Raw genomic sequence first — 56,550 nt, 5'->3', positions numbered from 1 at the left:
CGGGCCAGCGCGGCGAGCCGGTCGGCCCGGTTGCTTCCGGCGGGCAGCACCACCGATTCCGCGGCGCGGGCGCACAGGACGTGGACCTCGCGGGCCTCGGGGTCGGTGAGTACGGAGAGAAAGTCGAGAACCGCGTCCTCGGCCCTCAGCACCACCACGATGTCGATCACAGCCCGGTCCCATCAGCAGCTCGGCAGGAGCGGACCCGTGACCGGGGTGAGCGGTGCGGGTCCACAGCGCACCCTAACCACAGTTCACCGTCGTGGTCCAGACCAATTTTTGGTGACAGGGGAAGAATCTGACGGACAGTCATATGCCGTGCCGGGAAAGGGCAGTGGAACTCGTGGGGCGTACGTCAGCGGCGGCCGAGAACCAGCCACTTCGAGGGCAGCTCGATCCGCGAACCATCCTTCTGGTACTCGGTCGTCGTCAGCGGAAGGCTTCCGCTCGCGAACACCGTGAGTCCCGCCGTACGGAAGTACTCGACCATGTCCGCGTCCGACACCGCTCCGGGCACGATGCCGTGCCGGAACACCGGCTGGAGCTTGGGCGGCGGCCCGGACGCCGCCTGGGCCAGCCGGGCCAGCTGCTGTCCCGCGGCCTCCGCCAGCTCCACCACGAACGCCCGCCCCCGCTCACCGACCAGGGTCGCGACCGTGTCGGCAAGGATCTGGCGGTCCTGCGGGTCGCACTGGTGGAGCACTCCGCGCATATAGACGTTGCAGTCGCCGAGCTCCTCGCGCAGTGCGGCCACCTGGTCGGTGTCGACGGCGTCGAGCTGCCGGAACCGCATCTCACCCGAGGGCGCGTCGCCGCCCGCGGCCTGGGACTTCTCCTGCTGCGCGGCGAGTTCGACGGCGGCGTCCGAGAGATCGGCGCCCATCACCGTGGGGAAGCGGTCGGCGAGGAAGCGGGTCTGGGTGCCGTTGCCGCAGCCGAGGTCCAGCAGGGTCAGTCCGGGGTGGTCCACATGCGGCTCGTACAGCGCCAGATGCAGTCCCGCGGTGAGCGCCGGCTCGGCGTCCCACAGGACCGATCCCGGTTCACCGGAGGCCTCGCCCCAGAAGCCGTCCCAGGCGTCCTTGTACCGACTCGTCACGCTCATGACCAGCTCCCCAGGATGTGACACGACGTCAAGATCGGTCTACCGCTCCGTTGTTACGGCGACAAGCATCGTGTGCATACCTTCACGTCGCGTTCGACAGCGTGACGGTCGGCCCACGAGGGCTCGCCGGCGCAGAAACGGGTCTGCCTTACACGTGCCCCGCCGGCGCGGACCCAGACGCGCCCTACGCCCGCCCCGCTCGCGCAGCAGCCCCTGCCCGGGGCAGAGCCAGCTCGAACCACACGGTCTTGCCGCCTGCCGTACGGCTGGTCCCCCACTCACGCGACAGCGCGCTCACCACCCGCAGTCCGCGCCCCGCCTCGTCGTCCCCCGAGGTGTCGAGCAGTGTCGGCAGGGTGTGGTCGTCGTCCGCCACTTCGCACACCAGCGACTCGGCTCTGACCAGCCGCAGTTCCGCACGGCGCCCGTCCGCATGGCGGATCGCATTGGTCACGACCTCGCCGACCAGGAGCTCCACGGTCTCGGTCACCGAGGTGAGCCCCCAGGACGCCAACTGCCCACGGACCAGCCGGCGCGCCCGCGCCGCCTCCCGCGGCTCCAGCGACAGTTCCCAGGTCGCGACCGACTCGGGAGTGATGCCGTTGAGCCGGGCCATCAGCAGAGCGACGTCGTCCTTGCGCCCACCACGGGTGTTGAGCGATCGGATGATGGTGTCGCAGGCCTCGTCCATCGAGGCGGCCGGGTGCGCCGCCGACTCGCACAGCGTCGCGAGGCCGACCCCGATGTCCTCTCCCCGCACCTCCACCAGACCGTCGGTGCACATCACGAGGCGGTCGCCGGGGGCCACCGGCACCCGGACACTCCGGAACGGCACCCCGCCGACGCCGATCGGGGCGCCGGTGGGCAGGTCGAGCAGTTCGCTGCGCCCGTCGGCCGCCCGGACGAGGACCGGCGGCACATGCCCGGCGTTCGCCATCAGCAGCTCGTGCCGGATGGGGTCGTAGACCGCGTACAGACAGGTGGCGAGATAGTGCTCGCCGAGGCGCTGGGCGAGGTCGTCGAGGTTGCGCAGCAGCTGCTCGGGAGGCAGGTCGAGCGCGGCCATCGTCTGTACGGCGGTACGCAACTGACCCATCATCGCCGCCGAGTTGAGCCCGTGACCCATGACGTCGCCCACCACCAGGGCGGTCCGTGAACCGGGCAGCTTCACGGAGTCGAACCAGTCGCCGCCGACCCGGCCGAGCAGGGTGCCCGGCAGATAGCGGGTGGCCGTGTCGCACCCGGCCATCCGCGGGGTGACCTGCGGCAGCATCGAGTCCTGGAGCGTCTCGGCGACGCTCTCCTGGTAGGTGTACATCCGGGCGTTGTCGAGGACGAGCCCGGCGCGCGCGGCCAGTTCGGCCCCGGTCACCCGGTCCATGTCGTTGAACAGGGCGCGCTCCGCGTGGCGCAGCAGGACCATGAAGCCCAGGACGACGTTGCGTGCCTTCAGCGGCACGACGAGCATGGAGCGGCCGTTGATCAGCGGCCGGATGTCGCGCTTCTCGAACTGCGAGGCGATGGCGGTGCCCATCTGCTCGCTGATCCTCGGCACCAGCACCGGATCACCGGTGGTCATGCACTGGAAGAACGGTGTGTGCTCGGGGAACGGCATCGACTCGCCGACCGGTACGACATCGTCCCAGCGGCCCGGTTCGTCGACGTGCTCGACGGCGACCCGGTGCCACAGGGTGGTCGCGTCGGGCGGCCCGTCCGGGAAACCTTCGCCCGCGATGACCTGCTCACGCAGATACGTGCCCGCGACATCCGTGAAGCGCGGTACGACGGCCGCGCTGACCTCCTGGATGGTGCGGGAGAGGTCGAGGGAGGATCCGATGCGGCCGCTCACCTCGTTGAGGAATTCGAGGCGCTCACGGACCGCGGCGTACTCGAGGTCCTGCTCCAGATCGGCGGAATCCGCGTCCCGGCCCGCGGCGACGGCCGCTTCGGCCGCCCGCTGCCGTGCCCTGCGCTCGGCGCGCCGCGGCACACCCCAGTCGGGCGTGACCGGCACCCGGTCGTGGTGACTGAACTCCAGTACCGGGTAGCCGAGTTCGAGGATCTGGGAAACGATCCGTGTCGACTCCTGCACGCTCATGCTGGGCAGGATCTCGGGGAGCCTGCGCGCCAGTTCGTCCGAGCCGGAGAACTCGGTGTGCAGGGCGAAGCCGGGCGCGATGCGCTCGACCCTCTCGTCCTCGGCTCCGAACAGCCGTGCGTCGGCGGCCAGGACGAGCAGTCGCTCGGTGCCCGGTCCGACCATGGGGTAGGCCCACCAGAGCACGTCGAGCCGCTCGCTGCCGGGTTCGGAGAGCCGGGCCCTGCCCGCCGCCGGGTAGGAGGTGCGGCCGTTCAGCGGTGCGTCGAGGCCCGTGCCGAGGCCGCCGTACCCCTCGTACTCGTCGTCGGCCGCCAACGCTCCGGTGACGGGGAGCAGTTCGGTGGCGGGCCGGCCGACGGCCTCCTGACGGGCATGGCCGAAGAGCCTGCGCGCTCCGGTCGACCAGTGGGAGACCAGGCCGTCGCCGTCCACGACGACCACGGCGAGCGGAATCCGGCCGGCCACGGCGAACTGCCGTGGCGGTGTCGGAACACCACTGTCCATGGCTGGGAGGCTCCTTCCCCGCCGCCGGAAACCGCGGCCTCGGCACCACGGTACGGCGGCGGCGACACGGTGCGCGGCGCAACCGCGGAATAGGTGGTGCGCCCGCGCGAAACTGACAAAGAGTCAGTCCTCGTGCCCCAACTGGAGATCGCGTTCGGTGCGCCCCCCGCCCGCGACCTGCAGAACTGTGGCGACCGGCGGATAGCCCGCCGCGATCACCGTGTACTCGCCGGAGGAGAGGTCGACGAACCGGAAGGTGCCGTCGGGACCCGTGGTGAGGGTGTCGACCACATTGCCCGCCGCGTCGAGGAGCGTCACGCGGGCCTCCTCCACGGGACGCCCGCCGCCGGCCCGCACCGTGCCGCGCAGCACCGCGCCTCCGGCCAGTTCGACGTCCTGCCGGGTCTCCCGCGAGGCCTGCACGCTCACCGGGAGCGCGGCGGGGCGGAAGGCGGGGGCGCTCGCGGCGAGCGTGTACTCCCCCGCCACGAGTTCCGTCATCACATACCCGCCCTCGCGCCCGCTGCGAGTGGTGGCCACGACATCGCCGCGGACATCGGTGAGGGTGACCGTCGCCTCCCGTACGGGCAGGCCGTCGGCGGTGGTCACCGTCCCCGCGAGACGTCCGGCGCCGCCGAGGACCACGTCCAGTTCCACGGGGCGTTCGCCGACGGTGACGGTGACCGCCTGCGGCTGGTGCCCGCCGGCCGCGGCGATCATCACATAGGAGCCGGTACCGGGCACGCTCAGCGCGTACCGCCCGTCCTCGCCGCTGGCACCCCGGCCGATCTGCTGCCCCTGGACGTCGATGAGGGTGAGGGCGGCGCGCGGCACGGTGGTGCCGTCGTGGTGCTGGACGGTCCCGCAGACGGGGACGCCGAAGGAGTGGGCGGGCGCACTGCGGGCCGGGGGCACCGAAGCGGTCTCGGCGGCGGAGGCGTTGTGGGACACCAGCGGTTTCTCCTTGAGGAAGAAGGCGATGAACAGGCCGAGCACGAGCACCGGCACGAGATAGAGGAAGATCCGCGGCATGGCGTCGGCGTACGCCTGGATGTAGCCGTCGCGCATCACCGGCGGCATGGCGTGCACGAGCTGCGGGGTGATCGACTCCGGGTCCGGCAGGCCCGCGCCCTGCGGGAGGCGGTCGGCGAGCGAGTCGGTGAGCCGGTCGGCGAAGAGGGTGCCGAAGACCGCCGCGCCGACGCTGCCGCCGATCTGGCGGAAGTAGTTGTTGGCGCTGGTGGCGGTGCCGAGGTCGGCGGGCGGTACGGCGTTCTGCACGGCGAGGATCAGCACCGGCATCACCAGACCGATCCCGACACCGAGCACCGCCTGCCAGGCGCTGTACTCCAGCCGCGACGTGTCCGTCTCCAGGCGCGACAGCAGCCACATACCGGCGACCGAGACCGCGCTGCCGAGCACCGGGTAGACCTTGTAGCGCCCGGTACGGCTGATGAGCTGGCCGGAGACGATGGAGGCGACGACGATGCCGCCCATCATCGGAAGCATCAGCAGACCCGACTCGGTGGCGCTGGCTCCGTCGACCATCTGGAGGAAGGTCGGCAGATAGCTCGCGGCGCCGAAGAGTGCCACGCCGACGACCGCGCCGACGAGACTGGTGATATTGAAGACCGAGTCGCGGAACAGCCGCAGCGGGATGATCGGTTCGGGGGCGAAGGACTCGACGACGAGGAAGAGGACGGCTGTTCCGGCGGCGCCGGCCGCCAGGCCGAGGATGACGTGTGAGTCCCAGTCGTACTCCGTGCCGCCCCAACTGGTCAGCAGGACGAGGCAGGTGGAGGCGGCCGCGAGGAAGAACGCGCCCAGTACGTCGAGCCGTCCTCGTGCGGCGGGCTTCGGCAGCTTCAGCACGGCGGTCACCACGACGAGCGTGAGCACACCGAAGGGGACGTTGAAGTAGAAGCACCAGCGCCACGAGACATGGTCGGTGAAGAACCCGCCGAGCAGGGGTCCGGCCACGGAGGCGAGACCGAAGGCGGCCCCGATGAGGCCCATGAACCGCCCGCGGTCCCGGGCCGGGACGATGTCGGCGATGATCGCCTGGACGCCGATCATCAGGCCGCCGGCGCCGATGCCCTGGATGGCGCGGAAGGCGATGAGCTGGTCCATGCTGCGGGACCATCCGGCCAGTGCCGAGCCGATGATGAAGACGACGATGGCGAACTGGAAGACGCCTTTGCGTCCGAAGAGGTCACCGAGCTTGCCGTAGATGGGCAGGCCCACCGTGGCGGTGAGCAGATAGGCGGTGATCGCCCAGGGCATCCGGTCCAGCCCCTGGAGCTCACCGACGATCTTGGGCAGCGCGGTGGCGACGATCATCTGCTCCAGCGCGGCGAGGAGCAGCGCGAGCATCAGGCCGCAGAAGACGAGGCGTACGCGCCGGGGGCTGAGCGGTTCGGGGGCCGCGACCGCGACGGCCGGGGGTGAGGGATCCGAGGGACCGCCGGCGACCGGTGCGGCCTGCTCGTCCTTCACCAGAGTGATGCCGCCCACGTATCTGCTCCCCTCGTCACGCCCTGCGCGGCGTAATTCTTCGCATTACACGCCAAGAGGGAGCAAGCGGGGCGCTGTTCGGGGACGCGGCGCGCCGTGGGCGCCAACTGCCGTTCGGGGGGCGCGCGTCGGGCGCTCATCAGGGGCTTTCCCGCGGCTCGTGGCGCCGGGGGCGCATCACGAGACCGCGGGGAAAACCACTCGAAACGGTGAGTGTTACCGCGACTCGGGCGGGCCTACTTCTCGACCTCGTGCGCGAGCTTGTCGAGCTCGGCGTCGTAGATGCGGGCGAGCCCCTTGGGGGCGAAGGTCCGCTCGAAGAATCCGCCGATACCGCCGGCGCCGTTCCAGACGCTGGTGACGACGACCTTGGACTTGCCCTCCCCCGCGGGGGTGACGGTCCAGGTGGTGACCATGGAGGAGTTGCGGTCCTTCTCGACCAGCTGCCCGTCGGTGGGCTCGGTCACCTCGAGGAGGCAGTCGCGGATGCGCTTGCTCGTCGCCTGGAGCTTCCAGTGCACGAGGGTGCCCTCGCCGTCCCCGCCCTCCCGGACCTCGTACTCGCTGAAGTGCTCGGGCAGCAGCTTCGCGCGGGTGTTCTCGTAGTCGGCCAGGGCATCGAACACCTTCTCCGCGTCCGCCGAGATGATTCGTTCCGTGGTGGCCTCGACCTGCGCCATTGCTGTTCCTCCAGCACTCGGTTGTTCGGGGTGGCGCTAGCCAACCACCTCGGGTGCGGGCACCCAAATCCGCAGCTTCGGTGCCGACGGCGCACAAGGGTGCCCACAGGGGTTGCAGTGATCATGGGAACACGTGTTCTATTCTGGGGTCAGTGCTACCGAGGAGGCGACCATGCGCTGGGACAATCTGGTCGAGAACCCCGCAACGGCCGGGGAGACCGCGCTGTTCGGGACGTCCGCGGTGACCACCAGGACATTCGACACACCGGAGTTCCGGGGGATCACCTTCCACGAGGTCCGCGCGCGTTCGATTCTGAACCGGGTGCCCGGAGCCTCCCGCATGCCGTTCGAGTGGACGGTGAACCCCTACCGCGGCTGCTCGCACGCCTGCGTGTACTGCTTCGCCCGCAAGACGCACAGCTATCTCGATCTCGACACCGGCCTCGGCTTCGACTCCCAGATCGTGGTGAAGATCAACGCGCCCGATCTCCTCCGACGCCAGCTGGCGTCCCGCCAGTGGCACGGCGCGCATGTCGCGATGGGCACGAACGTCGACTGCTACCAGCGGGCCGAGGGTCGCTACCGCCTGATGCCGGGCATCATCTCGGCGCTGCGGGACCGGGCGAACCCCTTCTCCATCCTCACCAAGGGGACCCTGATCCTGCGCGACCTGGACCTGCTGGTGCAGGCGGCTGAGGTGACCGACGTCGGGATATCCGTGTCGGTGGGCTTCATCGACGAGACGCTGTGGCGCACGGTGGAACCGGGCACACCGGCGCCGGAGCGCCGCCTGGATGTCGTGCGCTCCCTCACCGACCACGGGATCGGCTGCGGGGTGCTGATGGCACCCGTCATCCCCTTCCTCGGCGACCGCCCGGACCAACTGCGCGCGACAGTGAAAGCGATCGCCGCCTCGGGGGCCACGTCGGTGACCCCGCTCGTGCTGCATCTGCGGCCCGGTGCGCGCGAGTGGTTCATGGCCTGGGTGGCCGAGCACCATCCCCATCTCGTACGGCGCTACGAGCGGCTGTACGCGGAGGGGGCGTACGCACCCAAGTGGTACCAGCGGCGGATCACCCGCCATGTCCACGAACTGGCGGCCGAGTTCGGGATCGGACCGGCGAACCGTGGGATGCCCCGCCGGATCCGTACGCCGGAGGCCGCGGTCGAGGAGGCGGTGGCGCCGACGCAGCTGACCCTGCTCTGAGACCGCGCGCCTGGCGGGCGGGGGAGCGGGAGGACCGGCGGACGGGCGGGCGAGGGAGCCGTCCGGTCCGGATTGTCAGTGGCGTACGCAAGGATGTACGCATGACTGCACAGCTCACCCATGTGAAAGCCCCCCACGGCGTGGCCCCCGGCACCGGCTACAGCCATGTCGTCTGGGGCACCGGCCGGTTCGTCGCGATATCCGGGCAGTGTGCCTTCGACGAGGACGGCAGGATCGTGGGCGAGGGCGACCCCGCGGCACAGGCGCGGCAGGTGTTCGAGAACATCCGCCGGTGTCTCGCCTCGGCGGGTGCGACGTTCGCGGACGTCGTGAAGCTGACGTACTTCGTGACCGATGTCGCGCAGCTGCCCGCGGTGCGTGCCGCCCGGGACGAGGTGTTCGCCGGGGAGCACCTGCCGGCGAGTTCGGCGGTCCAGGTGGCTGCCCTGTTCCGGCCCGAACTGCTCGTGGAGATCGAGGCGTTCGCGCTGGTCGGGGAGGAGAACTGAACCGTGGGGGTGCGGATCCGGGACATGACGATCGATGACTGCGACGCCGTCGCCACCGTTCGGGTGCGAGGATGGCAGGCCGCGTATGCGGGGCTGATGCCGCAGTCCTACCTCGATGCCATGAGTGTGGCCGAGGACGCGGAGAAGCGCCGCGGCTTCTTCGCCCGGAGCGCGGGCCGGGTGACCAATGTGGTCGCGGAGCGGGACGGCACCGTGGTCGGCTGGGGCTGCTTCGGGCCGAGCAGGGACGCGGGCACGACCGCCGACAGAAGCGAGTTGTACGCGATATACGTGCTGCCCGAGCAGGTCGCGACGGGCGTGGGGCGTGAGCTGATGGAGGAGCTGACGCGCCGGGCGTGGGAGGCCGGGTTCCGCGGGATGGAGCTGTGGGTGCTCAAGGAGAACGACCGCGCGCGCAGGTTCTACGAACGGGCCGGCTTCACTCCCGACGGCGCGGAGGAACTCTTCGACGTGGACGGGGTGCCGGTACCGGAGGTCCGCTACACGCGGTCTCTCACCGGATAGCTCCTGTCGTGACGGGTGCCTTCGACGGATGTGCGCCGGCCCTCGTCCCGGCACCGGCTTGCGTGCCCGCACCCGACTCGGCGCCCGCTTCCGTCCCGCCGTCCCCTCCCGGTTCGGCGTCCGTCTCGGCGTCCGTCTCGCTCCCTGCCGAGATCCAGCGGCGGGAACCGGAGTCGTACTCGTGGACCGGCCTGCCCTGGTAGCCGCTCGTGCGGAACGGGCGCCCGTGGTCGTCGATGCGCACGGTGCCGGACCGGTCGCCGCTGCTCCACGCCAGCTCCAGGAACCAGTCGCAGTCACAGGTGACCGTGCGGCCGGTGACCAGCAGAATCTCCGGGTCCTTCGCCGACACCTTGTAGGGGAAGGAGAGTGCGGGGATCGGATCCCCGGCGTCGTTGCCCGCCACGGAGCGGGCGACCGGGCGGGAGGCGTCGAGGTTCACGTCGAACAGCCGCGGAGTGATCGATCCGCCGCAGCCGGGGCTCATGCTGTACGCGTCGGCCTTCAGCGGTGCCCGCCGAGCAACCACCCGGACCTGGATGCCGTGGAGCACGACGGCCGTGTCGTTTCGGCCCTGCACCGTGATCCGTACACCGGCGTCGCCCGCGTGCACCGCGCCCACGGACCGCGCCCACTGTTCGGCGTCGGCCTCGGCCGGCGGAGGGGGTACGGCGGAGGGGCCGCGCTTCACGAGATAGGTGTGGCCGCAGCCGTTCTGCCACACATGCTGATCCGTGGTCCAGGTGAACGGCGTGCCGCTTCCCTGTGCTTGGGGGCCGCCGGGCGCCCGGGTGGCCTTCGTCCGGGGATCGGGGGTCTTCCCCTCCCCCGCGCCGTGCTCGCCTTCCGCCGACTCCGTGCCGGCCGCCTCGGGGGTGGTGAGCTCCTGAGGAGCGGAGCCGTCCCCCGGCGGCTGAGAGGTGCCCGAGTCCTGGTCGCCGGGCTGCTGGGCCGTCGTGCGCTGCCGGTCCGCCGCGGAGAGCGGTGACCGGTCGAAGGCCATGAGCAGGACGAGCGCGAGGACGGACGCGACGAGGGCGGCGGCGTAGACAGCGGGGCGACGGAACCGACGCGAGCCGGCCCCTGCGGGCACGGCCGCAGGTGCGGCCGCGGGCACGGCCGCCCGCGGGGGACGTTCTGCGGATTCCCGGTCTGCGAGCGGGGGCCGGCCCGGGACGGGGATGCCGACACTCACGTCCTCGCCGGGGACCGCCGGAACAGGGTCGGCCGAAACGGGGGTGGCCGGAGCGGGGGTGGCCGATGTCTGGGAGGTGACCGACGTGTCCGACGCCTCCGAGGTGTCCGAGGTGTCCGAGGTGTCCGTCGGGCCCGAAGTGCCGTGCGGGGCACCGGCGTCCGCCCGGCCGCCACCGCTTTCCATGCGCCGGCGGCGGTCCGCGTCCGCCCGTACCCACAGCCGGTGCAGTGCGATCAGGTCGTCGCCGGCGCAGCCGCACAGCCTGGCCAGTCGTTCGATCGGCGCGAACTCCACCGGCACCGTGCTGCCCGAGCAGTACCGGTGCAGAGTCGACGCGCTGACGCCCACCCGACGTGCCAGCGCGCCGTAGCTGCGGCCCGACGCGTCCCGGATCTCGCGCAGCCGCTGCGCGAACGCCTCGGTTTCGGACTCTCTCGGTGTGCTCACGCCTTTCAGCTCCCCCCGGCCGTCCCAGGACGGCGTTTCACCCCTGCTGAAGAGTCCCACGTCAACGGGGGTGGAATGGTTCCACGGTTCCGGACGTGCCTCAGGTGCTTGCCGCCGTCTCACGAGCCGTCAAAGCTGGTGATCGCTCCACCAACCACGAACAACGGGGAAGTCCTTTCATGAACATGTTCCGCACCGCTGCCCTGACCACGGCGGCCGTCGGTCTGACGGTCGTCACGATCGGCGCGGCCACTGCCGCTCCCGTGACGCCCGCCTTCCTTTCCGCCTCCCAGTTGCCGGCCGCCTCCACCGCCTGGCACGCCGACCCGGTGAAGCCCGGCACGGGCGACGACTTCTGCACCCAGGGAGTCGCGCCCCACGCGGCAAGCAGGCACCGGGAGTTCAGGACCGAGCTGGACACCGGAGCGCAGCAGACCATCACGGTCGCGGCCACCGAGGCCAAGGCGAAGGCGCTCGTCACCAAGCTCCGCGCATCGGTCGAGAGCTGCCTCGACCGGATGAAGGAGCAGTACCCGACCATCGAGGGTGAGGCCTTCCACCACGGCAGGGTCGATGTGGAGGAAGGTGCGAACGTCTACAGCATCGACACTCACGACACGGAGATCGGCTCCTCCGACATCGCGCTCTACTCGGTCGGCCGCGACGGCAAGGCCGTGACGGTGGTCCGCTGGAGCCAGTTGGGCGAGCTGGACGGGGCGCCCCTGGACGGGTTCCGGAAGACCACGCGCTCGGCGGTCGCCAAGCTCTACTGATCCTCGCGCGCCGCCGGCCCCCGACCGGCGCGGACCGCCGCGGGCCGGCGCGCACGAGCACGCCACAGACTGCCCGTCGGGTTCTACCGACCCCGACGGGCACATCGGGGGAGCCCGCGGGCTCCGGGTCCGGAATCCTCCGGCCCGGAGCCCGCATGCGTTTCTGCGGCCACGAGCCCGCTTGCGTTGCGGCACCCTCCGTGCCCGGTCGCCCAGGAAGCGCCTCCGCGGGACCGTAAGGCACCCGCCGGCCTCGTCGGTCTCGTCGGTCGCGTCGGTCGCGTCGGTCGCGTCGGTCGCGTCAGCCGATCCTGGCCAGCGCCGCCTCCGCCGCCGCCGTCAGACGCGGATGCGTCCGTGCGGATCGCAGTATGTCCCCCGCGCGCCGGTCGCCGAGTGCCCCGAGGCCCTCCACACAGGCGAGCGCCACCCGCCAGTGCGGATCGCCCGGTGCCAGACGGCGCCGGAGCACCGTGATCAGGGCCGGTGCGGATTCCGGGGCGCGCAGGCGGGTGAGCAGCCGGACCGGCACCAGGGCGTAGGCGACCCTCAGCTCGTTCGTGGCCAGCGCGGCCGCCGCCCGCGGTGTACGGGGGTCGGCCAGCGCGGCCAGCGCGTGCGCGGCGGAGACACAGCGCGCGGGATCACGGTGGTTGAGCAGCAGTACCAGGGCTTCGAAGGCCCGCCGGTCCCCCGCGCACCCGAGCCGGAAGGCTGCCATCTCCCGCGCCCACAAGGGACGTTCCTGTTCGATGAGGACGCCCGCGAGCTCCTCCTGGTCCTCGGTCGCCAGCAGCCGTTCATAGGCGACCGAGCCGCCCGACTCGCCCCTCAGCCGCTGGGCCAGCGACCGTAACTCCTCGTCCATGCCGGTCAGCGTAGCGACGGGAGGGGCCGCGCACGGCGGCGATCCAGATCACACCGGACCAGGTCTGGCGCGCTCGTTACTGGCGAGTTAATCTCAAGTGAGCGGGTAACCCCCGCACAGCTCCCGGTGGCCTGGTGACGCAGCCGCCGCGAGTGCAGTCGGTTCGGCAAGCACCGTGATGCGTCGGTGGACGTATCGCGTACGGCGTGACTCCGGGACAGAGTCCGCCGGCCCTGCACCACGACACGCAATCGACGTGCGCCGTGCGCCCTATGGCACCTCCCCACGCGCACCGCCCGTGCGCCTCTCCCCGCGCGCACCTCCTCTTCAGTCGTCACTCATCCCTGGAGTCCCCTGATGGACACCCCTCTCCACACCATTGCCGTCGTCGGCCTCGGCACCATGGGCACCGGCATCGCCGAGGTGCTCGCCCGGGCCGGCCGTGAGGTCATCGGCATCGACATCAGCGCCGCGGCCGCCCGCCAGGCCGTCGTCGCCCTCGAAGCCTCCACCGCACGCGCCGTGGAGCGTGAGCGGATCACCGAGGAGGAACGCCGCAACACGCTCGCCCGCTTCCGCACGTTCTCCGATCTCCAGGCGGCCGCCGACGCGGATCTCGTGATCGAGGTGGTGTCCGAGTCGTACGAGGCCAAGCAGCAGGTCTTCCGTGCGCTGGACGGCATCGTCCGCCCCACCACCATCGTCGCCACCGGCACCAACGCCCTGTCCGTGACCCGCCTGGCCGCCGACTCGTCGCACCCCGAGCGCATGCTCGGACTGCACTTCTTCAACCCCGCCCCCGCGATGAAGCTGGTCGAGGTCGTCTCCTCGGTGCTGACCGCGCCCGCCGCCGTCGAAGCGGTCACCTCGCTGGCGCGTGAGCTCGGCAAGGAGCCCGTCGCCGTGGGCGACCGGCCCGGTTTCGTCGCCGACGGACTGCTCTTCGGCTATCTCAACCAGGCCGCCGCGATGTACGAGGCCAAGTACGCCTCCCGCGAGGACATCGACGCCGCGATGAAGCTCGGCTGCGGCCTGCCGATGGGACCGCTGGCACTGCTGGACCTGATCGGCATCGACACCGCCCGGACGGTTCTCGACGCGATGTACTCCGCGTCCCGTGACCGGCTGCACGCGCCCGCCCCCATCCTCAAGCAGCTGAGCGAGGCCGGCCTGACCGGCCGCAAGGCGGGGCGCGGCTTCTACACCTACGCGGCACCCGGTGCCGCGATCCCGGTGCCGGATGCCCTCACCCCGCAGCCGGCCGCCGAGGGAGCGGGTGGCCGTGAGGTCCGTTCCGTGGGCGTGGCCGGTTCCGGGACCATGGCGAGCGGCATCGCCGAGGTCTTCGCCAAGGCGGGCTACGACGTGGTGCTCGCCGCGCGCTCGCTCGAGAAGGCGGAGACGGCCAAGTCCCGTATCACCAAGTCTCTTTCGCGTTCTGTCGACAAGGGCCGGATGACGGCCGAGGCGCGGGACGAGGCGCTCGGCCGGATCACTCCCGCCGGCTCCCTGGACGCCTTCGCGGACGTCGATCTCGCGGTCGAGGCCGTCGCCGAGGATCTGGAGATCAAGCAGCAGCTCTTCGCCACCCTGGACAAGATCTGCAAGGAGGGTGCGGTGCTCGCCACCACCACCTCCTCGCTGCCGGTCGTGGCCTGCGCCCGCGCCACCTCGCGCCCGCAGGACGTCATCGGTATGCACTTCTTCAACCCGGCGCCGGCGATGAAGCTGGTCGAGGTCGTCCGTACCGTTCTGACGGCCGACGACGTCCACGCCACGGTCCGCGCGGTGACCGCGAAGATCAAGAAGCACCCGGTGGACTGCGGCGACCGTGCCGGATTCATCGTGAACGCGCTGCTCTTCCCGTACCTGAACAACGCGATCAAGATGGTCGAGGAGCACTACGCGACCCTCGACGACATCGATGCCGCGATGAAGCTGGGCGGCGGCTACCCGATGGGGCCCTTCGAACTCCTCGACGTGGTGGGGCTCGACGTCTCGCTCGCGATCGAGAAGGTGCTGCACCGCGAGTTCCGCGACCCGGGTCTCGCTCCCGCGCCACTGCTGGAGCACCTGGTGGCGGCGGGCTGCCTCGGCCGGAAGACCGGGCGTGGCTTCCGCGAATATGCCCGCCGCTGATCACCCCGCCGGCTGGGGCGGACTGCTCGATCCCTCGGACGGTCCGCCCCCGGCTCCGGCCCCCGTTTCCGCCCCCGCCACAGGGGCGGGCGCCCCCCACCCACAGGCGCGCTCTCCTGCACGGATGCAGTACGTTCAGGTCATGCCGCAGCCCGCCAAGCCCGCCCGTACCAAGGCCACGTCCGACGCCCCGGAGAGCGCAGCCGGCAGTCGCGCCGCCGCACAGCGCCTCAAGATGCGGCGCGAACTGGCCGCCGCGGCGATGGAACTGTTCGCGACCAAGGGCTACGAAGCGACGACCGTGGACGAGATCGCGGCGGCTGCGGGCGTCGCGCGGCGGACCTTCTTCCGCCACTTCCGCTCCAAGGAAGAGGCGATCTTCCCGGATCACGACGACACGCTCGTACGGGCCGAGGCGGTGCTGAACGCGGCTCCGCCCCACGAGCACCCGCTCGACACGGTGTGCCGGGGAATCAAGGAGGTCATGCGGATGTACGCGGCCTCCCCCGCCGTCTCCGTGGAGCGCTACCGGCTGACCCGCGAGGTCCCGACCCTGCGGGAGCGCGAGATCGCCTCGGTGGCCCGCTACGAGCGGCTGTTCACCCGCTATCTGCTGGGGCACTTCGACGAGCGGGACCACCACGACGGCAACGACGATCCTCTGCTGGCGGAGGTGGCGGCGTCCGCGGTCGTCACCGCGCACAACCACGTGCTGCGCCGCTGGCTGCGCGCCGGCGGCCAGGGCGACGTGGAGACCCAGCTCGACCACGCCTTCGCGATCGTCCGGGACACCTTCGGCACCGGCATAGGGGCGGGCCGCTCGCGGGACCGGGTGCCCACGGCGTCCGCGTCCCGCTCAGGCGATCCGGCACCGGCCGCGGCGGTGACCACCGAGGGCGAGGTACTGGTGGCCGTGGCGCGCACGGACGCGCCACTGGAGGACGTGATGCGCACGATCGAGCGGGCGCTTCAGGACCGCCGCACCTGACCCGCAGTGCCGGGGTTCCGACCTCCCGCAGGGCCCCGAAGTTCATACGGATGGCGGTACCCGCGGCCCCCGGGCCGCCCCGGGAATCACCCTCAGGCTCCCTGCTCCGAGCAGCGGAGCGCACGCGATCACTCACAGTGAGCAACGGCCGTCCCCCCAGGGGCGGCCGTTGTTGCTCATACGTGCCCCCCAGATGACAACTGAGAGAAATTGTTGGCACGCAGTGTCTTGTCACATGGCACGCCGTGCCATACGTTGAAGTTGTCCGGGCGGCCGGCGTGCAGAGACCATTCGTACGCCGGCTGTCCCAGCAAACCCTGAGTTTGCGGCCCGGACGCCTGCGTCACAGGCACCCCTTCGCGCCCACCGGCGCCGCCACACCTGCACCACCCGCCGAACCGACGGCACACCTCCACACAGCAGCACACCGACGTTCCCCTCAGCGTTCCCCGCAACGCGCTTCGCCGGAGGCACCCGTGAAGGACATCCTGGACGCCATTCAGTCGACGGACAGCACGCCCGCCGACTTCGCCGCACTGCCCATCCCCGAGTCCTACCGCGCGGTCACCGTGCACAAGGACGAGGTCGAGATGTTCAACGGCCTCGAGACCAAGGAGAAGGACCCCCGCAAGTCCCTCCATGTCGAGGACGTCGCGGTCCCCGAACTCGGCCCCGGCGAGGCGCTGGTGGCCGTCATGGCCAGCTCGGTGAACTACAACTCGGTCTGGACCTCGATCTTCGAGCCGATGGCCACCTTCGGCTTCCTCGAGCGCTACGGAAGGCTCTCGGAGCTCACCAAGCGCCATGACCTGCCGTACCACGTCATCGGCTCCGACCTGGCGGGCGTCGTCCTGCGCACCGGGCCCGGCGTCAACGCCTGGCGGCCCGGCGACGAGGTCGTCGCCCACTGCCTGTCCGTCGAGCTCGAGTCCTCCGACGGCCACAACGACACGATGCTCGACCCCGAGCAGCGGATCTGGGGCTTCGAGACCAACTTCGGCGGCCTGGCGGAGATCGCACTCGTCAAGTCCAACCAGCTGATGCCCAAGCCCCAGCACCTCAGCTGGGAGGAGGCCGCTGCACCGGGCCTGGTGAACTCCACCGCGTACCGCCAGCTCGTCTCGCGCAACGGCGCGGGCATGAAGCAGGGCGACAACGTCCTGATCTGGGGTGCCAGCGGCGGACTCGGCTCCTACGCCACCCAGTTCGCCCTGGCCGGCGGCGCCAACCCGATCTGTGTCGTCTCCAGCGAGCAGAAGGCGGACATCTGCCGCTCGATGGGCGCGGAGGCGATCATCGACCGCAGCGCCGAGGACTACAAGTTCTGGAAGGACGCGCACACGCAGGACCCGAAGGAGTGGAAGCGCTTCGGCAAGCGCATCCGCGAGTTCACCGGCGGCGAGGACATCGACATCGTCTTCGAACACCCCGGCCGCGAGACCTTCGGTGCGAGCGTCTACGTCACCCGCAAGGGCGGCACCATCACCACCTGCGCCTCCACCTCGGGCTACATGCACGAGTACGACAACCGCTACCTGTGGATGTCGCTCAAGCGCATCATCGGCTCCCACTTCGCCAACTACCGCGAGGCGTGGGAGGCCAACCGCCTGATCGCCAAGGGCAAGATCCACCCCACCCTCTCCAAGGTCTACTCCCTCGAAGAGACCGGCCAGGCCGCGTACGACGTGCACCGCAATCTCCACCAGGGCAAGGTCGGCGTCCTCGCTCTCGCCCCGAGCGAGGGTCTGGGTGTGCGCGACGAAGAGATGCGCGAGAAGCACGTGGACGCCATCAACCGCTTCCGCAACGTCTGACTGAGGTCCCACACATGACAGAGCGTCAGAAGGACCGGCCGTGGCTCATGCGGACGTACGCGGGCCACTCCACCGCCGAGGCGTCCAACGAGCTCTACCGGCGCAATCTCGCCAAGGGCCAGACCGGTCTGTCGGTCGCGTTCGACCTGCCGACACAGACGGGCTACGACCCGGACCACATCCTCGCCCGCGGCGAGGTCGGCCGGGTCGGGGTTCCCGTCTCGCATCTCGGTGACATGCGCAGGCTGTTCCAGGACATCCCCCTGGAGCAGATGAACACCTCGATGACGATCAACGCCACCGCGATGTGGCTGCTGGCGCTCTATCAGGTCGTCGCGGAGGAGCAGGGCGCGGACGCCACCCGGCTTCAGGGCACCACACAGAACGACATCGTCAAGGAGTACCTGTCGCGCGGGACGCATGTCTTCCCGCCCGTGCCCTCCCTGCGGCTGACCACCGACATGATCACGTACACGGTGGCCAACATCCCCAAGTGGAACCCCATCAACATCTGCAGCTACCACTTGCAGGAGGCGGGCGCCACGCCGGTCCAGGAGATCGCGTACGCGATGTCCACCGCGATCGCGGTGCTGGACGCGGTGCGGGACTCCGGCCAGGTACCGGCGGAGAAATTCGGCGACGTGGTCGCCCGTATCTCCTTCTTCGTGAACGCCGGTGTCCGCTTCATCGAGGAGATGTGCAAGATGCGCGCCTTCGGCCGCATCTGGGACCAGGTCACCCGTGAGCGGTACGGCATCGAGAACGAGAAGCAGCGCCGGTTCCGCTACGGCGTCCAGGTGAACTCCCTGGGGCTCACCGAGGCGCAGCCGGAGAACAACGTCCAGCGCATCGTGCTGGAGATGCTCGCCGTCACGCTGTCCAAGGACGCCCGCGCCCGAGCGGTACAGCTCCCGGCCTGGAACGAGGCGCTCGGTCTGCCGCGCCCGTGGGACCAGCAGTGGTCGCTGCGCATCCAGCAGGTCCTCGCCCACGAGTCGGACCTGCTGGAGTACGAGGACATCTTCGCCGGCTCGCACGTCATCGAGGCCAAGGTGGACTCGCTGGTCGACGAGTGCCTGGCGGAGATCACCCGGATCCAGGAGATGGGCGGCGCCATGGCGGCCGTCGAGTCCGGGTACCTCAAGTCGCAGCTGGTCTCCTCGCACGCGGAGCGGCGGGCGCGGATCGAGGGCGGCGACGACAAGATCGTCGGCGTGAACATCTTCGAGACCACCGAGCCGAACCCGCTGACGGCCGACCTCGACACGGCGATCATGACGGTCGACCCGGAGAACGAGGCACGGGTGGTCGCCAAGCTGCACGAGTGGCGCGACAACCGCGACGAGACCCGCGCCACGGAATCGCTCACCGCGCTGAAGAAGGCCGCCGCGGGGACCGAGAACCTGATGGCGGCCACGGTCGAGTGCGCCCGTGCGGGCGTCACCACCGGCGAGTGGGCGTGGGCGCTGCGCGATGTGTTCGGCGAGTTCCGCGCCCCGACGGGCGTCTCCAGCGCGCCTGTCGCGGTCACCGCGGAAGCGGGCACGCCGCTCGCGGTCGTCCGCGACAAGGTCTCCCGCACCGCCGACGAGCTCGGCTCGGGACGGCTGCGGCTGCTGGTCGGCAAGCCGGGCCTGGACGGGCACTCCAACGGCGCCGAGCAGATCGCCGTACGCGCCCGCGACGCCGGCTTCGAGGTGGTCTACCAGGGCATCCGGCTCACGCCCGAGCAGATCGTCAACGCGGCGCTGGCCGAGGACGTGCACTGCGTGGGCCTGTCCATCCTGTCCGGGTCGCACGCCGAGCTCGTGCCCGATGTGCTGGACCGCCTCCGCGAGGCGGGGGCGGCTGACATCCCGGTCGTCGTCGGCGGAATCATCCCGAACGCCGACGCCACCGCTCTGAAGGCGGCGGGGGTGGCCGCCGTGTTCACCCCGAAGGACTTCGGCATCACCGAGATCATCGGCCGTATCGTCGACGAGATCCGGAAAGCGAACAAGCTCGACCCTCTGGAGGTCCCCGCATGACTGTCAACCGTCTGAGGCCGCGCCGTTCCTGCCTCGCCGTGCCGGGCAGCAACCCGCGCTTCCTGGAGAAGGCCCAGGGCCTCCCGGCGGACCAGGTCTTCCTGGACCTGGAGGACGCCTGCGCGCCGCTCGCCAAGCCGGACGCCCGGCACACCATCGTGAAGTTCCTCAACGAGGGTGACTGGACGGGCAAGACCAGGGTCGTGCGGGTCAACGACTGGACCACCGAGTGGACCTACCGCGACGTGGTCACCGTCGTCGAGGGCGCCGGGCAGAACCTCGACTGCATCATGCTGCCGAAGGTGCAGGACGCCCAGCAGATCGTGGCGCTGGACCTGCTGCTGACCCAGATCGAGAAGACGATGGGCTTCGAGGTCGGCAAGATCGGCATCGAGGCGCAGATCGAGAACGCGCAGGGTCTGAACAACGTCAACGAGATCGCCCAGGCCTCCCCGCGCACGGAGACCATCATCTTCGGCCCGGCCGACTTCATGGCGTCGATCAACATGAAGTCGCTGGTCGTCGGCGAGCAGCCGCCCGGCTACCCGGCGGACGCCTACCACTACATCCTGATGAAGATCCTGATGGCCGCCCGTGCCAACAATCTCCAGGCGATCGACGGCCCCTACCTCCAGATCAAGAACATCGAGGGCTACAAGGCCGTCGCCCAGCGGGCCGCGGCGCTCGGCTTCGACGGCAAGTGGGTCCTGCACCCGGGTCAGGTCGAGGCGTCCAACGAGGTGTTCTCCCCCTCGCAGGAGGACTACGACCACGCCGAGCTGATTCTGGACGCGTACGACTACTACACGTCCGAGGCCGGCGGCAAGAAGGGCTCGGCGATGCTCGGCGACGAGATGATCGACGAGGCCAGCCGCAAGATGGCCCTGGTCATCTCCGGCAAGGGCCGTGCCGCGGGCATGACCCGTACCTCGACGTTCGAAGCCCCGGAGGCCTGAGCACCATGCAGTTCGGACGCACCTACGAAGAGTTCGAGGTCGGGGCGGTCTACAAGCACTGGCCCGGGAAGACGGTCACCGAGTACGACGACCACCTCTTCTGTCTGCTGACCATGAACCACCACCCCCTCCACATGGACACCAACTATGCGGAGAAGTCGACGGACTTCGGCAAGAACGTCGTCGTCGGCAACTACATCTACTCGCTGCTCCTCGGTATGTCCGTGCCGGACGTCTCCGGCAAGGCCATCGCCAACCTGGAGATCGAGTCGCTGAAGCACGTCGCGCCGACGTTCCACGGCGACACGATCTACGGCGAGACGACCGTTCTCGACAAGACGCCGTCCCGGTCCAAGAGCGACCGCGGCATCGTCCACGTCGAGACGAAGGGGTACAAGCAGGACGGCACGCTGGTCTGCGTGTTCCGCCGCAAGGTGATGGTCCCCACCGAGACGTACATCAAGGAGCGCGGCGGCGAGCAGCCCGGCCGCCCGGAGTTGATCGAGCCCTCCAAGAAGCCGGAGAAGTAGTCATGAGCCGACTCGCCCAGACGCACGGGCTGACCGACATCCAGCAGGAAATCCTGTCGACGGTCCGGGACTTCGTCGACAAGGAGATCATCCCGGTCGCCACCGAGCTGGAGCACCGCGACGAGTACCCGACGCAGATCGTCGAAGGCCTCAAGGAGCTCGGCCTGTTCGGGCTGATGATTCCCGAGGAGTACGGCGGTCTGGGCGAGTCGCTGCTCACGTACGCGCTGTGCGTCGAGGAGATCGCCCGTGGCTGGATGTCCGTCTCGGGCATCATCAACACGCACTTCATCGTGGCGTACATGCTCAAGCAGCACGGCACCCAGGAGCAGAAGGACACCTTCCTGCCCCGGATGGCGCTGGGCGAGGTGCGCGGCGCGTTCTCCATGTCGGAGCCGGCGCTCGGCTCGGACGTGTCGGCCATCACGTCCAAGGGCGTCAGGGACGGCGACGAGTACGTCCTCAACGGCCAGAAGATGTGGCTCACGAACGGCGGAACGTCGAATCTGGTGGCCGTTCTGTGCCGGAGTGACGAAGGACACCCGGAGGGCACCGCCCCCCACAAGTCGATGACGACCTTCCTCGTCGAGAAGGAGCCCGGCTTCGGAGAGGTCCGTCCGGGCCTCACCATCCCCGGGAAGATCGACAAGATGGGCTACAAGGGCGTCGACACGACCGAACTCATCATGGACGGACTGCGCATTCCGGCCAATCGGGTACTCGGCGGCACCACCGGCCGAGGGTTTTACCAAATGATGGACGGCGTCGAGGTCGGCCGCGTCAATGTCGCGGCACGTGGCTGCGGTGTCGCGCACCGTGCCTTTGAGCTGGGCGTCTCGTACGCACAGCAGCGTCACACCTTCGGCAAGCCCATCGCCCAGCACCAGGGGATCCAGTTCAAACTGGCCGAGATGGCTACCAAGGTCGAGGCCGCGCATGCGATGATGGTGAATGCGGCACGCAAAAAGGACTCCGGGGAACGAAACGACCTGGAGGCAGGGATGGCGAAGTACCTCGCCTCCGAATACTGCAAGGAAGTCGTCGAGGACGCCTTCCGCATCCACGGCGGCTACGGCTTCTCCAAGGAGTACGAGATCGAGCGCCTCTACCGCGAGGCTCCGATGCTGTTGATCGGTGAAGGTACCGCCGAAATCCAGAAAATGATCATTGGACGCAGGCTGCTCGAGGAGTACCGGTTCCAGGGATGATTGTCGCTTTCGGGCCGGTTCGGCCGCGAAGAACATCACACCCTGTCAGCGTTCTCTGAGGGTTTCCGGCCGACCGACTCGGCTTCTGGCTTTCCCAGTTACGGCCCACAACCGATAACATCGCTCGGAAAGCCGCCGTCCCCCGTTGCCAGCGCGGCATCATCCGCTACGAAGGTCATCCATGCCCCACAGCCAAACCTCTGCACCTCGCGACAGCCTCCGTGGCGTACGCCTCGCGCGCGGAGCATCGCCGTGGCTTCTGCCGACCGTCGCCACTGCCGCCCTCAGCCTCGCCCGCTCGCGCCGTTCGCGGCGCGCGGCGGTCGTGGCCGTGCCCGCCACCGCGCTCGCGGCGGGCATGCTGTGGTTCTTCCGCGACCCCGAGCGCGAGATCACTCAGGGTCGCGTCATCTCTCCGGCCGACGGTGTGGTGCAGAGCATCATGCCGTGGAAGGACGGGCGCACCCGGGTCGCGATCTTCATGAGCCCGCTGAACGTCCACGTCAACCGCGCGCCCCTCGCGGGCACGGTGACGTCCGTGGAGCACATCCCCGGCGGCTTCGTGCCGGCGTTCAACAAGGAGAGCGAGAACAACGAGCGCGTTGTCTGGCACTTCGACACCGAGCTCGGTGACATCGAGATGGTGCAGATCGCCGGTGCCGTCGCGCGGCGCATCGTTCCTTACGTGCCGCAGGGCACGAAGGTCGAGCAGGGCGACCGTATCGGCCTGATCCGCTTCGGCTCGCGCGTGGACATCTACCTTCCGGAAGGTGTCGATGTCGCTGTCGAGGTCGGTCAGACCACGACCGCGGGGGTGACTCGCATTGACCGTGGTTGATCCCGACACACAGGCGGGCTGGGTCGCCGAGGCGGACGCCGAGGACGACGCGGAGGAGATGCCTCTCTCTCTGCGGCTGTCAATAGCGGACACCCTCACTCTCGGTAACGCGACGTGTGGATTCATGGCGGTGTACTTCACCACCACCGGCATCCTCATCCCGCACCTCCAGGGCAGCCAGGAGACCGGCATGGCGCGGCACAGTGCCGCCACCGCCGTGATCCTGATGCTGCTCGCCGCGATCTTCGACCTCTGCGACGGGCTCGTGGCGCGCAAGCTGCGCAGCTCGCCGATGGGCGCGGAGCTGGACAACCTCTCCGACCTGATCAGCTTCGGGCTCGCCCCGGCCTACTTCGTACTCGTGTACGGCATGGTCGCGGACGACGCCCACCAGCGGGTCTCGGCGGTGGCCGCGATCGTGGTGCTCCTGGCGGTGGTCCTGCGGCTTGCGAGATTCTCGTGCGTGACCCTGAAGGACGGCATGTTCCAGGGCATGCCGAGCCCCTTCGGCGCGCTCACGGTGGTCTCGATCGTCCTGCTGGAGCTGCCGTTCATCCCGACGCTGCTGGCGATCATCGGTACGGCGTGGCTGATGGTGAGCCGGGTCGAGTACCCGAAACCGCGGGGCGTCCTGGCGGTGGCGATGCTCGGCTGGATCGTGGCCGCGATGGGTCTGCTGGCGGCCTGGGCGTTCGACGCCCCGGCGGGCCAGCTGCTGCTGCAGACCGGCTGCGCACTGCAGATCGTGCTGGCGGCGACGATCCCGCTGTTCGCGACGGCACGACGGGTGAACACGTTCCGTGACAACCGTCGTGAGAGCCGTGAGGCCAGGGCGGCCCAGCTGCCCTGACACGGCGACGGCATACGAGGAGGGCCCGGGTGCGATCCGCACCCGGGCCCTCCTCGTGTGTGCGACAGCTTTCAGTCGCTGTGGGACACGCCCTATCCGCCGCTCTTGAAGGACTCCGCCGCCTTCGCCACGGCCGCGGGCCGCACCACCTTCAGTCCGCCGGGGACCTTGTTGTCCGGCTTCATGATGACGCTCTGCCGGGTCGACGGTGCCGCCGGGTCGGAGAAGTCGTGGGTGATGCCGAAGCCGCTCTCGTACGCGGAGAGGGTCAGCAGGGCCTTGTCGATGCCCTCACGGGTGAGGTTCTTGTCGGCGCAGGCCTTCTTCAGCACCTCGCCGTAGACCCCCATGGCCGTGTACCCGGCGACCACGCCGTTGTCGAGGCCGTCCTTGGGGTAGGCGGCCGCGTACTCCTTGGCCAGCTTGGCCGGCGCCGCGTCCGTGGCGCCGATGGGGAGGGTGGAGGCGGCGACGTAGTAGTCCTTCATCAGCGCGGGCCCCGCCGGGGTCGCGAGGAGCTGCGGCGCGTAGGCGGAGTTGTTGCCGACGACCGGCACATTGAAGCCGCCGGCGGCCGCCACGCCGACGAGGGAGGCCGCCTGACGCGGTCCGGCGCTGATGACGACGGCCTTGACGCCCGCCTTCTTGAGCGCGGCCACCTGGGCCGACATGTCGTTGTCGGTCGGTTTGATCTTCTGCTCGACGATGCTGAGGCCTGCCTGCTCGGCCGCGTACTTGGAACCGGCGAGGGCGTTCTCGCCGTAGTCGCCCTCGAAGTAGACGTGACCGATCTTGTCGCCCTTGGCGATGCGCTTCTGGGCGAGCAGATAGTCGATCGCGTTGATCGTCTCGATGTCGTACGTCGCGCCGACCACCCGGACGTACGGGCTGCCGAGCAGACTGGCCGACCATGCCTGCGGCAGGACGAGGCCCTTGTCCTGGCCGTCGATGCGCTGCTTGACGGCCGCCACGAAGGGCGAGCCGATGAACTGGGCGAAGCCCAGCACCTTCGGTTCGAGCTCGGTGTAGCCGGCGAGGGCCTTCTGCGGGTCGTAGCCGTGGTCGCGCACGGTCAGCTCGATCTGCCGGCCGCAGACACCGCCGGCCGCGTTGGTCTGCTTCGCCCACAGCTGCTGGGCCTGGGTGACGCTCTTGCCGAGTGAGGCGTAGACACCGGTCATGTCGGTGAGCACACCGAGCGTGATGGTCTTGGCGGTGACGCCTTCGCCGGTCTTCACTCCCCCGGCGTCCTTCCCACCGCCGTCACCGCTCGTCGCCTTCTCGCTGCAACCGACGGCGCTGAGCGCCAGTACGGCCAGCACCGCCATGTATCTCTTCGGCTTCATGTCTTCTCCCGTCGGGACACTGTCGGGCGGGTGAGTCCGCCGGGCAGGAACAGCACCACCGCGACGACCGCGGCGCCGTACAGATAGCGCGACGCCTCCCCCGGCGAGACGCCGCCCGTGCCCGGGGCGGCGACCAGCGGGAGGCTGTCGCTGTAGTGGGTGAGCACTTGGGGCAGCAGGGACACGAACGCCGCGCCGACGACCGCGCCCGCGACCGTGCCGAGACCGCCGATCACGATCATGGCGAGATATTCGAGCGAGAGGATCATGCCGAAGTACTCGGGGACCGTGCGCTGGAAGACCAGGGCGAGCAGAACACCCGCGAGGCCCGCGTACATCGACGAGAGGACGAAGACGGCGGCCCGGTAGCGGGCGACCGGAACTCCCATCACGCCCGCCGCTATGCGGTGGTCGCGCAGGGCGTTCATGGCGCGCCCGGGACGGCCGCGCAGCACACCGCGGGCGAACAGCCCGCAGGCCAGGAGCGCGACCAGGGCCGCGTACCAGAGCTTCTCCGCCGACTGGAACGGCACGGCCGCGATCACGACCTCCGTGTCGTCGAAGGTGAAGCCGAACAGGGACAGCGGCGGGACGGCGCGGCCGTTGAACCCCCCTGTCAGATCACTCGCGTTGAACAGCACATGCTGGCCGATGAAGATCAGGGCGAGGGTGGCGATGCCGAGATACGCCCCGCTCAGCCGGCCCGCGATGGGGCTGAACAGGCCGCCCGCCGCGCCCGCGAGCAGGACGGCGAGGATCGCGGCCAGCCAGGTCGGGAGGCCGAGGCCGGTGAGACGGTGGCCGTTCTCGACCTCGTTCCCGCCCGCGAGAACGCAGTAGCCGTACGCGCCGACGGCGAGGAAGAAGGCGTGGCCCATGGAGAGTTGGCCGGTCGCGCCGGTGAGCAGATTGATGCCGATGGCGCCGATCGCCGCGGCCATCGCGAACAGTCCGGCCTGGAGCCAGAAGCGGTCGAGGTAGAAGGGCAGGGCGAGGAGGAGGAGACCGCCGAGGATCCAGGCGTACGCCCGGGGGTTCCTGAACGCCACCGATACCCTGGGCGCCCTGAGGGACGGGGACGTGTCGAGCGTCTCGGGCAGGGTGTCAGACACGCGCGGGCTCCTTCGTGCCGAAGAGTCCGGCCGGCCTGATGAGCAGGACGAGCACCATCACCAGATAGGGCGCGAGATCGCCGATGCCCCGGCCCAGGAAGGACAGTTCGCTCTGGTACCCGGTGGCGAACGACTCGGTGACACCGACGATCAGCCCGCCCGCGAGTGCGCCGGTGGTGGAGTCGAGTCCGCCGAGGATCGCGGCGGGGAAGGCCTTGAGCGCCGCGAGCGAGGTGGCGCGTTCCAGCCCGGGGGTCGGGAAGACGGTGAGGAACAGCGCGGCGACGGCGGCGAGGCCGCCCGCCACGCCCCACGCGGCGAGCGAGACCCTGCCGAGCCGCACCCCCATCAGCGCGGCGGTCTGCGGGTTCTCGGCGGCCGCCCGCATGGCCACGCCCCAGGAGGTGAAGCGGAAGGCGAGCAGGAAGGCGGTGATGAGGAGCGCTGCGGCGACGAACGCGGCGATCCGGGTCTGCGCGATGGTGATGTCGCCGATGGTGACGACCCGGTCGCCCCAGGGGTCGCCCAGGGCGAGGACGTCCGTGCCGATACGGCGGGTGAGTTCGGTGGTCAGCAGGATGTCGACACCGATGGTGACGATGGCGAGGACGCTGTGGTCGGAGCCCCGGTAGCGGCGCATCACGAAGAACTCGACGGCGGCTCCCACGACGGCCGCGCTCGCGATGCCGACGGCGAGCGCCGCCCAGAAGCCGATGTCGTCGTGGAGGACGGCCGTGACGTAGCCGCCGGCCAGCAGGAGGGACGCGTGGGCGAAGTTGACGACCTCGGTGGCCTTGAAGATGACGACGAAGCCGAGGGCGATCAGGGCGTAGACGGAGCCGATGGAGAGCCCGCCGAGGAGAAGTTCGGTGAAGGTCGTCATGCCTGCGCACCTGTTCCGAGGTAAGCCCGGACGACCGCCGGGTCGCTCTGCACCTGGGCCGGGGTGCCGTCCGCGATCCGGCGCCCGAAGTCGAGTACGGTCACGGCGTCCGCGAGCCGCATCACCACCCCCATGTCGTGTTCGACCAGCACGATGGATATGCCGAGACCGTCGCGCACACCCGCGATGACGGCGGCGGTCTGCTGCCGCTCGTCGGCGGTCATGCCCGCGACGGGTTCGTCGAGCAGGAGCAGCCGCGGCTCCATGCACAGCGCGCGGCCGAGCTCGACAAGCTTCTGTTTGCCGTACGGGAGTGCTCCGGCCGGCCGGCCGAGATCGGCCGCGAGCCCGACGAACTCCGCTATCTCGCCCACGCGTTCCCGGTGTCGCCGTTCCTCACGGGCGGCGGACGGCAGCCGCAGTCCGGCGGAGAGGAACCCCGTGCGGGTGAGCCGGTGTCTGCCGAGCAGCAGGCTGTCCGCGACGGTGGCGTGCGGCGGGAGGGCGAGGTTCTGGAAGGTGCGGGCGACACCGAGCGCCGCGATGCGGTGCGGGGGCAGGCCGGTGAGTTCGCTGTCGCCGAAGTGGACCGTGCCGGCTGTGGCGCGGTAGACACCGGACAGGACGTTGAAGCAGGTGGACTTCCCCGCGCCGTTCGGGCCGATGACGGCATGGACGCTGCCGGGCGCGACGGTGAAGGAGACGTCGTCGAGCGCGGTGAGACCGGCGAAGCGGACGGTGAGGCCGGAGACCGTGAGCGCCGGTGTGGAGGCGGCGTCGTCCACGGCGGCCGTGTCCGGGGTCGTCATGCGGACCACCTCCGCAGCGCCGGTGCGGCCGCCTCGGCCCGTACGGCGTCCTCCGCGGCCTCCTCGTCGACCACTCCCAGATAGCGCCTGCGCACCTCGTCGGAGGCGGCCAGCCGGTCGGCGGGTCCCTCCAGGGCGACCTCTCCGACCTCCAGGACGTACGCCGTGGATGCCAGCCGGAGCGCGATCGCCGCGTTCTGCTCCACCAGCAGGACCGAGGTGCCGGCGGTGTTGATCTCCTGGACGGTCTGCGCGATCCGTTCGGCCATCAGCGGGGCAAGTCCCAGGGACGGCTCGTCGAGGAGCAGCAGCCGGGGCCGTGCCATCAGCGCCCTGCCCAGCGCGAGCATCTGCTGCTCGCCGCCGGACAGCAGACCGGCCCGTTGGTGGGCGCGGTCGGCGAGGACCGGGAAGAGTTCGTGGACGCGGGCGAGCGCCGCGGCGGCCTCCCGCCGGCCGCCACGTGCCCCCAGTGCGCCCGCCCGCAGATTGTCGGCCACCGTCATCCGTGCGAACACCTGCCGTCCTTCGGGTACTTGGACCACCCCGGCGGCCACGACGCGCGCCGGGCTGAGCCCGTCCAGCGGGCGGCCCTCGAAGTGGACGGAGCCCGCGGTGACCCGGCCGCGCTGAAAGGTGAGGGTGCGTGAGATCGCGCGCAGCAGCGTGGACTTGCCCGCGCCGTTGCCGCCGAGCACGGCGACGATCCTGCCCTCCGGCACATCGACGGAGACCTCACGCAGCGCCCGCACCGGCCCGTAGCCGACGGACAGTGCTCGTACCTCGAGCGAGGCGGCCATGCAGTCCCCCTTCCGGGGCCTGTGTCCTGCGTGCCCCTGTGGTGCCTCACATCAGCACCGGCGCCCCCCGGCCGTCCACGCCGCGGGGGCGAATCGCTGCGGATGACCAGCGGCGCAGCGCACGCATTGTGCACGGGCACAAGCGCCGGCACCCTCAGCGGCCGGTGGGCGTGGAGTGTGCGTCACACCTCCGCGCAGTGGGTGCGGGCGCAGCCGGCGCGAGCTGCCGAACAGCCGCTTCCGTGAAACCCGTTCGACCGTGACCCCGGGCCTGGGGATCATGGCCGGATGCCGTCGACCGAAGCAGCGCTGGGCGAACTCCAGGACCGTGCCACGCTCTGGAGCGTGGGCGAGATCCCCGCGGGCGATGTCATCGACGCGGCCTGCGACGCGCTCGTCGCCGGACTCGACAGCCCTGGACTCCGGGTGCTGGCGGCCTGCACCCGCGCCGAGGCGGGCTACGCCGTACACGACCTGCTTCCCACTGCGCTCGACGAGCTCGCAGTGGTCTTCCATCCGGTCGCGGGCGAGGCCCGTGACGAAGCGGCTGTGCGAGCGCTCGCCCGGCGCATGCTGTCCGGGCAGCTGACGCCCTGGGAGCTCACGTTCCGGCTCCACCAGCGCTACGGGCACGAACTGCCCCTGGCCGAGCGGCTCATCGAGCTCGATGACGAGTACGCCGTCATCGAGGGCGACGACGCAGCGGCGGCCCTGGTCACGGCCGCGGTCATGGAGGAGGCCCGCCGCATCGCGGGCCGCCCGGGCGTTGCGACCGGATCCGCGGACGCACCGAGCTGAAACGGACCGGCTGGACCGGCCCGTGGTCGTCGACCAGCTTGGCCGGCGAGAGCGGCGGGGCACCCTTGTCCCCCGACCGGGCACCGCGATGGCCCGCGCCGACGGTGACGGTCGGAATGACGATGGACACCGGCGTGACCGGGACGAGGGTGGTGACCTCGGGGAAGAACACCATCAGCGCCGGACCACCGATGTCGGCCTGGTCGTCCCCTCCGCCCGCTCCCCGGGCGGCTTCCGCCTCTGCACCGAGCACGACGTCGCCCGCTCATGGTCACCCGCCAGATGAAGCCCCTCGGCTTCACGCTGGACCAGATGCGCGACCACCCGCTGGAAGCCACGGGCCGCCTCGACGCACACGACGGCCGACCGGAGCGTAGACGGGCCCGTACACGCACGGGCCCGTGCCCGTGCCCGCCGGGCGCGCGGCCGGGCCCCGGCGCCCGGCCCGCACTCCCGTGCGCGCCCCCGCCGGCCCGGCTCAGCTCACGTCAGGAAGTCCCGTGCGATGTTCTCCGACACCTTCTCCAGGAGCGGGCCCGCCTCCGCCATGCAGCGGGCCGGGTCCGGTTCCAGCTCCAGCAGGGCGTAGGCACGGCGGATGCCCGCGCGGCCGAGGGCCTCCGGGGGCAGGGTCAGCCGGCCGCAGACCGCGACGACCTCGATGTTCTGCGCACGCGCCGCCGCCGCGACGCCCGCCGGTGCCTTGCCGTGCAGGGTCTGCTCGTCGAGGGAACCCTCGCCGGTGATCACCAGGGTCGCTCGCGCCAGGGCGGGGGCGAACCCGAGCACGTCGAGCATCACCTCGATGCCGGGGCGGAAGCTCGCGCCGAGCGCGACCAGCGCCCCGTAACCGATACCGCCTGCCGCACCCGCGCCGGGCAGGCCGGCCCGGTCGGGGCCGAGGATCGAGGCGTAGTGCGTCAGCGCCTCGTCCAGGGTGGCCACGTCCTCCGGTGTCGCGCCCTTCTGCGGGCCGTACACGGCGGGCGCGCCCTTCGGGCCGGTGAGCGGGTTGTCGACGTCGCTGGCAAGGACGAGTTCGACGTCATTGAAGCGCGGGTCGATCCCGGACAGATCCGCGGTGGCCAGCTCCCGCAGACCACCGCCGCCGGGAGTGACGGGCGCACCGCCCTCGTCGAGGAAACGGGCGCCGAGCGCGGCCAGCATGCCCGCACCGCCGTCGGTCGTCGCGCTGCCGCCGACGCCGAAGACGATCGTGCGGGCGCCCGCGTCGAGGGCGGCACGCAGCAGCTCGCCCGAGCCGTAGGTGGTGGCGGTCAGCGGCGCGAAGACTCCTTCGGGCAGGTGCTGGAGACCGGACGCCTCCGCCATCTCCACGACGGCGGTGCCGTCCCGCAGGGCGTAGGTCGCCGTCACGGCCTGGCCGAGGGGGCCGGTCACCTGCGCCTCGCGGCGTTCGAACCCGGCCGCCACCGCCGCAGCGACGGTGCCGTCGCCGCCGTCGGCGACGGGCAGGGTCTCCACCTCCAGGCCGGGCACCACCCGCTGGAGGCCCGCCGTCACCCGCTCCGCGACCTGTACGGCCGTGAGCGAGCCTTTGAACTTGTCAGCCGCCACGAGCACGCGCGCGGGCTGATGAACTGCTCCGTCCGTCACTCTGCTATCCCTTGCTGTCGAACAGGCAGTCGCGCCGCCCCGACCCTATCCGGCAGGTCACAGGACGTGCCACCCCACCACGAACCGTGAGAACCCGCGCACGCGGCAGAACGGCCGGCCCACCACCGCGCGCTTCGGGCCGCATTTCGGTAGACCGGACGTATGGGACTGCACCATTCGGAGCTCGCCGACCGGACGCTCGGCGGCTGGCTCGGCAGGATCGCGGGGAACATGCTCGGCAAACCGGTGGAGCGTGGCGATCACTGGACGCGCGAGCGCATCGACCGGTATCTGCGCCGCACCGGTGCCCTGCCGCTCACGGACTATCTGCCCGGACCGCCGCCGGACGCGGGGCCCGGTGAGTTCGAGCTGCGCCCGGAGTGGCGGGAGTGCGTGCGCGGCCAAATCCACGGCAGCTGCCGGGACGACGACATCGACTACGCGATCCTCGGTCTGCATCTGCTGGAGACGCACGGCTTCGCCTTCACCACCGAGCAGGTGGGCGATCTGTGGCTGCTGCGGCTGCCGTATCTCCAGACGTTCACCGCCGAGCGGGCCGCGTACCGCAGTCTGGCGAACGGCCTCAAACCGCCGCTCACCGCCTCGTACGACAATCCGTACCAGGAGTGGATCGGCGCTCTCATCCGCGCGGACATCTTCGGCTGGACGTCCCCCGGTGATCCGCACCGTGCCGCCGCACTGGCCCGCCGGGACGCGGTCCTGTCGCACACCGGCAACGGTGTCTACGGATCGATGTGGGCCGCCGCCCTGGTGGCCGCCGCGTTCACCGCGAGCCGCCCGCGCGAGGCGATCGAGGCGGCCCTGGAGCGCATCCCGGCGAGCTGCCGCCTGGCCCGTACGGTCCGCCACACCACGGCCCTGTACGACGCGGGGACGTCCTGGTCCGACACGCTGGCCGAGATGGAGGACCGTACGGGCGGCCTCGGCTGGATCCACGTTGTGCCCAACGCCGCCGTCATCACGGCCGGACTCCTGTACGGCGCCGGGGACTTCACCGGCACCGTCGCCCTCACCGTCCGCGGCGGGCTGGACACCGACTCCAACGGCGCCACGGCGGGCTCGGTCGTGGGCGTGCTGTGCGGAGCCGCCGCCATCCCCGCGCAGTGGACACGGCCGCTGGAGGACCGGGTGCGCAGCGCGGTCTTCGGATTCGACGGCTCACGCATCAGTGAACTCGCCGAGCGTACGGTCCGGTTGACCGCGACGGTGTGAGAAGGCGGCGGCTGCCGTTCAGTCGTCGAGGACGGCGAGGTCCATCCGGCCCAGCCGTCCGCGGTCCGCGATGACGTCGATCGCCGTGATCCCGTCCTCGGTGATCGTGAAGGCGAGGACCAGGGACAGCCGGCCGCGCGGTGCCATCGCCAGGCCGATCCGTCCGTCGAGGAGCGCGAGTCCGGTGAAGCGGGCCCGGCCGGTGGCGGCCATCGCGCCCTTCGCGACGGTGGCAGCACCGCTGACCACGACGGGTTCGGGGGTGGGAATGACCGACGGGTCGGCGGTGAGGACGACGTCGGGGTGGAGCAGCGACACCAGGGCGTCGAAGTTCCCGCCGCGGGTGGCCGCCAGGAACGCCTCCACGGCCTCACGCTGACGGATCATGTCGGCGTCGGGCGCCGGTGTGCCGCCCTTGATCCGGCGGCGCGCCCGGCTCGCGAGCTGTCTCACCGCGACCGGCGAGCGTTCGAGCATCGGACCGATCTCGTCGAACGGCACCGTGAACATGTCGTGCAGGACGAAGGCGAGCCGCTCGGCCGGCGTCAGCGTGTCGAGGACGACCAGCAGCGCGACCCCGACCGAGTCGGCCAGCAGCGCCTCCTCTTCGGGGTCACCGCCGCTCTCGGAGCCGAGGGGCGGTTCGGGCACCCCGGCGTCCCAGGGGTCCTCACGCCGTGACTGACGTGAGCGCAGCATGTTCAGACAGACCCGGGCGACCACGGTGGTCAGCCAGCCGGTGAGGTTCTCCACGCCCTCGGTGCCGGCGCGACGGGCACGCAGCCAGGCTTCCTGCACCGCGTCCTCGGCCTCGCTCAGCGAGCCGAGCATCCGGTAGGCCACCGCCACGAGGTGTGTCCGGTCGGCCGCGAAACGCTCGGTCAGAAAGTCGTGCTCGTCCATCGGTCACGTTCCCCGTTCGCCATGTGTCAGAGAGGCAGAACCTCGAAAACTACCGAGCGAGCCCGGGAGTTGCCTCCCCGGCCCCACGACTTCTGGAGAAGAAGATGGCATCGACGATTCTGGTCACCGGTGGTACGGGCACCCTGGGCCGGCACGTGATTCCGCTGCTGCTGGACGCCGGCTCCGAGGTCCGGGTCTTCAGCCGCCACGGCCGCGCGTCGGGGGACGGCGTCGACTACGTGACCGGTGATCTGGTCAAGGGCGAGGGCATCGAGGCCGCGGTGGACGGGGTCGACATCGTGCTGCACCTCGCGGGCGGGCCGAAGGGCGACGACGTGGCCGCCCGCCATCTGGTGCGGGCGGCGTCGGCGGCCGGGGTGCGGCACCTCGTCCTCATTTCGGTCATCGGGGCGGACAGGGTCCCGCTGGCGTGGCTCCGGTCGAAGCTGGCCGCGGAGCAGGCCGTGGCCGGGTCCGGGATTCCGTGGACGACGCTGCGGGCCGCACAGTTCCACGACCTGGCGCTGACCATGGCGGAGAAGATGGCCAAGCTGCCGGTGATCCCCGCTCCGGGCATGCGTCTCCAGCCGGTCGACTCCCGCGAGGTGGCCGCCCGCCTCGTGGAACTGACGCTCGGCGCCCCGGCCGGCCTGGTGCCGGACCTCGCGGGTCCCCAGGTCTGCACGATGGCCGACCTGCTCGGCGGCTACCTCCGGGCGTGCGGCCGGCGCCGGCCGATGCTGCCGGTCCGTATCCCGGGGAAGGCCGGCCGTTCCTACCGCGCCGGGGAGAACCTGTCGCTCGACGGGGCCGTCCAGGGGAAGCGCACCTGGGAGGAGTTCCTGGCGGAGCGGGTCGGCCGGAACCGGCCCCTGCACGGTGCGGACAAGAGCTGAGGCGCTCCGGCGCGGTGGCCCGCGAGCCGGGGGCGGTTCCGAAGGACAGGCCCGGCGGTCACGATCTAAGGGCTGTCCCGTAATCCCCGGTGGATCAGCGCGCGGCGTCAGATGCGGTGCATCGCAAGGCGAAGGGTCGTCCTCATACTGGGCGTATTCGGGCGATCCGACAACGCAGCGAGGGGCCGTAGCTGTCGTCGTGCGCCCGCCGGGGATTACGGGACAGCCCTTAGGCTTCCTGCGTGACTTCCGACTACTCCGCGTACATCGCCTCCCTCCCCCGCGTCCTCGTCGGCGCCGCCACGCTCTTCCTCGACGAGGAGGGCCGGGTGCTGATCGTCGAACCCAACTACCGCAAGGGCTGGGCACTTCCCGGCGGGACGGTCGAGTCGGACGACAACGAGACGCCCCGGCAGGCGGCCCGCCGGGAGACGCTGGAGGAGATCGGCCTCGATGTGCAGCCGGGGCGGCTGCTCGCGGTCGACTGGGTCCCGGGCGCGGGACGCCCGCCGATCATCGCCTATGTGTACGACGGCGGGGTGCTCAGCGAGTCCCGCCTCAAGGCGATCCGGCTCCAGGAGGAGGAGCTGCTGTCGTGGCGGCTGGTCGGCCGCGAGGAGATCCACACCTATCTGCTGGGCGAACTGGGCCACCGCGTGGTGGCTGCGCTCGACGTACTGGCCACGGGGGCGGGTGCGGTGGAACTGGAGGACGGCAGGCCGGCAGTCTGACGGGCTGCCCCGTGCGGCCGTGCGGCGAGCGGTTGGCGCGGCGAGCGGTTGGGCGTAGCCGCCCCGGCGCGGCAAAACCGGTTCGCTGTCGCAGGACCCGCTGCATAGGCTCGCCGTATGACTCTCGTCGCGATTCTCAGCGGCGCCGGGATCTCCACGGACTCCGGCATTCCCGACTACCGCGGGCCGGGCGGCCTGTGGCGGCGCGATCCGGAGGCCGAGAAGCTCGTCACGTACGACTACTACATGGCCGATCCGGACATCCGGCGCCGCGCCTGGCAGATGCGACGGGACAGCCCGACCTGGCGCGCACGTCCCAATGCCGCCCACCGTGCCGTCGCCGAGCTGGAGAAGCGGCCGGGGTTCGCGGTCCGGGTGATCACCCAGAACGTGGACGGGCTGCACCAGCTGGCGGGGATGCCCGACCGCAAGGTGCTCGAACTGCACGGCACGTCACGGTCGGTGGTGTGCACGGGCTGCCATCTGCGCTCCTCGATGGAGGACGCGCTGGCGCGGGTCGAGGCGGGCGAGGAGGATCCGTCCTGCCTGGCGTGCGGCGGGATTCTGAAGTCGGCGACGGTGATGTTCGGGCAGCGGCTCGACCCCCAGGTGCTGTCCGAGGCGATGGCGATCGCCAAGGCGAGCGAGATCTTCGTCGCGGTCGGCACGAGCCTTCAGGTGCAGCCTGCGGCGTCGCTCGCGGGGATCGCGGCCGAGCACGGCGCGCGTCTGTCGATCGTCAACGCGGACCCGACGCCGTACGACGAACTCGCCGACGAGTTGATCCGCGAGCCGATCGGTACGGCGCTGCCGAAGCTCCTCGCGGCGCTCCGGGGTCCGTCCGGAGGATGACTGAAGGCGCGGTCGGCCCTGCGGCGCCCGCCTCCGCCCGTCAGTGCGTGCGCCGGTTGCGTTCGGTTCGCGGAACTCACTCGGCACGCCGACGCCTTGGAGACCGCGCCCGGAGACACGCCGGCCGGCTCGCCGCGGACATGCGCCGGCCCGACAGTCCGCCCGAGCAACTCGCTACCGTGGCGCCCTTGACGCTCACCCCGCGCAAGGGCCGGGATTCTCGCGGCCCGTGCCGTGATCTTCCTGATATCCACGGAGGCAACCGATGACCGACAACGACTTCTGGGAGTATCCGCCCGAGCAGGCCATCGCTCAGCTCGGCGAGTTCAGGCTCACCCTCGTCGAGCCGCCCTTCCCTGCCGGCGAGGAGGCCCTGCCCCCGCATGACCCGGCGCGGGCACGGGAGTTCGCCGCCGCCTTCGGCACCATCGACACCGTGGTGGAGGAGGTGGACCGGATCGAGGCGACCGAGCGGTCTCCCTTCGCCACACGTGCCGACCTCGATCTGGTGGGTGTCGGGTGCTGGGGGACGGTGACCGAGATCAACGATCCTGCCCTGGTGTTCACCGGGGGCACCTTCCCCCTTGCCGAGCAGGCCGACGCGCTGTCCGAGCGTTTCCCCGGGGCGGTCGTCATCGGCTCGGCGACGATCGACCACAACCTGACCCACGGCGCCCATGTGATCCACCACCCGGACGGCGCGCGCCTGTTCGCCGCCGGGTGGAGCGGGGAGGGGGACTGGGATCTCCTCGGCACCCCGCAGGAGATCATCGACGCCTTCGGCATCTCCCCCGACGACCTGGCAGACAAGGACATCGAACTCGACGCCGCCCCCGGGTCGTTCGCCTGGGAAGGCCTGGTCCGGCTCGCTCTCCGGCGCACCGCCCCGCTGTTCCGCAAGGGCCGCACTCTCTCCGTGTTCCGCGTCCGGCACACCGAAGAGGCCACCGGCGATCTGGAGGACACCTGGATCGGCGAGCTCGGGGAGTTCGATGAGTTCTGACCGTAACAATCGCGAAACAGCCCCCACTTGTCGGGGACATGCCGCACAAAAACCCGGGCCCCTCGGCCACCACACCCCTAGTGTGAGCAACTGGCGGCGCACACGGACCAGTTGACATCGGAGCCCCCTTGGTGCCGCGCAACTCTCCCAGTGACAACGGGGGTTCCAACGGGGAGAAAGCCAGTGATCACTCAGACACCTCGACCTGCGCGTCATCGGCGTGTGTGGGCGCGCTTAGCGATCGCCTTCACCGCCGCGGGAACCCTGACCCTGACGGGCCTGCCCGCCCTCGACGAGGCGCACGCCGCGAAGCCGCCCAACGTCAAGCCGATCCGGTGCGACGAGAAGTTCCTCAAGACGAAGCTTCCCTCGACGCCCGCCAACTCCGGGCCGCCGAACAGCCTTCCGTACGAGGCGTGGCCGAACGACGAGAACTACACCTACGACAACCCGCGAAGGCCTATGACGGGGTGCTGCCGCCGACCGACGCCCAGCGCGAGGCCGCCGGAACGGACTACCGCAAGTGGCAGCGTAAGTTCAACCGGACGAAGAACCCGGCCGACAAGGTCATGGAGATCTACGCCCGCTACAACAGCCAGTACAACAACCCGACGGGCTACAAGGACTTCAAGCGGTACCTCGACGTGCGCTACATCGGCGCACACGGCAACCCCCCGCGGGGCGAGGCGTTCGAGGCCCGCATGGTCAAGAAGTACAACATGGTCGGTCCCGACTGGTGGTGCCAGGACGTCATCGAGTACACCGACCCGGAGACCGGCGAGAAGCGCTACCGCGTCGTCGACATGCACAACCGCCGGACCGAGCGCAAGGTCGAGGCGAAGTCGAACGGCAGGATCGAGAGCGACCAGCTCAAGGCGGACCGGCAGATCGCCAAGGAGAAGCCGAAGTCGACGTTCCGGTACCTCACCGGAGCGCGGACCGAGGACTCGACGAGGGCCAAGATCAAGCAGTTCGACGACGACCTCAAGCGGGACCGGGGCACCGACCGCACCCAGGCCGGGGTCAACGAGCGCCGGTCGAACGCCATCGAGCGCACACAGAAGCCGAACGTCTACACCAACTACGACAAGCGCTTCAACCCCGATCCGCTCAAGGGCGGCCGGGGACCGATCATCGATCAGGCACTGCGGTCGGGGAAGACGCTCGAGGAAGCCCGCCGGCTTCAGGGGATGTACAACCAGAACAACGGCGGCGGCTACTTCAACCGCGGGCCGGGCGGCATCGACTTCTCCACCCTGGAGATCAACTACGTCGGCACCCCGGTCAAGGGCAAGGGCCTCGACTATTCGATGAAGGCCGACTACGTCAAGAACCCGGACGAGAACCCGGGCTACGGCGGTGACGCCAAGCTCCAGCTCGCCTCGGACGCCTTCTTCACCTGGCTCGCCCTGACCCCGGACAAGTTCTGGGTCAACCTCAACCCGATCCGTCCCGACGTGATCATGGACAAGGAGTTCGCGAAGACCGACGCCGGGCGCATCCTGCTGGAGGCCGACCTGACCCTCAAGCACGACTACGCGGATGCGATGAACCCCGACAAGTACGAGCGCGGGGAGCGCTTCTGGCGCGCGGCCCCCCGTACCCCGGAAGGCATGCCGTGTCTGCCGGTCATCCGTCAGTGGATCACCCCGAAGCCCGCGAAGATCCGGGAGCAGGACGGCGGCATCTACATCCTGGACGCGCCGCTCAAGGTCAACATGGAGGTCCCCACCGGACCCGATGTGCCGCCCGGCAACTGCAAGCTCACCGAGGCGCAGACCAAGCAGGCCGAGAACCTGATCCTCACGATGATCCAGCCGGAGCTCGAACGCCGCGTCAACGACGACACGTCCTACGTCGACCTGCGCCGCGTGTACTCCTCGCGGGTGGCGGCCGAGTACATCCGCCGCCAGGACGCGGTCAGCCCCACCGACTTCCGCAAGATCATCAACAGCAACGATGTGAAGCGGTGGCCGCTCAGGGGCGAGAACAAGGACTGGGACAAGAAGACCGTCTACGACAGTTACGTCCACTCGTTCAAGAACGGTGACTACAAGTTCGAGCGCGTCTACGACGGCAAGGTGTGGATCCTGTCCATGGGCGGGGTCGACTTCTCCAAGGCGCCGAAGAAGAACATCACCCGCACGCAGTTCAACACCCAGCACCGCGGCCTGGACAAGACCACCAGGACATCGGTCCAGAGCGAGGTGACCTACCAGGACAGTGAGACCGCCTACTTCGGCGGAAGCACCTCCGATCAGCAAACCAGCCCGGAGGACCCGAAGCCGACGCCGACACCGACCGGCCCGGACGACCCGAAGCCGACCGACCCGCCGTCGACCCCGGCACCCGACCCGTCCACGCCCGGCGGTGACACGACTCCGCCGGCCAAGGACCCGGACGGCGACCTCGCCGACACCGGAAACAGCACTCCCGTCGGCCTGATCGCCGCCGTGGCTGCCGCGCTCGCCGTCGCGGGCGGCGGGCTGACGTGGTGGATGCGACGCCGCAGGGCCTCAGGCAGCTAGGGCCTGTCGTTGGGATGAGGGCCTGAGCGGGGCGCGGCCCGGCCCGTCCGACGGGGCCCTCGCGCACATGACTGTCCCCCGCACCCGAGGTCAGGGTGCGGGGGACAGTCATGTCGTGGGGGCGGGCGGAGAGGCCCTAGAACAGGGCGCCCTCCGCGCCGCGTTCGTGGGCGAGCAGCCGCTGCTTGCGGTCCAGCCCGCCGCCGTAACCGATGAGACTGCCCGAGGCGCCGATCACCCGGTGGCACGGGACGATGATCGACACCGGGTTCTTGCCGTTGGCGAGCCCCACGGCCCGTGAGGCGCTCGCCTTGCCGAGCTGCTCGGCGAGTTCGCCGTACGTCCGCGTCTCGCCGTACGGGATCTTCAACAGCAGGTCCCAGACGCTCCGCTGGAAGGGGGTGCCTTCCAGCCGGACCGGCACGTCGAACTCGGCCAGTTCGCCGGCGAAGTACGCGTCCAGCTGTCTGATCGTGTCACCGAACGGGGCCGGGTCCTCCTCACCGAACGTCTCCTCGCCGGGGCGGTGGCGCTGATCGGTCATGTAGAGGCCGCTCAGCATGCCGTCGGTGGCGACGAGCGTCAGCGGGCCGTAGGGGCTGTCGACCACCGTGTACTGCTTGGTCATGAGGAAACTCCTTACGCGGGAAGGCGGTTGACGGGGTGGTCGCCGGTCGCCCACAGGTGCTGGACGGCATAGGCGCGCCAGGGGCGCCAGGCCGCGGCGCGTGCGGTGAGGGCGGCCGGGGTGACGGGCAGGCCGAGTCCGGCCGCCGCGTGGCGGACTCCGAGGTCGCCCGGCAGGAAGGCGTCCGGGTCACCGAGGGCCCGCATGGCGATCGTCTCGACCGTCCACGGCCCGAACCCGGGCAGGGCGGTCAGCTCCGCCCGGGCCTGGTCCCAGTCGCTGTCGACGCCCAGCCGGAGCGAGCCGTCGGCCAGCGCCCCGACCAGCGTGGTCAGCGTGGTGCGACGGCTGCGGGGCAGTGCCAGGGACTCGGGGTCGAGCGCCGCGAGGGCTTCGGAGGACGGGAAGAGATGGGTGAGGCCACCTTCCGGGTCCTCGACCGTCTCACCGTGCGCGAGGACCAGTCGGCCCGCGTGCGTACGGGCCGCGGCCGTGGAGACCTGCTGGCCGAGCACGGCCCGTACGGCGAACTCCGCCGCGTCGACGGTGCGCGGCACCCGGCGCCCGGGTGCCTTGTCGACGAGGGGCGCGAGCAGGGGATCGGTCCGCAGCTGGTCGTCGACCGCGACGGGGTCGGCGTCCAGGTCGAGCATCCAGCGGCAGCGGCTGATGGCGATGGTGAGATCGCGCGGGTCGGTCAGCGACAGCCGGCAGGCGATGTGGTCGGGACGGGGGGTGAGGGCGACGACGCCGTGGCCGTGCGGAAGCCGCAGGGTGCGCCGGTAGGCACCGTCCCGCCACTCCTCGACGCCGGGCACGGCCGTGGCCACGAGGTGCCCGAAGAGATTGCTCGGATCGAGCGGCGCCCGGTACGGCAGCCTGAGCGCGATGACTCCCGGCGTCTGCGGCGGGGCGGTCGTACTGCGGGCGGCGCGGGTGCGCAGGTCACCGGGTGCGAGCGCGAAGACCTCACGGACGGTGTCGTTGAAGGTGCGGATCGAGGAGAAGCCGGCCGCGAAGGCGACCTCGGCCATCGGAAGGCCCGTCGTCTCGATCAGGACGCGCGCGGTCTGCGCGCGCTGGGCCCGGGCGAGGGCAAGAGGGCCCGCACCCAGCTCCGCGAGGAGCTGCCGCTCGATCTGGCGGGTGGAGTACCCGAGGCGGGCGGCGAGGCCCGGGACGCCCTCACGGTCGACGACCCCGTCCCGGATCAGGCGCATGGCACGGGCCACCGAGTCCGCGCGGGCGTTCCATTCGGGAGAGCCGGGCGTGGTGTCGGGGCGGCAGCGCTTGCAAGCACGGAAACCCGCCTGCTGGCAGGCGGCGGCGCTCGGGTAGAAGGTCATGTTCTCGACCTTCGGCGGCACCACCGGGCAGCTGGGACGGCAGTAGATCCGCGTCGTCAGGACGGCCGTGAAGAACCAGCCGTCGAATCGGGCGTCCTTCGACCGGACGGCGCGCACGCAGCGCTCAGTGTCGGTGTGCATGGGTCAAGCATCGTGCACAGGCAGTGCCGAAGCTGGCGAGAAAACGACATCAGCCTTGAGCTGCCAGGACCGGGCCCAGGTCGAACCGTACCTGTGCCCGGGCCGTGCCCGAGCCGGGGCTTCAGCCGCTCAACGCCAGGATCACGGCGCCCCACCCTCGGAGACCGGGACCGCCATGCCCCGCCTGCACGGCAGGGCCGCGCCGATACCCCCTCGGGAGCCGCCGCCGGATCGCGAGGGATCACCCCTCCGCGGCCAGCACCGCGGCGAACTCCTCGTACGCGCGGTCGTCGAACAGCACGAACCGCACCTCCGCGACCGGTGGGCCCGCCTCGGCCCGGACCGTGTGAACGGCGATCCGGGCCCCGTCGTCCATCGGCCAGCCGTAGATGCCCGTCGAGATGGCCGGGAAGGCCACGGTGCCCGCCCCCAACTCCCGCGCCACGCGCAGCGATTCGCGATAGCAGGAGGCGAGGAGGCCGCTGCGGTCCTGCTCCCGTGACCACACCGGACCGACGGTGTGGATCACATGTCCGGCGGGCAGATGGCCCGCGGTGGTGGCGACCGCCTGGCCGGTCGGCAGGCCCTTGCCGTAGTGCGAGGCACGCAGGTCACGGCACTCCGCGAGGATCGCCGGGCCGCCGCGGCGGTGGATGGCGCCGTCGACACCGCCGCCGCCGAGGAGCGAGGAGTTGGCCGCGTTGACGACGGCGTCGACCTGCTGCTCGGTGATGTCCCCGCGGACGAGCACGATCTTCGGCTGCTGCTGTGTCATACGTCCATCATCCGCCCGCGCGCCCGCCGCCGCGTGGCCTCCTCAGCGTGCACCCCGCAGCCGGCGCCACACGGCCTTGGCCGCGTGGTGACCCGACATCCCATGGACCCCCGGACCCGGCGGGGTCGCCGACGAGCAGAGGAACACGGCGGGGTGCGCGGTCGCGTACGGGACGCGGGCGAGCTTGGGCCGGAGGATCGTCTGGAGGCCGGCGAAGGCACCGCAGGCGATGTCCCCGCCGATGTAGTTGGCGTTGCGCGCGGCCAGTTCGGGAGGGCCGGCGACCGCGCGGGCGAGCACGAGATCGCGGAAACCGGGTGCGAAGCGCTCCAGTTGGCGCTCGATCGCCTCGGTGGCGTCCCCGTCCCAGCCGGCCGGCACATGGCCGTACGCCCACAGGACGTGCTTGCCGGCAGGCGCCCGTGAGGAGTCGATGAGGCTCGGCTGTGCCGTGATGAGGAACGGCTTGTCGGGCTGACGGCCGTGCAGAGCCGCGCCGAGCGCCGCCTCGATCTCGCCTGCCGTGGGGCCGATGTGCACCGTCCCGGCGCTGCGGGCCTCCCTCGCGGTCCACGGCATGGGGCCGGAGAGCGCGTAGTCGATCTTGAACGCGGCGGGGCCGTAGCGGTAGTGCTCGTACGCATTGCCGAGGCCCGCGATACGGGCGAGGGCGGTCGGTGAGGTGTCGAAGATGTACGCGCGGGCCGGGGGCAGCTCGTCGAGGCGCTTGACCTCGGCGCCGGTGTGGATCGTGCCGCCCTGGTCGCGCAGATACGCGGCGAGGGCGTCGGAGATCGACTGCGAGCCGCCGCGGGGCACCGGCCAGCCCTTGGCATGGGCGGCGAGCGCGAACAGCATCGCGATGCCCGCCGTCGCGATGCCGCTGGTCGGCGCGATGGCATGGGCGGCCAGCCCGGCGAACAGACCGCGGGCCTTTTCGCCCTGGAACCGGCGCGCGACCCATGACGCGGGCTGGATCGCGGTCGTCCCGAAGCGGGCGAAGCGGTAGGGGTCCCGGGGCAGCCCGTCCCAGGGCGTGCGCAGGAAGTCGGCGGCCATCGTGTCCCAGTGCCCGATGTACGGCGCGACCAGCCGGCGGTAGGTCCCCGCGTCCCCGGCCCCCAGCGACATGGCGCTCTCTCCCACCGAGCGGCTCAGCACGGCGGCCGTGCCGTCCGGGAAGGGGTGCGCCAGCGGCAGTTCGGGCTGCAGCCACTCCAGGCCGAACCGCCCGAGCGGCATGTCCGCGAAGGCGGGCGAACCGACGCCGAGCGGGTGGACGGCGGAGCAGGGGTCGTGGCGGAAGCCGGGGAGGGTGAGCTCCTCGGTCCTGGCTCCCCCGCCGACGGTGTCGAGGGCTTCGAACACCGCCACGGAGTGGCCACGGCGGGCCAGTTCGACGGCGGCGGTCAGTCCGTTGGGGCCCGCCCCCACGACGACGGCATCGAGCATCGACGGCACCTTCGGACTCCTTTGTCAGCCGATGGCCAGGAGCCCCAGGATATTCCGCAGCGCCGCCGGTGGTGCCCTGGGTAGGGTCCGGTGCCGTGAACAACGTGATCGAGGCGATGTCCGCGCAGCTCATGACCGTCGCAGGGGTACGCGCCGTGGCACTCGGCGGAAGCCGTGCCCGGGGTACGCACCGGCCCGACTCCGATTGGGATCTCGGCGTTTACTACCGGGGTTCGGTGGACGTCGCGGCACTGGCCGCGCTGGCGACGGAGGCGACGGGCCACCCGGTCGAGGTGGCAGGGCCGGGCGGGTGGGGACCGTGGGTCGACGGCGGGGCGTGGCTGGTCGTCGACGGCACGCCCGTGGACTGGATCCTGCGGGATCTGGACCGGGTGGAGCGCGTCTGGGCGGAGTGCCTCGCCGGCCGCTACGAAACGGGCATGCAGCCGGGGCACCCGCTGGGGTTCTGGTCGCCCGCGTACGCCGGGGAAGTGGCGCTGTGCCGCGTACTGGCCGATACGGACGGCGAGTTGACGGCGCTGCGGAAGGAGACGCAGGTGTACCCGCAGGCGCTGCGGGAGGCCCTGATCCGCGCCTCGTGGGAGGCGGAGTTCTCGGTGGCGGCAGCGGCGAAGTCGGTGAGCACCGGGGACGCACTGCATCAGTCGCTGTGCCTGTCCCGCGCGATGGGAATCCTGGTCCAGTCCCTGCACGCCCACCACAGGGTGTGGTGCCTGAACGAGAAGGGCGCGCTGCCGGCGGCGGCGGCGATGCGGGACACACCGGAGGGGTTCGCGGAGGACGTGGCGAGGGTGCTGAAGGGGCTGGACGGGGCGGCGGTGGAGGCGGCGGCGAGTCTGGTGCGGGAGGTGAGGGCGGTGTTCGGGCAGTGACCGGTGCCGGGCCGGGCGACGCGGCGGGTGCCACCCTCGTCCCCCTCAGGTCGTCAGCAGCGCGCGGATCCTCCGGGCCACCGCGTCCGTCCTCGCCGACGTGAACGGCAGCGTGTTCCCGCCCGCTATGCGGAACCTCTCCCCCGCGACCGTCACGTCCGTGCCGCCCGCCTCCTCCACCAGCAGCAGTCCCGCCGCGTGGTCCCAGGCGTTCTCCCAGGAGAAGGCCACGCCGTCCAGATCACCGCGGGCGACCGACAGGTACTCCAGGCCCGCCGAGCCGCACGGGCGGGCGTCGACGCCGTCGACGTTCAGTCCGAGCAGGGCGCGCTTCTGGTCGGGGGTCGTGTAGTCGGGGTGGGACATCGCGACGCGCAGGACGGCGTCGGGGCCGGGCGAGCCCGCGCGGAGGGGGTCGCCGTTGAGGCGGGCGCCGCGGCCGCGGACCGCCGTCGCCATGTCGTCGCGGACGGGTGCGTACGTCCAGGACGCCAGCACCTTCCCGTGCTGCGCGAGCGCGACCAGTGTGCAGAAGCCGGGATCGCCGTGCACGAACTGGCGCGTGCCGTCGACGGGGTCGACGATCCACACGGGTGCGTCGCCCCGAAGCGCGTCGTACACGGCGGGATCCGCGTGCACCGCCTCCTCGCCGACCACGACCGAGCCGGGCAGCAGCGCCGTGAGGGAGGCGGTGAGGTGCTCCTCGGCCTGGCGGTCGGCCGTCGTCACCAGGTCGTGCGGGCCGGTCTTCTCGACGATTTCGTGTGCGGCGAGCTGGCGGTACCGCGGCATGATCTCGGCGGCGGCCGCCTTGCGGATCGCCTCCTCGACGTCGGACAGGTCACCGGCAACAAAGTCATCGATCATATGTCCAGCTAAGCACGGCCCTCTGACATCGGGCTGTCCTCTCAGCGTCCCACCGCGTAACCCTGCATTCCCCTCGGGTTCGCCCCGGCGGAAAGCACCCCGGTGCGCGGGTCCCGGGCGACGGCGCACAGCCGGCCTTCGGACCACGCGTCACCCACCGTGACGTCGTGGCCGCGCCGCCGCAGCTCCGCGATCACGTCGGGCCCGACGCGGGATTCGACCGTGACGCTGCCGGGTGACATGCCGCGCGGATAGAAGGAGCCGGGGAAGCTGTCGTTGTGCCAGTTGGGGGCGTCGATCGCGCCCTGGAGGTCGAGCCCGCCGCGTACGGCGGAGCCCAGCGCCACCGCCAGGAAGAAGTGCAGCTGCCACTGGTCCTGCTGGTCCCCGCCGGGCGTGCCGAAGGCCATCACCGGCTCGCCGTCACGCAGGGCGATCGAGGGCGTCAGGGTGGTGCGCGGCCGCCGGCCGGGGGTCAGGGAGTTGGGCAGTCCGGGGTCGAGCCAGGCCATCTGGAGGCGGGTGCCGAGGGGAAAACCCAGTTCGGGTACGACGGGGTTCGACTGGAGCCAGCCGCCGCTCGGAGTGGCGGCGACCATGTTGCCCCAGCGGTCGACGACGTCGATGTGGCAGGTGTCGCCGCTGCTCCTGCCGTCCTTGGCGACGGTCGGCTCGCCGACACCCATGGCGTCGTCACCGGCGTCCCCGGCCACGTCCGTGGCGTGCGGACCGAGCCGGGGCGTCCGGCCGCCGGGGCTGCCGGGCCGCAGTTCACGAGAGGCGCGCTCGCCGATCAGGGCGCGTCGTGCCGTGTTGTACGGCTGCGAGAGCAGGTCTTCCAGGGGCACGTCGTCGGCGTCCCCGTACCAGGCCTCCCGGTCGGCCATGGCGAGCTTGCAGCCCTCCACGAGCAGGTGGATGTACGCGGCGGAGCCGTACGGCGGCAGGTCGTCGGGGAGCAGCGCGAGCTGTTGCAGGAGCGCGGGTCCCTGGCTCCAGGGGCCCGCCTTGCACAGGGTCCAGCCGTTCCAGTCGTAGGTGACCGGTGCTTCGTGGGCGGCGGAGAAGGCGGCGAGGTCGGCGGCGGTCAGCGTGCCGGAGTGCCGTCGCCCGCTGGTGTCCATGGTGGGGCGGTCGGACTGCTTCAGCAGTGCCTCGGCGACGAAGCCTTCCCGCCACACCCGTCGCGCCGTCTCGATCTCGGCCACCCGTCCGCCGCCCGCGCTCTCGCTCTCGGTGACGAGCCGTCGCCAGGTCGCCGCGAGGGCGGGGTTGCGGAACAACTCGCCGGGCTCGGGGGCGCGGCCGCCCGGCAGATAGACGTCGGCGGACGAGGTCCACTCGGTCTCGAAGAGCTCGCGGACCACCTCCACGGTCGCCCCGACGCGCTCCACCGGCGGATGTCCGTCCTCGGCGTATCCGATCGCGTAACGCAGCACCTCGGCGAGGGACTTGGTGCCGTGGTCGCGCAACAGCACCATCCAGGCGTCGAACGCGCCGGGCACCGCGGCGGCCAGCGGCCCGGTGCCGGGCACCAGGTCCAGTCCGAGGGACCGGTAGTGGCCGATGGTGGCCCCGGCGGGTGCGGGCCCCTGTCCGCAGAGCACGCGTACGTCGCCGCCGGCCGGGGCGAGGAGGATGGGCACCTCGCCCGCGGGCCCGCACAGATGCGGCTCGACGACGTGCAGCACGAAGCCGGCGGCCACGGCCGCGTCGTAGGCGTTGCCACCGTCCTCGAGGACCGCCATCGCGGACTGCGAGGCGAGCCAGTGCGTGGACGAGACCATGCCGAACGTGCCCTGGAGGGTGGGCCGGGTGGTGAACATGGAGCCCCTTTCGCAGCAGTGGGCCGTACGCGGCCCCTTTCCGCCGGCCCGCCGCCCGTCGAGCGGTACGACCGGTCACCGAACCTGTGCGGCATCCCGAATTCACCGGGCGCGAGGCGGGAGTTCGGCATTCGTGCAGGCTAGTCGCCTACGCTGCGACGCCATGAGCCACTCCCCCGCCCCGCCCGCATCCGTCCTCACCGCGTTCGGAACCGCCGGCAGGCCGGCTCCCCTGCCCGGTGGCCAGGGTTCGGCGTGGCGGTCCGACGCGGTGGTGCTGAAGCCCGCCGCGACGGGACCCGAGACCTCGTGGCGCGCCGGGGTGCTGTGCCACCTCGCGGAGACCGGCGGCTTCCGGGTCGCGCGGCCGGTCGCGGCGGCCGACGGCTCCTGGTGCGCCGGCGGCTGGGAGGCGTGGCGCATGGTCGGCGGTTCGGCCGATCCGCACCGGCCCGACGACGTGATCCGCGCGGGCGAGGCGTTCCACGCGGCGGTGGCACACCTGCCCCGGCCGCGCTTCCTCGGCGTACGGGACAACGCCTGGTCACGGGCGGACCGGCTGGCGTGGGGCGAGAGCGAGGAGGGCCCGGACTTCCCGCTGCTGCGGCCCCTGCTGGCCGCGCGCCGTCCGGTCGCGGCGCCCGCGCAGATCGTGCACGGCGACCTGCTCGGCAATGTGCTCTTCGCGACCGACGCTCCCCCCGCGATCATCGACTGGCCGCCGTACTGGCGGCCGGCGTCCTGGGCCTCCGCGGTCGTCGCTGTCGACGCGCTGTGCTGGTGGGACGCCGATCCCGCGCTGCCGGAGCGCTGGTCGCACCTGCCCGACTGGACCCAACTGCTCGTGCGCGCACTGGTGTTCCGCATCGCCACGCATGCGACGCTCGACGCGACGCAGGAGAGCGCGTACCGCAAGGTCGTGGACCTGGTCCTCGGCTGACCGGAACGACGGGCCCTACGGACCCGACCTAGGGCCTGTCCGGGACGGCCGCGCCCCGCGCGAGCAGCAGCAGCGCGTCCACCAGGTCGTCGGCCGAGCTGCCCGTCGCGAGTCGGCGCAGCTGGAGGCCCATCACGAGGGCGACGGTCGTCGCCGCGAGCCGTTCGGCGTCGGGTACGCCGAGGCCCGTGAGGATCTGCGCCGCGAGCCGGTCGTACGCGGTGAACGCCTCGGCCGCCGCCTCCCGCAGCCGCTCGTCCCGTCCCGCCTCGACGTACAGCTCGAAGGGCGCGATGTGCGCGCTGTCGAAGGAGGTGCCGTCCGCGACCTGGCCTGCCAGGGACGCCGCGCCGCCGATGTCGATGCCCTCGCTCTGGCACTGGTCGGCGAGTTCGGTGAAGCGGCGGGTCTCCTCGCGCACGAAGTGCAGCAGGCTCTCCCGCAACAGGTCGTGCTGGGTCTCGAAGTGGTAGGTGACCGAGCCGAGCGAGACCCCGGCCTCCTTGGCTATCCGCCGGTTGGTGACCGCCGCGACACCGCCCTCTCCGATGATGTGCAGGACGGCGGCGATGATGCGCTGCCGGGTCGGCGCGGAGCGGGCGGCGTGGGACATGCCTCTCATTGTTCCACCGGGGTGCTCCTGGAGATCCCGGGGGCATGGGGACGCTTCTCGTACCAGCGCTGGTCGGCCTCCAGTTGGGCGGCGAGCGAGATGAGCGTCTCCTCGCTGCCGGCCGGACCGAGGAGCTGGGCGCCGACGGGCAGGCCGTCGGCGGTGAGGCCGGCGGGCACGTTGACGCCCGGCCAGCCGAGGACGTTCCAGGGCCAGGCGTAGGGGCACGCGGCCGCCATGACGGCGTTCGTCCGCCAGGCGCCCAGGTGGTCGAAGGTGCCGATGCGCGGGGGCGGGGTCGCGGTGGTCGGGGCGAGCACGACGTCGAACCCGCGCCCGTCGAAGATCTCGCCGATCCGTGCGTGCTGGCGGGCCTCACGGGCGCGGGCCGCGCGCACGACCCGGCCGCCGAGCCGCTTGCCGGAGCGCATCGCGCTGCGGGTACGCGGATCGAGCAGCGCCGGCTCGGGGTGCAGAGCGGCGACCTCCGCGACGCCGGCGGTGGCGCGCGGCACGAAGGAGAGGCCGATCAGGCCGTAGCGCGGCCGCGCCTCCTCGACATGGTGGCCGAGCCGGGCGAGCGCCTCGGCGATACCGGTGACCGCGCGCCGCACCTCGGGGTGGGGGCCGGTGCGGGTGAGGGTCAGCGGGGGCCGCCAGGCGAGCGCGATCCGCAGCCTGCCCGGTTCGCGGCGGGCGGCGGTGGAGGCATCGATCGCGTCCGGGCGGTGCAGATCCTCGGGGTGCGGGCCCTGCACGACGTCGAGCAGCAGGGCGGCGTCGGCCACGGTGCGGGCGAGCGGGCCGTTGACGGCGAGACCCTGGAAGGCGTCGGAGTACGGGTGCAGGGAGACACGGCCGCGCTGGGGCTTGATCCCCACCAGGTGCGTCCAGGCGGACGGGATGCGGATGGACCCGGCGCCGTCCGAGCCGAGGGCCGCGGGCACGAGCCCGGCGGCGACGGCGGCGGCCGAGCCGCCGGACGAGCCGCCCGGGGTGTGGTCGGTGGACCAGGGGTTGCGGGTGGCGCCGAAGGCGGGTCCCTCGGTGAACGGCCACTGGCCGAGTTCGCAGGAGTTGGTCTTGCCGACGATCACCGCTCCGGCCGCGCGCAGCCGGCGGGTCGCCTCACCGTCCGAACCCGCGGCGACGATGTCACCCTGACAGCCGAAGAGGGTGGGCAGTCCTGCCACGTCGGTGTCGTCCTTGACGGCGACCGGTACGCCGAGCAGCGGCAGCCTCTCCCCCGCGGCGAGCCGCCGGTCGGCCTCCCGGGCCTCGGCGAGTGCTTCCTCGGAGCGCACCCATCGGAAGGCGTTGATGGTGCCCTGACTTGCCTCGATGCGCTCGACGGCACGCGCCACAAGGGCCTCGGACGTGGTGTGGCCGTCCGCCAACTCGCTTACGTGTTCCGTCAGTCCGCCGAATTCGTCTGTGGACACGACCGCCCCGCCTCCCTATTGTTCGTTCGAACGAACAGAACTGGAGGGTAACCAGATGCGCATCACCGGAGCAACCGTTCTGCTCACCGGCGTGACGGGGGGCATCGGCGGGGCGCTCGCCGCCGAACTGGCGGCGCGCGGGGCGACCTTGGTGGTGTCCGGCCGGCGCGCCGAGGCACTGACGCCACTCGCCGACGCCTACGGCGCCCGCACGATTCTCGCGGACCTCGGTGACCCGGACGACGTACGGCGGCTCGCCGAGGAGGCCGCGGGCACGGACATCCTGATAGCCAATGCCGCCCTGCCCTCCAGCGGCGACGTCCTCGACTACTCGCCCGAGGAGATCGACCGGGCTCTCGCGGTGAATCTGCGCGCTCCCACGATGCTGGCCCGGCTGCTCGCGCCCGCGATGGTCGACGCGGGCAGAGGCCACATCGCCTTCGTCGGTTCCCTGTCCGGGAAGGCGGCGACCAAGTCCTCGTCCCTCTACAACGCGACCAAGTTCGGGCTGCGCGGCTTCTCCCTGGGCTTCCGCCAGGATCTGCACGGCACGGGCGTCGGCGTCTCGGTCGTCCAGCCCGGTTTCGTCCGCGACGTCGGGATGTTCGCCGCCACCGGCTCCGGCACGCCCGGCGGGGTCCGTACGGTCTCGCCGCGCGCGGTCGTGAACGCCGTGGTGCGGGCGGTCGAGCGCGACGTCGCCGAGATCAACGTCGCTCCCCTGGAGCTGAAGATCCTGAGCGCGATCGCCGGCCAGTTCCCCGGCTTCGCCGAGCGGGTGCAGCGGCGGGCCGGGGCGGAGCCGACGGTCGAGAAGATCGTGGAGGCGCAGCGTTCCCGTCGCTGAGCGCCGCTGAGTGGCGGGGACGCCGCGCCTCCGTGAGGTCTCACGCCTTCCGGCGCTCCGAGAGCCCCATGAGCGTGACGTAGAGCAGCAGCGAGGCCGCGAGCCCGACGGCCCAGCCGTAGTCGGCGAGCGGTTTGAGGAACGGGATGAGGCCGTCCTCGGGGAAGGGCCCCTTGCCCGGCGCCGAGTGCGAGCCCCCGATCGCCAGCACACCGCCGACGACGAAGGCGGCGACGGCCCGCAGGTTCCATCCGGAGGTGTACCAGTAGCGGCCGCCCTTGGTGTAGAGGCCGGGCAGATCGAGGACCGTGCGCCGGATCAGCCAGTAGTCGGCGATGAGGATGCCCGCGACCGTGCCGAGCAGGCCGCCGACCAGGCCGAGCCAGGTGAAGATGTACAGCTCGGGTGTCTCGGTCAGCTTCCACGGCATGATCAGGACACCCAGCACGCCCGTGATCAGCGCTCCGGTGCGGAAGTTGATGAACTTCGGCGCCAGGTTCGCCAGGTCGTACGCGGGTGAGACGACGTTGGCCGCGATGTTCACCGAGATCGTCGCGATCAGCACCGTCACCAGCGCGTAGAGCAGCCCGAAGACGTTGTCGGTCTTGGCGGCGAGCTGGACCGGGTCCCAGACGGCCTCCCCGTACACCGCCTGCGAGCCGGAGGTGACGAAGACCGACAGGAGGGCGAAGAGCGTCATCGTCGTCGGCAGACCGAGCGTCTGGCCCCAGATCTGGGCCCGCTGCCCGGCCCCGAACCGGGTGAAGTCCGGGATGTTGAGGCTCAGGGTCGACCAGAAGGCGATCATGCCCATCAGGGAGGGGAAGAAGACCGGCCAGAAGTCGGCGCCCCAGCCGAGCTTGGAGGGCTGGTCGAGGAGCGGGCCGAAGCCGCCCGCCTTGACGGCGATCCACACGAGCAGCACCACGGCGCCGACGATGACGAAGGGCGCCGCCCAGTTCTCGAAGCGCCGCAGGGTCTCCATCCCCCGGTAGATGATGGCGAGTTCGAGGACCCAGAAGAGCAGGAAGCAGACCCACAGCGTCCAGGGCTGGCCGCCGATCTCGGCGGCCGAGGTCCAGCCGCCGAAGATCTTGCCGAGCAGGATGAAGATGCCCTGCCCGCCGATCCAGGTCTGGATGCCGAACCAGGCGCAGGCCACCGCGGCCCGGATCAGGGCGGGCAGATTCGCGCCGCGCAGCCCGAACGAGGCACGCGCCAGGACCGGGAAGGGGATGCCGTACTTCGGTCCGGCGTGCCCGGTGAGCAGCATCGGCGCGAGGACGATCACGTTGGCCAGCGCGATGGTGAAGACCGCCTGCTTCCAGTCCATGCCGAGAGCGACGAGTCCCGAGGCGAGCAGCCAGGACGGGATGTTGTGGGCCATGCCGACCCACAGGGCCGCGAAATTGTAGGTGGTCCAGCGGCGTTGGGCGACGGGGACGGGCAGCAGGTCGTCGTTGACGAACCGGCCGTCGACGGGTACCGCGCCGGGTGCGAGTTCGACGCGGCCTGACGAGTCGGGTATCGGCCGGCCGGAGGGGGTCGGGGGGACGGTCGCGGTCATGGCGCTGGCCCTTCGGAGGTCTTCAGCGGTGGTGAGCGGTCATGCACGGTGGAGCGGGAGCAGGCTGTGGCGCGCTGGGGATCAGCCGTTGAGCGCAGGGATGATCTCGGCGCCGTACGCGTCGATCGTCACTTCCTTGGCGTCGTGCATGTTGTAGACGGCGAACTGGTCCACGCCGAGGTCGCGCAGCGCCCTCAGCTTCTCGATGTGCGCCTCGGCCGGTCCCAGCAGACAGAACCGGTCGACGATCTCGTCCGGGACGAAGTCCGTGGAGGGATTGCCGGCGCGGCCGTGGTGGCTGTAGTCGTACCCCTCACGCGACTTGATGTACGAGGTGAGGGCCTCGGGCACCAGGCCGGAGTGCTCGCCGTAGCGGGAGACCAGATCGGCGACGTGGTTGCCGACCATCCCGCCGAACCACCGGCACTGGTCACGGGCGTGGGCCAGGTCGTCGCCGACGTAGGCCGGCGCCGAGACGCAGATGGTGATCGCGTCGGGGTCCCGTCCGGCGTCGGACGCGGCGGTGCGCACGGCGTTGATCATCGACTCGGTGAGATACGGGTCGGCGAGCTGGAGGATGAATCCGTCGGCCTTCTGACCCGCGAGAGCGAGCGCCTTGGGGCCGTACGCGGCCATCCACACCGGCAGTTTGCCGCCCTGCACCCACGGAAGGCGCAGCGGCTGACCGTCGACCACGGCCTCGCGGCCCTCGGCGAGATCGCGGATGACGCCCATCGCCTCGCCCAGCCGGGCAAGGGTGTTGGGCTTGCGGCCGGCGACCCGCATCGCCGAGTCGCCCCGGCCGATGCCGCAGACCGTGCGGTTGCCGTACATGTCGTTGAGGGTGGCGAAGGTGGAGGCGGTGACCTCCCAGGTCCGGGTGCCCGGGTTGGTCACCATCGGCCCGACGATCATCGTCTCGGTGTGTTCGAGGATGCGGCTGTAGATGACGAACGGCTCCTGCCAGAGCACCGCCGAGTCGAAGGTCCAGCCGTAGCGGAAGCCGTTGCGTTCCGCGCGCCGCATCAGTCCGACGACGCCGGATGCCGGCGGATCCGTCTGCAGGACGAGTCCGAAGTCCATGGTCTTGACCCCTTCTAGCCGAGGTACTGGCAGGTTCCGCGCGGGGTGTACTGGCCGTGTCCCGTCCGGCCGGTGAACTTCCGCTGGTCGATGACGACTTCACCGCGCGAGAGCACGGTCTCCACCTGGCCGGTGACCCGCTTGCCCTCGTACGCGGAGTAGTCGACGTTCATGTGGTGGGTCTCCACCGAGAGGGTCTGCTCGGTGTGCGGGTCGTAGACGACCACATCGGCGTCCGCGCCCGGCGCGATGGTCCCCTTCTTCGGGTACATGCCGAACATGCGGGCCGGGGTGGCGCACGCGATCTCGATCCACCGGCGGCGGGTGATGTGCCCGTCGACGACGGCCTGGTGCAGCAGATCCATCCGGTTCTCGACGCCCGGCAGGCCGTTGGGAATCTTCGAGAAGTCGCCGCGGCCCAGATCCTTCTGCCCGACGAAGCAGAACGGGCAGTGGTCGGTGGAGACCACCTGGAGATCGTTGGTCCGCAGTCCGCGCCAGAGCGCCGCCTGGTGCTCCTTCGGCCGCAGCGGCGTGCTGCAGACGTACTTCGCGCCCCCGAAGTCGGGCTCGGCGAGGTTGTCCGTGGACAGGAAGAGGTACTGCGGACAGGTCTCGCCGAAGACGGGGAGCCCCATGTCGCGGGCGGCGGCGAGTTCGGCGAGGGCCTCCTCGGCCGAGACGTGCACGACGTACAGCGGGGCGCCCGCGACCCGGGCCAGCTGGATGGCGCGGTGGGTGGCCTCGGCCTCCAGCAGTACCCGGCGCACCTCGCCGTGGTAGCGGGGATCGGTGCGGCCCTCGGCGAGAGCCTGTTCGACGAGGACGTCGATGGCGATGCCGTTCTCGGCGTGCATCATGATCAGCCCGCCGTTGGTGGCGGAGCGCTGCATGGCGCGCAGGATCTGGCCGTCGTCGCTGTAGAAGACGCCCGGATACGCCATGAAGAGCTTGAAGGAGGTGACGCCCTCCTCCACCAGCCGGTCCATCTCCTTCAGCGACGATTCGTTGACGTCCGAGAGGATCATGTGGAAGCCGTAGTCGACGGCGCAGTTGCCGTCGGCCTTGGCGTACCAGGCGTCGAGTCCTTCGCGCAGCGGGCGGCCCACCGACTGGACGGCGAAGTCGACGATGGTGGTCGTGCCGCCCCAGGCGGCGGCGCGGGTGCCCGTCTCGAAGGTGTCGGAGGCGAAGGTCCCGCCGAACGGGAGCTCCATGTGCGTGTGGGCATCGACGCCGCCCGGGATGACGTACTTGTTCGTCGCGTCGATGATGCGATCGGCCGTCCAGGGCTCGGAGACGGCGGACCCCTGCGCGGCGAGCGCGGCGATGCGGCCGTCCTCGATCAGTACGTCTGCGTGGATCTCGTCCGATGCGGTGATGACCAGTCCGCCACGGATGAGGGTGCGGGTGCTGCTCATGGCTGGTGCGCTCCCTTTGGATACGTACGGTCGGCTGGGGCCCGATCCCGACGACAGGCCCTGCGCGGGACCTGTCCGGCGTCAGGCCCCGGGGCCTGTCGTGTGGATCAGGCCCTAAACGCTGCGCAGGGCGTGTTCGAGGATGGACGCGCCCTCTTCCGCCTCGGCCACGGTCAGGGAGAGCGGGGGCGCGACGCGCAGCACGCTGGTGTTGTGCCCGCCGCCCTTGCCGATCAGCAGCCCGCCCTCGCGCGCGGCCTCCAGGACGGCCGCCGCCGCCTGCGGATCGGCCTCGTCGGTGCCGGGCCTGACCAGTTCGATGCCGAGCATCAGCCCCCGGCCGCGCACTTCGCGGACGGCGGGCACGCTCGCCCCGATCCCGCGCAACCGCTCCAGCAGCAGTCCGCCGACGCGGCGGGCGTTGCCCTGGAGGTCGTGCTCCAGCAGATACGCGAGGTTGGCGCTGCCCGCGGCCATGGTGACCGGTGAGCCGCCGAACGTCGAAATGGAGTTGGCGTCCAGCGAGTTCATGATCTCGGCACGCGCGACGACCCCGCCGACGGACATGCCGTTGCCGATGCCCTTGGCGAAGGTGAGGATGTCCGGCGGTCCGTTGCCGGCGTGCGCCTGCCAGCCCCAGAAGTGGTCGCCGGTACGGCCCCAGCCGGTCTGCACCTCGTCGGTGATCCACAGGATGCCGTGCCGGTCGAGAACTTCGCGGAACGCGGCGTACAGACCGTCGGGCGGGGAGGTGAACCCGCCGACGCCCTGGATGGGTTCGGCGATCAGCGCGGCGACGTCGCGGGTGTGGCCGAGCAGGTCCTCCAGGTCCGCCACGCACGCCTCGATGAACTGCGCGTCGGACAGGTGGGCGTACGGCCCCCGGGTGCGGACGCCGCCGTGCACGTACAGCGTCTGCAACGGGGAGAGCGAGGTCGGCGACCAGCTGCGGTTGCCCGTGATGGACACGGTCGAGAACGAACGGCCGTGGTAGCTGTTGCGCATCGCCAGGATCTGGTTGGACCGGCGGTGTCCGGTGGCCAGCAGCAGGGCGGTGTCGTTGGCCTCGGTGCCCGACGTGGTGAAGAAGACCCGCGCGTCGGGGATGCCCGAGAGCGCCGCGATCCGTTCGGCGAGCTCGACCATCGGGCGGTTCAGATAGAGCGTCGAGGAGTGGATGATCCGCCCGGCCTGCTCGCTGACCGCCTTGGTGACCTCGGGCAGCGCGTGGGCGGTCATCGTCGTGAGGATGCCGCCGAAGAAGTCGAGGTAGCGGTTGCCGTCCGCGTCCCAGACATGGCGGCCCTCGCCGTGCGTGATCTCGATGGGCTGCTGGTAGTAGAGCGCGACCCAGTCGGGGATCACGGCCCGGTGCCGGTCGTACAGATGACTCACGGCTGCACCAGCCCCTCGTAGG

The 56,550-nt window shown here is 70.9% G+C and carries 50 protein-coding genes and 1 pseudogene (2 of these 51 running past the window's edge); 24 read left to right on the top strand and 27 right to left on the bottom strand.

The window, feature by feature from the left end:
- The 5 genes from ACQPWZ_RS29350 to ACQPWZ_RS29330 all read right to left on the bottom strand — a co-directional run.
- Positions 1–170, bottom strand: partial view of an SAM-dependent methyltransferase gene (locus tag ACQPWZ_RS29350; protein ID WP_433572803.1) — the beginning only. The gene continues 982 nt to the left of window position 1, outside the view; 170 of the gene's 1,152 nt are visible here — the first part of the coding sequence; the start codon lies at positions 168–170; the stop codon falls past the left edge of the window.
- 185 nt (positions 171–355) lie between these two features.
- Positions 356–1,105 (bottom strand): class I SAM-dependent methyltransferase, encoded by a 750-nt coding sequence (locus tag ACQPWZ_RS29345; protein ID WP_433572802.1) that lies wholly within the window; start codon positions 1,103–1,105, stop codon positions 356–358.
- Positions 1,106–1,289: 184 nt separating this feature from the next.
- Positions 1,290–3,710, bottom strand: coding sequence for an ATP-binding SpoIIE family protein phosphatase (locus ACQPWZ_RS29340; RefSeq protein WP_433572801.1), 2,421 nt, complete (start codon positions 3,708–3,710; stop codon positions 1,290–1,292).
- A gap of 123 nt (positions 3,711–3,833) precedes the next feature.
- On the bottom strand, positions 3,834–6,224 hold the full coding sequence (locus ACQPWZ_RS29335; protein WP_433572800.1) for an MFS transporter: 2,391 nt from the start codon (positions 6,222–6,224) through the stop codon (positions 3,834–3,836).
- A 236-nt stretch (positions 6,225–6,460) separates the two neighbouring features.
- Positions 6,461–6,904 (bottom strand): SRPBCC family protein, encoded by a 444-nt coding sequence (locus ACQPWZ_RS29330; RefSeq protein WP_340476279.1) that lies wholly within the window; start codon positions 6,902–6,904, stop codon positions 6,461–6,463.
- A gap of 172 nt (positions 6,905–7,076) precedes the next feature.
- On the opposite strand from ACQPWZ_RS29330, the gene ACQPWZ_RS29325 reads away from it, so the two are divergent.
- From ACQPWZ_RS29325 to ACQPWZ_RS29315, 3 genes are all read left to right on the top strand, one after another.
- A complete protein-coding gene (locus ACQPWZ_RS29325; RefSeq protein ID WP_433572799.1) occupies positions 7,077–8,111 on the top strand; it encodes an Rv2578c family radical SAM protein in 1,035 nt (344 codons plus the stop codon).
- Positions 8,112–8,212: 101 nt separating this feature from the next.
- Positions 8,213–8,620, top strand: a complete 408-nt coding sequence (locus ACQPWZ_RS29320; protein ID WP_327678742.1) for a RidA family protein — start codon at positions 8,213–8,215, stop codon at positions 8,618–8,620.
- A 24-nt stretch (positions 8,621–8,644) separates the two neighbouring features.
- Positions 8,645–9,145, top strand: coding sequence for a GNAT family N-acetyltransferase (locus ACQPWZ_RS29315; protein ID WP_327678744.1), 501 nt, complete (start codon positions 8,645–8,647; stop codon positions 9,143–9,145).
- On the opposite strand, the gene ACQPWZ_RS29310 is transcribed toward ACQPWZ_RS29315, so the two are convergent.
- Positions 9,135–10,790: a helix-turn-helix domain-containing protein gene (locus ACQPWZ_RS29310; RefSeq protein WP_433572798.1), complete on the bottom strand. Its 1,656-nt coding sequence runs from the start codon at positions 10,788–10,790 to the stop codon at positions 9,135–9,137. The genes ACQPWZ_RS29315 and ACQPWZ_RS29310 overlap by 11 nt on opposite strands.
- 179 nt (positions 10,791–10,969) lie before the next feature.
- On the opposite strand from ACQPWZ_RS29310, the gene ACQPWZ_RS29305 reads away from it, so the two are divergent.
- On the top strand, positions 10,970–11,563 hold the full coding sequence (locus ACQPWZ_RS29305) for a hypothetical protein (protein WP_433572797.1): 594 nt from the start codon (positions 10,970–10,972) through the stop codon (positions 11,561–11,563).
- 301 nt (positions 11,564–11,864) lie between these two features.
- Here ACQPWZ_RS29305 and ACQPWZ_RS29300 read toward each other — a convergent pair whose 3' ends face one another.
- On the bottom strand, positions 11,865–12,431 hold the full coding sequence (locus tag ACQPWZ_RS29300) for an adenylosuccinate lyase (protein ID WP_340476274.1): 567 nt from the start codon (positions 12,429–12,431) through the stop codon (positions 11,865–11,867).
- 357 nt (positions 12,432–12,788) lie between these two features.
- Between ACQPWZ_RS29300 and ACQPWZ_RS29295 the strand changes: the two genes are divergently transcribed.
- From ACQPWZ_RS29295 to pssA, 9 genes are all read left to right on the top strand, one after another.
- Complete coding sequence (locus ACQPWZ_RS29295) at positions 12,789–14,570, top strand: 3-hydroxyacyl-CoA dehydrogenase family protein (protein ID WP_340476273.1); 1,782 nt, start codon at positions 12,789–12,791, stop codon at positions 14,568–14,570.
- A gap of 142 nt (positions 14,571–14,712) precedes the next feature.
- Positions 14,713–15,558: a TetR family transcriptional regulator gene (locus ACQPWZ_RS29290; RefSeq protein WP_433572796.1), complete on the top strand. Its 846-nt coding sequence runs from the start codon at positions 14,713–14,715 to the stop codon at positions 15,556–15,558.
- A 476-nt stretch (positions 15,559–16,034) separates the two neighbouring features.
- Positions 16,035–17,372, top strand: a complete 1,338-nt coding sequence (gene ccrA, locus ACQPWZ_RS29285; RefSeq protein WP_340476271.1) for a crotonyl-CoA carboxylase/reductase — start codon at positions 16,035–16,037, stop codon at positions 17,370–17,372.
- Positions 17,373–17,386: 14 nt separating this feature from the next.
- Complete coding sequence (locus ACQPWZ_RS29280; protein ID WP_340476270.1) at positions 17,387–19,399, top strand: protein meaA; 2,013 nt, start codon at positions 17,387–17,389, stop codon at positions 19,397–19,399.
- Positions 19,396–20,355, top strand: coding sequence for an HpcH/HpaI aldolase/citrate lyase family protein (locus ACQPWZ_RS29275; protein WP_327678760.1), 960 nt, complete (start codon positions 19,396–19,398; stop codon positions 20,353–20,355). The genes ACQPWZ_RS29280 and ACQPWZ_RS29275 overlap by 4 nt, the downstream gene beginning before the upstream one ends.
- Positions 20,356–20,360: 5 nt before the next feature.
- Positions 20,361–20,885: a MaoC family dehydratase gene (locus ACQPWZ_RS29270; protein ID WP_340476269.1), complete on the top strand. Its 525-nt coding sequence runs from the start codon at positions 20,361–20,363 to the stop codon at positions 20,883–20,885.
- A gap of 2 nt (positions 20,886–20,887) precedes the next feature.
- Entirely contained in the window at positions 20,888–22,093 is a 1,206-nt protein-coding gene (locus tag ACQPWZ_RS29265) for an acyl-CoA dehydrogenase family protein (protein ID WP_433572795.1), read from the top strand.
- 181 nt (positions 22,094–22,274) lie between these two features.
- On the top strand, positions 22,275–22,931 hold the full coding sequence (locus tag ACQPWZ_RS29260) for a phosphatidylserine decarboxylase (protein ID WP_313943229.1): 657 nt from the start codon (positions 22,275–22,277) through the stop codon (positions 22,929–22,931).
- Positions 22,918–23,781, top strand: a complete 864-nt coding sequence (gene pssA / locus ACQPWZ_RS29255; protein ID WP_383239619.1) for a CDP-diacylglycerol--serine O-phosphatidyltransferase — start codon at positions 22,918–22,920, stop codon at positions 23,779–23,781. Before ACQPWZ_RS29260 ends, pssA begins: the two co-directional genes overlap by 14 nt.
- 92 nt (positions 23,782–23,873) lie before the next feature.
- Here the strand turns inward: pssA and ACQPWZ_RS29250 are convergent, their stop codons facing one another.
- The 5 genes from ACQPWZ_RS29250 to ACQPWZ_RS29230 are packed head-to-tail and all read right to left on the bottom strand — an operon-like array spanning position 23,874 to position 28,731.
- On the bottom strand, positions 23,874–25,127 hold the full coding sequence (locus ACQPWZ_RS29250; protein ID WP_356703767.1) for an ABC transporter substrate-binding protein: 1,254 nt from the start codon (positions 25,125–25,127) through the stop codon (positions 23,874–23,876).
- Complete coding sequence (locus ACQPWZ_RS29245; RefSeq protein ID WP_340478060.1) at positions 25,124–26,176, bottom strand: branched-chain amino acid ABC transporter permease; 1,053 nt, start codon at positions 26,174–26,176, stop codon at positions 25,124–25,126. The genes ACQPWZ_RS29250 and ACQPWZ_RS29245 overlap by 4 nt, the downstream gene beginning before the upstream one ends.
- 55 nt (positions 26,177–26,231) lie before the next feature.
- A complete protein-coding gene (locus tag ACQPWZ_RS29240) occupies positions 26,232–27,122 on the bottom strand; it encodes a branched-chain amino acid ABC transporter permease (protein WP_313943231.1) in 891 nt (296 codons plus the stop codon).
- Positions 27,119–27,931: an ABC transporter ATP-binding protein gene (locus tag ACQPWZ_RS29235; RefSeq protein WP_433572794.1), complete on the bottom strand. Its 813-nt coding sequence runs from the start codon at positions 27,929–27,931 to the stop codon at positions 27,119–27,121. The genes ACQPWZ_RS29240 and ACQPWZ_RS29235 overlap by 4 nt, the downstream gene beginning before the upstream one ends.
- Complete coding sequence (locus ACQPWZ_RS29230) at positions 27,928–28,731, bottom strand: ABC transporter ATP-binding protein (protein WP_328862187.1); 804 nt, start codon at positions 28,729–28,731, stop codon at positions 27,928–27,930. The genes ACQPWZ_RS29235 and ACQPWZ_RS29230 overlap by 4 nt, the downstream gene beginning before the upstream one ends.
- A gap of 288 nt (positions 28,732–29,019) precedes the next feature.
- Between ACQPWZ_RS29230 and ACQPWZ_RS29225 the strand changes: the two genes are divergently transcribed.
- Positions 29,020–29,529, top strand: coding sequence for a hypothetical protein (locus ACQPWZ_RS29225; RefSeq protein WP_433572793.1), 510 nt, complete (start codon positions 29,020–29,022; stop codon positions 29,527–29,529).
- A 199-nt stretch (positions 29,530–29,728) separates the two neighbouring features.
- Positions 29,729–29,913 (top strand): annotated as a pseudogene (locus tag ACQPWZ_RS29220) (MerR family transcriptional regulator); the annotation flags it as partial.
- Positions 29,914–30,012: 99 nt separating this feature from the next.
- Here ACQPWZ_RS29220 and ACQPWZ_RS29215 read toward each other — a convergent pair.
- Positions 30,013–31,146: a glycerate kinase gene (locus tag ACQPWZ_RS29215; protein WP_433572792.1), complete on the bottom strand. Its 1,134-nt coding sequence runs from the start codon at positions 31,144–31,146 to the stop codon at positions 30,013–30,015.
- Between the two features lie 162 nt (positions 31,147–31,308).
- Here ACQPWZ_RS29215 and ACQPWZ_RS29210 point away from each other — a divergent pair, with 162 nt between their 5' ends.
- Positions 31,309–32,379 (top strand): ADP-ribosylglycohydrolase family protein, encoded by a 1,071-nt coding sequence (locus tag ACQPWZ_RS29210; RefSeq protein WP_433572791.1) that lies wholly within the window; start codon positions 31,309–31,311, stop codon positions 32,377–32,379.
- Positions 32,380–32,397: 18 nt separating this feature from the next.
- Here ACQPWZ_RS29210 and ACQPWZ_RS29205 read toward each other — a convergent pair whose 3' ends face one another.
- The gene (locus ACQPWZ_RS29205; RefSeq protein ID WP_433572790.1) at positions 32,398–33,282 is read right to left on the bottom strand and encodes a sigma-70 family RNA polymerase sigma factor; all 885 of its coding nucleotides are present in this window, start codon (positions 33,280–33,282) and stop codon (positions 32,398–32,400) included.
- 104 nt (positions 33,283–33,386) lie between these two features.
- On the opposite strand from ACQPWZ_RS29205, the gene ACQPWZ_RS29200 reads away from it, so the two are divergent.
- The 5 genes from ACQPWZ_RS29200 to ACQPWZ_RS29180 all read left to right on the top strand — a co-directional run bounded on the left by ACQPWZ_RS29200 (position 33,387) and on the right by ACQPWZ_RS29180 (position 39,292).
- Positions 33,387–34,178, top strand: a complete 792-nt coding sequence (locus tag ACQPWZ_RS29200; protein ID WP_433572789.1) for an SDR family oxidoreductase — start codon at positions 33,387–33,389, stop codon at positions 34,176–34,178.
- A gap of 242 nt (positions 34,179–34,420) precedes the next feature.
- Positions 34,421–34,909, top strand: coding sequence for an NUDIX hydrolase (locus tag ACQPWZ_RS29195; RefSeq protein ID WP_327678780.1), 489 nt, complete (start codon positions 34,421–34,423; stop codon positions 34,907–34,909).
- A 117-nt stretch (positions 34,910–35,026) separates the two neighbouring features.
- Complete coding sequence (locus ACQPWZ_RS29190) at positions 35,027–35,761, top strand: SIR2 family NAD-dependent protein deacylase (protein ID WP_356703761.1); 735 nt, start codon at positions 35,027–35,029, stop codon at positions 35,759–35,761.
- 265 nt (positions 35,762–36,026) lie between these two features.
- A complete protein-coding gene (locus ACQPWZ_RS29185) occupies positions 36,027–36,764 on the top strand; it encodes a DUF6333 family protein (protein ID WP_340476259.1) in 738 nt (245 codons plus the stop codon).
- Between the two features lie 416 nt (positions 36,765–37,180).
- Positions 37,181–39,292: a hypothetical protein gene (locus ACQPWZ_RS29180; RefSeq protein ID WP_433572788.1), complete on the top strand. Its 2,112-nt coding sequence runs from the start codon at positions 37,181–37,183 to the stop codon at positions 39,290–39,292.
- A 136-nt stretch (positions 39,293–39,428) separates the two neighbouring features.
- Here ACQPWZ_RS29180 and ACQPWZ_RS29175 read toward each other — a convergent pair whose 3' ends face one another.
- From ACQPWZ_RS29175 to ACQPWZ_RS29160, 4 genes are all read right to left on the bottom strand, one after another.
- The gene (locus ACQPWZ_RS29175) at positions 39,429–39,920 is read right to left on the bottom strand and encodes a methylated-DNA--[protein]-cysteine S-methyltransferase (RefSeq protein WP_433572787.1); all 492 of its coding nucleotides are present in this window, start codon (positions 39,918–39,920) and stop codon (positions 39,429–39,431) included.
- Positions 39,921–39,931: 11 nt separating this feature from the next.
- Entirely contained in the window at positions 39,932–41,407 is a 1,476-nt protein-coding gene (locus tag ACQPWZ_RS29170; RefSeq protein ID WP_340476256.1) for an AlkA N-terminal domain-containing protein, read from the bottom strand.
- A gap of 241 nt (positions 41,408–41,648) precedes the next feature.
- A complete protein-coding gene (locus tag ACQPWZ_RS29165) occupies positions 41,649–42,182 on the bottom strand; it encodes an O-acetyl-ADP-ribose deacetylase (RefSeq protein WP_433572786.1) in 534 nt (177 codons plus the stop codon).
- 42 nt (positions 42,183–42,224) lie between these two features.
- Positions 42,225–43,643 carry a phytoene desaturase family protein gene (locus tag ACQPWZ_RS29160; RefSeq protein ID WP_433572785.1) on the bottom strand — a complete coding sequence of 473 codons (1,419 nt, stop codon included), beginning with the start codon at positions 43,641–43,643 and terminating at the stop codon, positions 42,225–42,227.
- Positions 43,644–43,750: 107 nt separating this feature from the next.
- Here ACQPWZ_RS29160 and ACQPWZ_RS29155 point away from each other — a divergent pair, with 107 nt between their 5' ends.
- Positions 43,751–44,527: a nucleotidyltransferase domain-containing protein gene (locus tag ACQPWZ_RS29155; RefSeq protein ID WP_433573884.1), complete on the top strand. Its 777-nt coding sequence runs from the start codon at positions 43,751–43,753 to the stop codon at positions 44,525–44,527.
- 45 nt (positions 44,528–44,572) lie between these two features.
- Here ACQPWZ_RS29155 and ACQPWZ_RS29150 read toward each other — a convergent pair whose 3' ends face one another.
- A complete protein-coding gene (locus tag ACQPWZ_RS29150) occupies positions 44,573–45,394 on the bottom strand; it encodes an inositol monophosphatase family protein (protein ID WP_433572784.1) in 822 nt (273 codons plus the stop codon).
- 41 nt (positions 45,395–45,435) lie between these two features.
- A complete protein-coding gene (locus ACQPWZ_RS29145; RefSeq protein WP_433572783.1) occupies positions 45,436–47,220 on the bottom strand; it encodes a gamma-glutamyltransferase family protein in 1,785 nt (594 codons plus the stop codon).
- A gap of 163 nt (positions 47,221–47,383) precedes the next feature.
- Here ACQPWZ_RS29145 and ACQPWZ_RS29140 point away from each other — a divergent pair, with 163 nt between their 5' ends.
- Positions 47,384–48,160 (top strand): TIGR02569 family protein, encoded by a 777-nt coding sequence (locus ACQPWZ_RS29140; RefSeq protein WP_433572782.1) that lies wholly within the window; start codon positions 47,384–47,386, stop codon positions 48,158–48,160.
- Positions 48,161–48,188: 28 nt separating this feature from the next.
- Here ACQPWZ_RS29140 and ACQPWZ_RS29135 read toward each other — a convergent pair whose 3' ends face one another.
- Both ACQPWZ_RS29135 and ACQPWZ_RS29130 read right to left on the bottom strand, forming a co-directional pair.
- On the bottom strand, positions 48,189–48,773 hold the full coding sequence (locus ACQPWZ_RS29135) for a TetR/AcrR family transcriptional regulator (RefSeq protein WP_405573818.1): 585 nt from the start codon (positions 48,771–48,773) through the stop codon (positions 48,189–48,191).
- A gap of 5 nt (positions 48,774–48,778) precedes the next feature.
- The gene (locus ACQPWZ_RS29130) at positions 48,779–50,215 is read right to left on the bottom strand and encodes an amidase (RefSeq protein ID WP_340476249.1); all 1,437 of its coding nucleotides are present in this window, start codon (positions 50,213–50,215) and stop codon (positions 48,779–48,781) included.
- Between the two features lie 55 nt (positions 50,216–50,270).
- Between ACQPWZ_RS29130 and ACQPWZ_RS29125 the strand changes: the two genes are divergently transcribed.
- Entirely contained in the window at positions 50,271–51,062 is a 792-nt protein-coding gene (locus tag ACQPWZ_RS29125) for an SDR family NAD(P)-dependent oxidoreductase (protein WP_340476248.1), read from the top strand.
- 40 nt (positions 51,063–51,102) lie between these two features.
- Here the strand turns inward: ACQPWZ_RS29125 and ACQPWZ_RS29120 are convergent, their stop codons facing one another.
- From ACQPWZ_RS29120 to ACQPWZ_RS29100, 5 genes are all read right to left on the bottom strand, one after another.
- Positions 51,103–52,629, bottom strand: a complete 1,527-nt coding sequence (locus ACQPWZ_RS29120) for an NCS1 family nucleobase:cation symporter-1 (RefSeq protein ID WP_433572781.1) — start codon at positions 52,627–52,629, stop codon at positions 51,103–51,105.
- Positions 52,630–52,710: 81 nt separating this feature from the next.
- Positions 52,711–53,712: a TIGR03842 family LLM class F420-dependent oxidoreductase gene (locus ACQPWZ_RS29115; protein ID WP_383242009.1), complete on the bottom strand. Its 1,002-nt coding sequence runs from the start codon at positions 53,710–53,712 to the stop codon at positions 52,711–52,713.
- Between the two features lie 14 nt (positions 53,713–53,726).
- A complete protein-coding gene (gene hydA, locus ACQPWZ_RS29110) occupies positions 53,727–55,133 on the bottom strand; it encodes a dihydropyrimidinase (protein WP_433572780.1) in 1,407 nt (468 codons plus the stop codon).
- Positions 55,134–55,247: 114 nt separating this feature from the next.
- Complete coding sequence (locus tag ACQPWZ_RS29105; RefSeq protein WP_433572779.1) at positions 55,248–56,528, bottom strand: aspartate aminotransferase family protein; 1,281 nt, start codon at positions 56,526–56,528, stop codon at positions 55,248–55,250.
- Positions 56,525–56,550, bottom strand: the 3' end of a protein-coding gene (locus tag ACQPWZ_RS29100; RefSeq protein ID WP_340476243.1) for a nitrilase-related carbon-nitrogen hydrolase. The gene runs 817 nt beyond the window's last position; 26 of the gene's 843 nt are visible here — the last part of the coding sequence; the start codon falls outside the window, past its right edge; its stop codon occupies positions 56,525–56,527. Before ACQPWZ_RS29100 ends, ACQPWZ_RS29105 begins: the two co-directional genes overlap by 4 nt.

This window comes from Streptomyces sp. CA-251247, from assembly GCF_050952975.1.
In the GTDB taxonomy this organism is placed as follows: domain Bacteria; phylum Actinomycetota; class Actinomycetes; order Streptomycetales; family Streptomycetaceae; genus Streptomyces; species Streptomyces achmelvichensis.
Note: the sequence above shows the minus strand (reverse complement) of the source record. Positions and strands in the feature narration are given on the sequence as shown.

What these genes read in the sequence shown, in the direction of transcription:
- ACQPWZ_RS29170 (WP_340476256.1), bottom strand. Translation starts at nt 41,407, where the DNA reads ATGCACACCGACACTGAGCGCTGCGTGCGCGCCGTCCGGTCGAAGGAC.
- hydA (WP_433572780.1), bottom strand. Translation starts at nt 55,133, where the DNA reads ATGAGCAGCACCCGCACCCTCATCCGTGGCGGACTGGTCATCACCGCA.
- ACQPWZ_RS29235 (WP_433572794.1), bottom strand. Translation starts at nt 27,931, where the DNA reads ATGACGACCCCGGACACGGCCGCCGTGGACGACGCCGCCTCCACACCG.
- ACQPWZ_RS29200 (WP_433572789.1), top strand. Translation starts at nt 33,387, where the DNA reads ATGGCATCGACGATTCTGGTCACCGGTGGTACGGGCACCCTGGGCCGG.
- ACQPWZ_RS29165 (WP_433572786.1), bottom strand. Translation starts at nt 42,182, where the DNA reads ATGACACAGCAGCAGCCGAAGATCGTGCTCGTCCGCGGGGACATCACC.
- ACQPWZ_RS29315 (WP_327678744.1), top strand. Translation starts at nt 8,645, where the DNA reads ATGACGATCGATGACTGCGACGCCGTCGCCACCGTTCGGGTGCGAGGA.
- ACQPWZ_RS29225 (WP_433572793.1), top strand. Translation starts at nt 29,020, where the DNA reads ATGCCGTCGACCGAAGCAGCGCTGGGCGAACTCCAGGACCGTGCCACG.
- ACQPWZ_RS29115 (WP_383242009.1), bottom strand. Translation starts at nt 53,712, where the DNA reads ATGGACTTCGGACTCGTCCTGCAGACGGATCCGCCGGCATCCGGCGTC.
- ACQPWZ_RS29135 (WP_405573818.1), bottom strand. Translation starts at nt 48,773, where the DNA reads ATGTCCCACGCCGCCCGCTCCGCGCCGACCCGGCAGCGCATCATCGCC.
- ACQPWZ_RS29330 (WP_340476279.1), bottom strand. Translation starts at nt 6,904, where the DNA reads ATGGCGCAGGTCGAGGCCACCACGGAACGAATCATCTCGGCGGACGCG.
- ACQPWZ_RS29250 (WP_356703767.1), bottom strand. Translation starts at nt 25,127, where the DNA reads ATGAAGCCGAAGAGATACATGGCGGTGCTGGCCGTACTGGCGCTCAGC.
- ACQPWZ_RS29175 (WP_433572787.1), bottom strand. Translation starts at nt 39,920, where the DNA reads ATGACCAAGCAGTACACGGTGGTCGACAGCCCCTACGGCCCGCTGACG.
- ACQPWZ_RS29260 (WP_313943229.1), top strand. Translation starts at nt 22,275, where the DNA reads ATGCCCCACAGCCAAACCTCTGCACCTCGCGACAGCCTCCGTGGCGTA.
- ACQPWZ_RS29145 (WP_433572783.1), bottom strand. Translation starts at nt 47,220, where the DNA reads ATGTTCACCACCCGGCCCACCCTCCAGGGCACGTTCGGCATGGTCTCG.
- ACQPWZ_RS29300 (WP_340476274.1), bottom strand. Translation starts at nt 12,431, where the DNA reads ATGGACGAGGAGTTACGGTCGCTGGCCCAGCGGCTGAGGGGCGAGTCG.
- ACQPWZ_RS29205 (WP_433572790.1), bottom strand. Translation starts at nt 33,282, where the DNA reads ATGGACGAGCACGACTTTCTGACCGAGCGTTTCGCGGCCGACCGGACA.
- ACQPWZ_RS29265 (WP_433572795.1), top strand. Translation starts at nt 20,888, where the DNA reads ATGAGCCGACTCGCCCAGACGCACGGGCTGACCGACATCCAGCAGGAA.
- ACQPWZ_RS29125 (WP_340476248.1), top strand. Translation starts at nt 50,271, where the DNA reads ATGCGCATCACCGGAGCAACCGTTCTGCTCACCGGCGTGACGGGGGGC.
- ACQPWZ_RS29185 (WP_340476259.1), top strand. Translation starts at nt 36,027, where the DNA reads ATGACCGACAACGACTTCTGGGAGTATCCGCCCGAGCAGGCCATCGCT.
- ACQPWZ_RS29230 (WP_328862187.1), bottom strand. Translation starts at nt 28,731, where the DNA reads ATGGCCGCCTCGCTCGAGGTACGAGCACTGTCCGTCGGCTACGGGCCG.
- ACQPWZ_RS29295 (WP_340476273.1), top strand. Translation starts at nt 12,789, where the DNA reads ATGGACACCCCTCTCCACACCATTGCCGTCGTCGGCCTCGGCACCATG.
- ACQPWZ_RS29240 (WP_313943231.1), bottom strand. Translation starts at nt 27,122, where the DNA reads ATGACGACCTTCACCGAACTTCTCCTCGGCGGGCTCTCCATCGGCTCC.
- ACQPWZ_RS29320 (WP_327678742.1), top strand. Translation starts at nt 8,213, where the DNA reads ATGACTGCACAGCTCACCCATGTGAAAGCCCCCCACGGCGTGGCCCCC.
- ACQPWZ_RS29270 (WP_340476269.1), top strand. Translation starts at nt 20,361, where the DNA reads ATGCAGTTCGGACGCACCTACGAAGAGTTCGAGGTCGGGGCGGTCTAC.
- ACQPWZ_RS29150 (WP_433572784.1), bottom strand. Translation starts at nt 45,394, where the DNA reads ATGATCGATGACTTTGTTGCCGGTGACCTGTCCGACGTCGAGGAGGCG.
- ACQPWZ_RS29325 (WP_433572799.1), top strand. Translation starts at nt 7,077, where the DNA reads ATGCGCTGGGACAATCTGGTCGAGAACCCCGCAACGGCCGGGGAGACC.
- ACQPWZ_RS29275 (WP_327678760.1), top strand. Translation starts at nt 19,396, where the DNA reads ATGACTGTCAACCGTCTGAGGCCGCGCCGTTCCTGCCTCGCCGTGCCG.
- ACQPWZ_RS29305 (WP_433572797.1), top strand. Translation starts at nt 10,970, where the DNA reads ATGAACATGTTCCGCACCGCTGCCCTGACCACGGCGGCCGTCGGTCTG.
- ACQPWZ_RS29290 (WP_433572796.1), top strand. Translation starts at nt 14,713, where the DNA reads ATGCCGCAGCCCGCCAAGCCCGCCCGTACCAAGGCCACGTCCGACGCC.
- ACQPWZ_RS29280 (WP_340476270.1), top strand. Translation starts at nt 17,387, where the DNA reads ATGACAGAGCGTCAGAAGGACCGGCCGTGGCTCATGCGGACGTACGCG.
- ACQPWZ_RS29155 (WP_433573884.1), top strand. Translation starts at nt 43,751, where the DNA reads ATGTCCGCGCAGCTCATGACCGTCGCAGGGGTACGCGCCGTGGCACTC.
- ACQPWZ_RS29120 (WP_433572781.1), bottom strand. Translation starts at nt 52,629, where the DNA reads ATGACCGCGACCGTCCCCCCGACCCCCTCCGGCCGGCCGATACCCGAC.
- ACQPWZ_RS29210 (WP_433572791.1), top strand. Translation starts at nt 31,309, where the DNA reads ATGGGACTGCACCATTCGGAGCTCGCCGACCGGACGCTCGGCGGCTGG.
- ACQPWZ_RS29340 (WP_433572801.1), bottom strand. Translation starts at nt 3,710, where the DNA reads ATGGACAGTGGTGTTCCGACACCGCCACGGCAGTTCGCCGTGGCCGGC.
- ACQPWZ_RS29190 (WP_356703761.1), top strand. Translation starts at nt 35,027, where the DNA reads ATGACTCTCGTCGCGATTCTCAGCGGCGCCGGGATCTCCACGGACTCC.
- ACQPWZ_RS29345 (WP_433572802.1), bottom strand. Translation starts at nt 1,105, where the DNA reads ATGAGCGTGACGAGTCGGTACAAGGACGCCTGGGACGGCTTCTGGGGC.
- ACQPWZ_RS29140 (WP_433572782.1), top strand. Translation starts at nt 47,384, where the DNA reads ATGAGCCACTCCCCCGCCCCGCCCGCATCCGTCCTCACCGCGTTCGGA.